We start from the raw sequence: 54416 nt of genomic DNA on the forward strand, positions 1-54416 counted from the left end.
CGCCGGCGCGAACGGCGATACCGTGGCCGTCGAGGAGTTCGGAGAGGTCGTGGCCGTGGACGCCATCGACGTTGAACGACACCAAGCCGCTTCGCTCGACAGCCCCGGGTGGCCCGTAGTACTCGATGTCGTCGCGGGCGTCGAGTTCGTCGATGAGATATCGGGCGAGGGCGGCTTCGTGTTCGCGGACGGCGTCCATGCCGATGTCGTCGAGGTAGTCCGCGGCGGCGGCGAGCGCGATGCCTTCCGCGATTGGCGGGGTGCCGGCTTCGAATTTCCAGGGGAGGTCGTTCCACGAGGCGTCGTCGAACGTGACGTGACTGATCATCTCGCCGCCGAAGAGGAACGGCTCCATCGCTTCGAGCCGGTGGCGCTTCCCGTAGAGACAGCCGATGCCCGTCGGGCCGGCCATCTTGTGCCCGCTGAACGCGAGGAAGTCCGCGTCCAGCGTTTCGACGTCGACGGGGCGGGTGGGGACGGATTGCGCGCCGTCGACGAGGATGACGCCGCCGTGGTCGTGGGTGAGCGCGGCGAGGTCGCGGACGGGGTTGACCGTGCCGAGGACGTTCGAGACGTGCGCGACCGACACGAGTTCGACATCGTCGTCGATGAGCTCGCGGGCGTGCTCCATGTCGAGGGTGCCGTCGGCGGTCACGCGGATGTAGCGGAGGTCGGCTCCGGTTTTCTCGGCGATTTGCTGCCAGGTGACGAGGGAGGCGTGGTGCTCCATCTCCGTGGTGACGATGGCGTCACCTGGGTCGAGGCGGTTGACGCCCCAGCCGTAGGCGACGAGGTTCATCGCCTCCGTGGTGTTCTTCGTGAACACGATCTCCTCGCGGCCGTCGGCTCCGACGAACTCCGCGAGCCGGTCGTGTGCGGCTTCGTAGGCCCGGGATGCCTCGTGGCTGAGCGTGTGGATGCCGCGGTGGACGTTCGCGTTGTACCGGCTGTAGTAGTCCTCGTAGGTGTCGTAGACCTGGGCTGGCGTGTGGGTGGTGGCGGCGTTGTCGAGGTAGACGAGCGGCGTGTCGTTGACGCTGCGGTCGAGAATCGGGAAGTCACGCCGAATCGTGTCAGTATCCAATCCCATACGCGTGAGGGTTTTCCAGACGCCGTGAAAAAGTGTGGTGTCGGCTCACACGATGTGGGTGTGTCGAGCGGCCCCGCGCACCGAGTTCGATTAAATCGCTGTTTGACCGTCCGTCGGGTACATGCTGGCGTCGGTCGTCGGGGTTCGTATGGAGCGACGTGCCCTCCTCGCGCTCGGCGGTAGCGCCCTCGCAACGACCCTCGCTGGCTGTAGTTCACTCGGTGATGCAGACTCCACGACACCACGTGGGTCAACGACGAACTCCGAGCAGACGACGCCCCGGACGCCGTCCGCGTCGCTTCGAAACGGGAGTTTCGAGTCGGACTGGCAGGGCTGGACGGTCGGCCGCCGGCTTCCCGACGACCCGAACGAACCGGGGACGCGGCCGGTCGCCTCCGAGGCGGGGGTGAGCACTCGGTACGCGAGTGACGGCGAGACGAGCCTCCGGGTGTTCATCGACGGAAGCCAGGACGACGGTACCGTCTGGGTGGAACAACCCGTTGACCTCTCCCAGTACGACTACCTCGCCGTCGATTACCAGGTGTCCACGTCGTTCAACGAAATCCTGCAAGCCGCCGTCTACACCGGCCCCGAACCCGAAAGCGGTCTCGAAGAACGGCAGTTCGACCGGTCTCACTCGCTGGCGGGCCACGACGCCGCTGGCTGGAAAACCTTCGTCTACGACGTCACTCACGACGCGGACGGTATCGTCGCGGTCGGATTCAATATCGTCTGGGAAACCGGTGCCGTCGGCTTCCTCGATAACGTCCGGCTCACCAACGCCACGCCGACGACCGTCAGTCCGACGACCACACCTACCACGGAGTCCTCCGGCACCCGCAGTGAAACGTCGATGGAGCGAACCCGCTAGCGGCCGCCAGAACTGTTTTCGGGTCGGCGTTTTCGGCGTCGCGTATCGATCGGCGTCCCGGACGGGCCGAGGATTCGATGAGTTTGTCGGGCGACCGATAGTTCCACACGCGGAACGAAACGCGACCAGTGCGTGCGTGTGTACTGGATTCGCTCGAAAGCGTCGCAACCGCAGGCGTGTCAGTCCGCAGCCTGCGTGTCTGTGCCGGACGGATCCCCTGCGTGCGTGGGGATGGACAGGTCGATGCGGCGAAGCAACTGGGCGTTGATAGCGACGATAACCGTGCTCAACGACATCAGAAGCGCGCCCACAGCAGGGGATAACAGAATCCCGACCGGCGCTAACACGCCTGCTGCGAGCGGAAGTGCGAACACGTTGTATCCGGCCGCCCAGACGATGTTCTCCTGCATCTTCCGATAGCTCGCCTTGCTCAGCGTGACCAGTCGAACGACATCCAGTGGATTGTTCTGCACGAGGATGATGTCTGCTGACTGCACGGCGACGTCGGTTCCGCTTCCGATGGCGATGCCGACATCGGCGCGTGCCAGCGCTGGCGCGTCGTTTACGCCGTCGCCGACCATTCCCACCAGTTTCCCCTGATTCTGGAGTTCCTGGACTTTCTTGTCCTTGTCTTCGGGGAGAACTTCCGCGAACACGGTGTCGATGCCGAGTTCACTGGCGACGGCGTCAGCGACGTCCTGCGAGTCGCCGGTCAGCATCGCGACCTCGATACCCAGATTGTGGAGCGCGTTGACGACGCGGTAACTCTCCTCGCGAATCACGTCGGCCATCGCGAACGCGGCGATCAGCTCTCCGTCGCGGCTCGCGGCTTCGCCGCTCGCTCTGTCCGAGGGCTCGCTTCGCTCGCCCTCGCGAACGAGATACACCACAGTCTGGGCGTTCTGTCCGGCCTCGTCAGCGAAGCGCTGGAGATGGTCGGGGATCTCGCTATCCAGCTGGGTCAACAGGTTCGGCCCACCAACGTACACCTCGTTTCCGTCGACCTTCGCGCGAACCCCCCGTCCTTTGATCGCCTCGAAGGCGGTCGCATCAGGGGCGCTGAGGTCTCGCTCGTCGGCGGCCTCGCGGATCGCTCGGGCGATCATGTGTTCGGAGTCGCTCTCGACAGCCGCCGCCAACCGAAGTGCGTCGTCCTCGTCGACGCCGTTGACGGTCGCCATATCCACGACGCCGTGTTCGCCTTCGGTGAGCGTCCCTGTCTTGTCGAAGATAATCGCGTCAAGGTTCCGCGCGTCCTCCATCGCGATGCGGTCGCGAACGAGCATCCCGTTGCGCGCCGCGAGCGAGGTGTTTATCGCGACAACGAGTGGAATGGCGAGACCGAGCGCGTGTGGGCAGGCGATGACGAGCACGGTAACGACGCGCTCGATGACGGTCGCATCGAACGAGACCGCGACCGTCCACGCGATTGCGGTGACGAGTGCAGCGCCGAGCGCGGCGTAGAACAGCCAGCCGGCCGCGCGGTCAGCCAGTACTTGCGTTTTGGACGTGCTCTGCTGGGCGTCCTCGACGAGCCGCATGATACCGGCGAGCGTCGTCTCCTCGCCCGTTGCGCCGACGCGCACCCGGAGGCTGCCGTCGCCGTTAATCGTCCCGCCGATGACCTCGTCACCGGGTTCTTTCGAGACCGGCTGTGACTCGCCCGTGATCATCGACTCGTTGACCTCGGAGTCCCCCTCCTCGATCGTTCCGTCGGCAGGAATGCTCGCGCCCGGTCGGACGAGTACGAGGTCGCCCTCGGAGAGGTCGCTCACTGGCACGGACTCGGTGTCGCCGCCATCGGTGATGCGTTCGGCGGTATCGGGCATCAGCTTCGCCAGTTCGTCAAGTGCGCTGGAGGCTCGCCGGACCGACCGCATCTCGATCCAGTGGCCCAACAGCATGATGTCGATGAGCGTCACGAGCTCCCAGAAGAACGCCGACTGCGCCGGGAAGACCACGCTCGCCAAACTGTAGACGAACGCGACGGAGATCGCCATGGAGATGAGCGTCATCATCCCCGGCGCACGGTCTTTCAGCTCGGGGATAGCCATCTTCAGGAAGGGGATGCCACCGTAGGCGAATACGATCACTGCGAAAACGGGGTTGACCCATTCACTGCCAGGAAACGCCGGAACGGAGAAGCTAAGCCACTCCTGAAGCGTTGGGCTGTAGAGGAGGACGGGGATTGAGAGGAGTGTCGAGACGAAGAAACGCCGGCGGAACATCTGCTCGTGGCCTTCGTGCATCCCACCGTGACCGTCATGGCCACCGTGCTGGCTGTGTGTGTCGTGATCTTCTTCGTGGGGAGGCTGGGGCTCAGCCTCTGTTTCGAGGAGCGACTGTTCACTCCGCCCCTCAGTATGCGACTCGTCGTGGCCACTATGTGTGTCTTCGCCGTGATACGTATGGTCAGTCCCGTCAGTCGCGCGTTGGGAGTCGTCGTCCATTACTCGATAATTGGCTCCGTGGGGGTTTCAACGTGGAGGTCACTTCGAACTGACATAGTCGCTGAACGGGCGTCAATCGGGGCGGCTCCGAGACTGATGTGGTCGGAGAGCGTCCTCTGCCACTCTCCGACGTCACTGTCCGCCTTCCCGTCAAAACGACGTAGAGCATCCCGGTACCCCTCCAGAACTGACGAAGCGCTCTCCACCGACGGGCACCGTTTTGGAGCAGGGATTGGGGGCGTAGAGGGCGTACAGGATGGATGGCATCCCCGCTGCCGTGACAAGTGCCGCAACGAAACCCGTCTGGAAGATCGATACTTGGAGTGTCTCGAAACGAACTCTTTCCAGAAGTCCGCCTCGCGGCGTTCTTCGGCGCGCTCATGATGCTGTTGTTCTACTTCGGGAAATGGGATGTGGGTCACGGGTTCATCAACGGGGACTTCGCGTACATGCTCGTGTTCCTCGCGGTCGCCGCGTTCGCCGCGGGCCGCATCCTGGGCCTCGACCAGTACATCGAGAACTACGATGTCGGTGGCGAGACGCTCGTCGAGCGCTACCCCGGCCCTTTGGAGGGACTCACCACGTGTGAGATGCGCTGGGAATCGGTGGAGCCGAAATGAGAACCCCGGATAATACTCTGTACAGCGAGGAATCTTCGACGAAACAGACGTTAGTGGTCGTGGCCCTCCATCACCATCGGATGCCCGGTGGCGTATTCGTCCGGGTCCTCCTCGAACGTCTCCTTGCAGGTCTGCGAGCAGAAGTAGTACGTCTCACCGTCGTGGGTCGCCGATGGCTCGCTGTCGTCAGTCCGCATCCCACAGACGGGGTCACGGTACTGGCCAGGCGCACCGAGGCCGCGACGATACACGTACAGGAGAAAGCCGGAAAGCGCGAACGCAATGAGGTTGAGGTAGAACGTGTAGTTGAGCTCGAAGTACGTTTGCTCGGTCGCAGTCTCGCCGCCCGCCAGATCAGGGACGATGTTGAGGGCGTCGAACAGCAGTTCCATGAGGAAGCCGGTGAACGCCATCGTGACGAAGAAGACGCCGAGAATGTACAGCATCACCTTCCAGCCGTAGTACTTCCGGTAGACGTTCAGCACGGGAATCGTGATGAGGTCGGCGTAGACGAACGCGATGACGCCAGCGAAGCTGATGCCGCCGCCCCAGAGTGCGACGGCGAACGGGACATTACCCATGCTACCGACGAAGCTGAGGACGGCGATGGCGACGCCCATAATCGCGTTCTCGGCGGTCACGAGCAGCCCGTCGCCCTGGATGAACAGGGTGTTCCAGACCGACTGGGGGACGAAGACGATGACGAACCCCGAGATGAGGAAGCCGGCGATGACGTCCTTCCAAATCATCGACCACTCGTTGCGGTACTGGTTCCCGACTTTGTACCAGCCGCCCCACGACAGTAACTCGTCACGCCACCCGCCGCGGCTCGACATCTCCTGGCGGTAGGTCTCCATACACCCCTCCGAGCAGAACTTGAGCGTCTCACCGCCGTCAGTCGTGAGCGTGTACTCGTCTTTGCCTTCCATCCCGCAGGTCGGATCCTCGGTGACGCCCGCCCCGTGATCGCGCTCGTTGAGGGTCTCTCGCACCTCCTCGAAGAGATTCTCGGGGAGCGTGAGATGAACGATGACGGCCATCACGGCAATGAGGATGAGTCCGCCGAGTAACTCTGCGACGAGGAACTCCCAGCCGAGCAGAATCAGGATCATCAATCCGAGTTCGACGATGAGATTCGTTGACGCGAACATGAACGCGAGGAAGTTCACCGCGTGGGCTCCCTTCTTGAACAAGCCCTTCCCGATGGCGACAGCGCCGAAACTACAGCCACTACTGGCCGCGCCGAACGCAGTCGCCTTGGTGAGCCCGCTCAGATCACCGTCGCCGAGGACCTGGGCCATCCGCTCCTTCGAGACGTAGACCTGGACGAGGCTCGTGATCGTGAGGCCCATAATGATCGCCCACGCCGCCGTCCAGAGGAAGCCCACACCGATACGTAGCGCTTCGAGGATGCCATCAATCATCGTCGCTACCATAGGTATCAGTTCGAAGGGATCATCTATTGCAGTTTTCCTTCAGATAATTCGGGCCAGGGCCGTAGTGAGTAGGTATTCAAAAGAATAGTGGTGGGTAGAACACGTAAATCAAAGGCGCAACCGCATTGAATAGGTAGTGCGTAGTATAATCTGAGAACCCAAACTCACGGAGGGATCACAATATGCCCACAAATTCAGACGATACGCGACTTGTTACGCTCCTCCTCATTATCATCGGTGCCGTATTCATCGTCCCGTTGTTCCTCATGGGCTTCGGGATGATGGGGGTCGGTCCGATGATGGGCGGTATGTGGGGTGGTCACATGTGGGACGACGGAACGATGCCGGGCTGGGTGCTCATCGTTGGATTCGTGATGCAGCTCCTCTTCCTGGCCGCTCTCGTCGGTGGTGGCTACCTCCTCTATCGGACACTAACCGGAGACGGGGAGGAGTCAGACCAGGCGCTCGAAGAACTCCGACTCGCCTACGCACGCGGCGAACTAACCGACGAGGAGTACGAACAGCGACGAGAAAACCTCCAACGAGACCCTTGAGCACACATCACCTCCGAGCGATGACTGAACGCACTCATCGTCGCAACGAGCGACACACCCCACCTCTCGCGTAGCTTGAGTCCTATACGACGCTGAGACTGCGAACCACGCCCTGAGAACTCCGGGGAGCTTCCATCTTGCTGTGGATGCACGTATTGCAAGCACGCTTAGTCGCTGGTACGAAGCTGGCGGCGTGGGAGTCGGATGTCGAGGAGGCAGCCGTCCACGAGACGGTTCGCGACCGCGTGTATCTCTCACTCTACCACGCACAATCCCGAAGCTCGGCGAGCACGAAGTGATTCGTTTCGACGAGGAAACCGAGACCAGTACGTGGGCGATCCACGCAGAACAGGTCTTCGCGGTTCTCGAACGCGCAGGAACCGCGTTGGACAGCCAGCAGGAACAACACGCTAGCCGAGACTACTGTGATACCAACAATATATGGCAGAACGTAGTGATGTGTCGAACACGGACGGGGGCGACGAGTGGGTGGTCGTATCGTAGCGAGTCTACGAACCCGATAGTCCGGACGACCTGACGACGATAATCATCGAGGCGATCGCCGAACCAACTACGTCATAGCATCCGCTCGCTCCGACCCACAATAATGCCTCGCCCTCGACCGTGCGGACCCGCAGGGGCCGCCAGAACTGTTTTCGGGTCGGCGTCCTCGTCCTCACATATGTACGAGAAACTCGACCGAAGCCACGGGAACGTACTGGGGTACGAAGTCCGAGACGAACTCAACGAGGACGACCTGGACGCGATGCTTGCGGAGCTCGAAGAAACGATTCGAGCGGAGGGGTCGGTGCGGGTGCTCGTCGCGATGCCGTCGGTGCCGACGCCCGAACTCGACGCGCTCGACGAAGACCTCGGATTCTGGCTGGAGCACGGCGACGACATCGAGAAGTACGCGGTCGTCGGGGACAGCACGCTCGTCGAGTGGGCGACCGACGCCGGCGACCTCGTGTCTAGCATCGACATCGAGCACTTCGACGCAGACGATCGAGAGGCCGCCTGGGAGTGGCTAGAGAACTAGTTCCGACGACTCACCAGACCACCGGGTTAGGATTCGCGCCATTTGGTGCCGCACTCGACGCACGTGAACAGGCGAACCTCGTAGGAGCCGCCCGGCTTCGGCATAATCTCGTAGTAGGCCTGGTCGCTGTCGCAATCGTCAGCCGGACACGCCTCCTCTACCGTCTCCGAGTCGTTCTGAGTCGCGTCGGCGACCGCGGGCGCACCGTCGTCCCGTTGCCCGTCTTGGGTCGTCATCGCCGCCTCCGCCTGCGCGTCCCGCGACTCCTCGTGTCCGCAGGAGCGACACACCCACGTGTCGTCTTCAGTGTGCATTAGCGACCCACACGCATCACAGAAGTTCATATGACGTGACTATACACGACTGTCCGGGATAGGGTTAACGCGCTCGATTCACTCACTCGTATCAGCCCAGTCACCGAGCAACTCGTATTTTCTACGGCGTCCTGAAACGCCCGCACACCACTGGATATTCCCCAGCAACGGCTATTGTCTCAGAAGGTACCGTGAAAGGAGTGCTCCGTCAGGGATTTGAACCCTGGTCCTTGCCGTGAGAGGGCAAGATGATTGGCCGGACTACACCAACAGAGCACTGGTGCGTTCGTCGGCGGGTCGCTCCCGCTTCACTCGATTCGAGGAGACGGCGATATTTAAACCTCACTTTTCGGGATGGGTCTGTGGGATGGTGGCATTCGGAGTGGGTGGCGGGTTTCGGTGGCTTGATTCGGGTGGGCGTGCGAGTTCGCGGGTGATGGTCCTCTGGGGTCTGGTGCCGTCCTCGCCGGCGGCGAACGTGCTCGTTCTCATGGTCGCGACGGCGCTCGTCTGGGTGGGGAGCGGGTGGCTGGAGGAGTCCGCGGAGAACCTCGCGGCGTACTACGGTCTGCCGGCGGTCGTGCAGGGGTCGGTGGTGGTCGCGGTCGGGTCGAGTTTCCCCGAGCTGGCGAGCGTGGTGTTCGCGGCGCTCGCGGGCGCGTTCGACATCGGTATCGGGGCGGTGGTCGGGTCCGCTATCTTCAACGTGCTCGTGATTCCGTCGCTCTCGGGGTTGGCGGCGGACGACGACCTGTCCGCGAGCCGCGCTATCGTGTACAAGGAAGCCCAGTTCTACATGCTCGCGGTGTCCGCGCTCGTCGTGACGCTCGCGCTCGCGGTCATCTACGCGCCCATTCCGGGCACGACGCTGGACGGCGAGTTGACGCGGCCGCTCGCGATGATTCCCCTCCTCCTCTACGGGCTCTACCTCTTCATCCAGTGGCAGGACGTGAGCGACGCGAACCAGCCCGGTGACGCCGATATTTCGGCGGCGCGGGCGTGGGGGACGCTCGCCGCGGGCTTGCTCGTCATCCTCGTCGCCGTCGAGCAACTCGTGCACTCCGTGGAGTCGCTCGGGCAGACGTTCGGCGTCCCCGAGTTCCTGCTCGGCGTGACGGTGGTCGCGGCGGCGACCAGCCTCCCGGACACGCTCGTGAGCGTGCAGTCCGCGCGCGAGGGGAACGGCGCGACCAGCCTCGGGAACGTCTTCGGGTCGAACACGTTCGACCTCCTCGTCGCCGTCCCCGTCGGCGTGCTCATCGTCGGCGCGGTGCCCGTGAACTTCGCGGTCGCCGTGCCGATGTTCGCGGTGCTCACGCTCGCCACGATAGCCCTGTTCACGGCGCTCCGCACCGACCTCTCCCTGACAACGATCGAATCGGTCGCCCTGCTCGCCGGCTACGCCCTGTTCGTCGTCTGGGTCGTCCTGGAGACCCTCGGCGTCACGGCCGTCATCAAGAGCGTCTAGTCCTCGGGCGACTCGACGCCCGTGAACTCGAAGCGCGCGCCGCCGGAGTCGCTCTCCCCGATGGAGACCGTCCAGCCGTGCGCGAGCGCTATCTGTTTGATGCTCACCATCCCGAACCCGGTGCCGTCCTCCTTGGTGGTGTACCCGGGTTTGAACACGCGCTCGCGTTCCTCGACGGGGATGCCGGGGCCGTCGTCCTCGTAGTAGAAGCCGCCGGGGAGCGCGCCGACCCGCATCGCGGTGTCCGCGTCCGCGTGTTCGACCGTGTTCTTCACGAGGTTGTCCGCGAGTCGGACGAGCGCGCGTTCGTCCGCCAGCACGCGCTTCGACTCCACGACCGTGAGGGACGCGGGTTCGGTCTCGAACGCGTCCCACGACCGGAACACGTTCGCGATGTCCACGGGTTCCACGTCCGTCACGAGGTCGCCCTGCCGCATCACGTTCGAGAGGTCGCTGATGAGCGCGCTCAGCCTGTCGGCGGCGCGCCGCGCGTCGTCCAACCGGGATTCGTCGCCGTCGCGCGCCAGCTCGATGTTCCCCTTCAACACCGTGAGCGGCGTCTTCAGGTCGTGCGAGAGCACCTGCCCGAAGTCGTGCAGCCACTCCAGTTGCTCTTCGATGGCGATGGTGCGCTCCTTGCGCTTCGTTATCTGGCGCTGGAACCCGACGAAGTTCACCGTCTCGCCCGCGTCGTCCCGCACCGGCGACACCTCCACGAGGTTCCAGAACGGCTCGCCGGACTTCGTGTAGTTCAGAATCTCCGTCATCACCGTCTCCTCGTTCTCGACCGCCTCCCGGAGTTCGCGAACCGTCGAGGGGTCGGTCTCCGGGCCCTGGAGGAACCGACAGTTCCGACCCATCGCCTCCTCGCGCCCGTAGCCCGTCATCTCCGTGAACCCCTCGTTCACGTACACGATGGGGTTGTCCTCCCGAGTGGGGTCGGTGATGACGACGCCGACGGACGTGGCGTCGAGCGCGCGGTCGCGAATCGCGAGGTCTTCGAGCAAGTCCTCCTCCTCGGTGAGGTCTTCGACGACGCAGACGTGCCCGCCGTCAGCCAACTGCGTCAACACGAGTCGCTCCGGAACGGTGCGGCCGGATTTCGTCACGCCTGTCGCGCGCCCCCGCCACGACCCCGTCGCTTCGAGTTCGGGCAGGATGTCGGTCTCGAACCGCGCGCGCTCCTCTCGGCTGTACAGCGCAGACCAGTGCGTGCCGACGAGTTCCTCCCGCGTCCGCTCGTACACCTCGGCGTACGCCGGGTTCAGGTAGCGGTACGTGCCGTCCGCGTCGATGATGCCGATGCCCTCCTGCGCGGACTCGATGGCGAGGAAGCCCTGTCGAACCTGGGACTCCGCCCAGTGCTTCTCGACGAGCGTCTCTATCTTGTTCGCGAGCACGGGGTAGACGTCCGCGCCGTCCTTCTGGAGGTACTCGTCCACGCCCGCGGAGATGGCGCGGCTCGCTATCTCCTCGTTGCCCTTCCCCGTGAACAGCACGAACGGAACCTGGCAGTCGTCCGCGCGGAGCGAGTGCAGGAGGTCGAGACCGTTCGACTCGGGCATGTCGTAGTCGCTCACGATGCAGTCGTACTCGCGTTCCTGAATGTGGTCGCGAACCTCACTGGGGTCGCTCACTCCCGTAATCGTCACGTCGTCGAGTTCGCGTTCGAGGAACCGCGTCGATAACTCCACGGTCGCCTCGTCGTCGTCGACGAGGAGCACGCGTATCGTGCGGTTGTCCGGGCTGAACGAGACGATGTCGTTCAGCGGCGACGAAGCCATACCCCGTCACAGCACGCCCGCGTATATAGACTGACGGATGTCCTACACGCTTCCACGCGATTAAAATAAGGTTGGGGCGGGCGTGGGCTACTCGTCGCGGTCGCCGCCGGGTTCGTGGCCGGGGAGGCTGACGACGTTCTCGCGGCCGATGCGGATGCGGCTGAGTTCGCCCTCCTCCTCCATCTCGGAGAGCAACATGCTCACCTTGGACTTCGACCAGTCCGTCTCCTCGACTATCTGCACCTGCCGCATGCGGCCGCCGTGGTCTTCGATCAGGCCGCGCACGCGGTCTTCGTCCGACTGCAGTTCCTCGTCCGGCACCGCGGGCTCCGTCGGTGCGCCGGTTCCGCCACCCGTCTCGTCGCCGCCGTCGGTCGAGTCGTCGCGCCGGGAGCGCCACCCGACGACGCCGGCGACGACGGCGAGCGCGAGCACGACGGCGAGCAGGGCGTAGAGCGCCCACGGGAACCCGCCGGACGACTCGGTCTCCGGCGGCCCGCCACCGGTGGTCGTGCCGTCGGTCGTCGCGGTCGTCGTGTTCGTCGGGAGCGGTGCGGTGGTGAACGTCGCTTGCGGGCGTTCGTCCGCGAACTCGGTCGGCCCGAACCACGTCACGGAGTCGCTCTCCGCGACCGTCTCGCCCGCCATCGAGTCCGGTTCCGGGCTGACGGACGCGAACCGCACGCCCTCGCCGGCTTCGAGGACGAGGCGCTGGCTCTCCCCGACGTACAGCCCGCCCTCGAACAGGTCGCCGACGACCACCCGGTCAGCCTGCACGCGAGCGAAGTTCGTCCACGTGAACGACATCTCGACCACGCCGAGGTTGTCGTTCAGTCCCGTGACGCGCGCCGACCGCGAGAACGCCGTGGCGTTCATCGACCGCTCGGAGACGTTCTCCCCGTCCGCGACCAGCGCCCCCGCCCTGTCCTGGAAGTTCTCGTAGAGCGGGAGCGTCTCGTTCTCGAAGCGAGCCGCGAACTCGCGGAAGTCCGCGCGCTGGGAGTCGTTTTCGAGCGGCGTCCGGTACTGGAACGTCCACTGCGCCGACCCGTCCGCCGCGACGGTGATGGTGAAGTGAACGCTCGAAAACGAGGGGTCGTCGGCGGTGCCGACGCTGTCCGCGTCCCCGAGGCCGCTCGCGGGCGTCACGCCGACGATCAGGGCGCTCGCGACGAGGAGCGCGCAGACCGCGGCGGTGACCCGAGACATACCCCGGACTCGGTGCCAGCGAACCAAATGTCTAGGGATTCTCGCGGACGGAACGGGGTCGTCCGGCAGGTATTGCAGGTGTCGCGTGCGCTCCGCGAGCGCCGGAACCGGGTCGTCCGGCGGGCTGTCGGGCGCGGGCGGACGGAACGGCCGTTCACGGGCGGAACGAGACCGGCGTAACGGCTGACGCGGTAGTTCGTGTTTTGACACCGCTAGCCGTACGGTGGGTACGATGAATCGACGAGCGTTCCTCGGCGCGACGGGTGCGGCCGCCGCGTCGTTGACGGCTGGCTGCATCGGAAGCGGAATCGTCGGCGGGTCGCGCACCGTCACCCTCGACTACGCCTACTACAACCCCGTGAGCCTCGTGCTCCGGGAGAAGGGCTGGGTGGGCGAGGAGTTCGAAGACAGCGACGCGAGCGTCGAGTGGGTGTTGAGCCTCGGGAGCAACCAGGCGAACCAGTACTCCCAGAGCGGGGAGGCGCAGGCAGCATCCACTGCGGGCATCGCGGCGCTGATGGCGCGCTCGAACGGCGTCCCCATCCGCACGGGCTACATCTACTCGCGGCCCGAGTGGACCGCGCTCGTCGCGAAATCGAGCAGCGACATCTCGGAGGTCGCCGACCTCGAAGGGAAGTCCGTCGCCGCGACGCTCGGCACCGACCCCCACTTCTTCCTCCTGCAGGCGCTCGACACCGCGGGCCTCAGCGAGAGCGACGTGGACATCGTCGACCTCCAGCACCCCGAGGGCCAGGACGCCCTCCTCCAGGACGAAGTGGACGCGTGGGCGGGCCTCGACCCCCACATGGCCGAACTCCAGCTCGAACACGACGTGGAGCTGTTCTTCCGGCGGCCCGAGTTCAACACGAACGGCACCCTGAACTTCCTCGAAGGCTTCCTCCAGAACCACCCCGAGGACGTGAACCGCGTGCTCCGGGCGTACGAGCGCGGCCGGGAGTGGGCCATCGAGAACCCCGAGGAGACGGTGTCCATCCTCGCGAGCGCCTCGGAGATGTCGAAGCCGGTCGCGCGGAAGGTGTTCACCGACCGCACCGACCTCTCCGCGCCCATCCCGGGCGACCAGCACCGCTCCCTGCTCTCCGACCTCGCGCCCATCCTCCAGGAGAAGGGCTTCGTCGATTCGAGCGTCGACCTCCAGGCGGCCATCGACGAACTCGTCCGGCCGTCCATCTCCGAGTCGGTGGTGAACGGATGAGCACGCGGACGTACGGCCTCGCGGACGTGTCGCTCGACCGCGCGCGCTGGATACTCGGCCTCGTCGTGCCGGCGTTCCTCGTGGTCGGCTGGCACGTCGCGGTCGTGACGGGCGTCTTCCCGCCCTACCAGCTCCCGAAACCCCTGGCAGTGCTGGAGACGCTGTACTCGCTCGCGGCGTCGGGACAGCTCGCCACGCACGTCTCCGTCACCGTCCAGCGCGTCTTCTTCGGGTGCGTCGTCGGGATGACGCTCGCCGTCCTCCTCGGCACGCTCACCGGCATCTCGCGGACGGCGAGCGCGCTCCTCGACCCGCTCTTCCAGAGCCTGAAGAACATCCCGTCGCTCGCGTGGGTGCCGCTGTTCCTGCTCTGGTTCGGCATCGGCGAGGTGGCGAAAGTCCTCCTCATCGCCGTCGGCGCGTTCTTCCCCGTCTACCTCAACCTCTCCACGGGCCTGCACGCCGTGGACGAGGCGCGCCGGGAGGTCGCTGAAGTGTACGACCTCACGCGGTTCGAGACCCTCAAGTCGGTGGTGTTTCCGGCGGCGCTCCCCAGTCTGTTCGTCGGCGTGCGGAGCGGCGTCGGCCTCGCGTGGATGTTCGTCGTCGCCGCGGAACTCATCGGCGCGAGCCAGGGTCTCGGCTTCCTCATGAAGAACGGCCGCGTGCTCTCCCGGCCCGACATGATTATCGGCGCAATCCTGCTGTTCGCGCTGTTCGGGAACCTCACCGACCTCGCCGTCAAGGAGGTGGAGAAACGTGTCGTCGACTGGTGAGTCTTCGTCGGCGGTCGCCGTCGAAGACCTGACGAAGGCCTACGGCGACACCGTGGCGCTCCGCGACGTCTCCCTGTCGGTCGCGCCCGGCGAGTTCGTGTCCGTCGTCGGTCACTCCGGCTGTGGGAAGAGCACGCTCCTCCGCGTCCTCGCCGGCCTCGAAGACGACTTCCGGGGGACGGCGACCGTGGACGGGACGGACGTGCGCACGGAGGGCGGTCACCGCGTCGGGATGGTGTTCCAGGAGCCCCGTCTGTTGCCGTGGAAGACGGTGCGGGAGAACGTCGCGGTCGGCCTGCCGCGGGACGTAGACCCGGACAGCGAGGCGGCGCGCGAACGCGTGGACGCGCTCCTCGACCGCGTCGGCCTCTCCGGGTTCGAGGACGCGCGCCCGAGCGAACTCTCCGGCGGGATGGCCCAGCGCGTCTCGCTCGCGCGCGGCCTCGCGTACGACCCGACCGTGATGTTGCTGGACGAACCGTTCTCCGCGCTCGACGCGCTCACGAAGTACGAACAACAGGACTTCCTGCTCGACCTCTGGCGGGACAGCGACCTCACGGTCGTCCTCGTCACGCACGACGTGGAGGAAGCCGCCTACCTCTCCGACCGCGTCGTCGTGCTCGGCGGCCAGCCGGGCACCGTCGAGACGACCGTCGATATCGGCGAGGGGAGGCCGCGCGACCGCGAGGAGTGGCTCGTCCCCTACCGCGACCGCATCACGACCGCGCTCGGCGTCGAATAACTACTCCTCGACGGGCGCGCCGGGCGCGTTCTCCTTCACGCTCTCAAGGCCCTGTTTGGCCTTCTGTTTCGACGCGTAGCCCTCGCCGGAGTCCGCGAGGATGTTGCCGTTCCGGTGGACGAGCCGCCACCGCCACTGACCCGCGTCGTCCTCGTACACCTCGAAGCGCGCCTGTGAGTCACTCATACGTGCCGTGACGGCCTCCCGCGGGAAAAGCCTGGGGTGGCGCGGAGTCGGCGAGTACGTTTTTCCGGCCGGCGGCCACACCACCACGTATGCCGCACACGAAATCGCACGTGAGCGACGCGGAATCGGTGCTTCCGGACGACGTGAAGGGCGAGATGTGGATGCTCCGGGACGACCTCGACACGGAGACGCTCGGGTTCACCGTGCTCGCGCTCGAAGCCGGCGAGGAGACGATGAGTCACGCGCACGTGGACGACGACCAGGAGGAGATTTACTACGTCGCGACGGGCGGCGTGGACGTCGACTTCGGCGACCACACCGTCAGCCTGGAGGCGGACGAGGCGCTCCGCATCAGCCCCGAGGAGGAACGTCAGATTCAGAACCGCGACGAGTACTCCAAACTCGTGCTCGTGAGCGCGCCGGTCTAAGGGTATTTCCGGGCGCATCCCCGAGAGGGCGGTATGGTCGAGAACCTCTCCGCCGGCATCGACGCATTCACCAGTAACGCGTTTCTCGTCGAGGGCGAGCGCACCGTCCTCGTGGACGCGGGCGCGAACTACGACGTGGTGGGCCGCATCGAGGAACGGACGGACGGCCTCGACGCGGTGGTCGTGACGCACACGCACACAGACCACGTCGGCAACCTCGACGACGTGAAGTCGGCGTTCGGCGTCGAAGCGTGGGGGTTCGACGCCGACCAGCCCGGTATCGACCACGAACTCGCGGACGAGGGCGAAGTTCGGATGGGCGACGACGCCTACACGGTGTTGCACACGCCCGGGCACAAGAACGACCACGTCTGTCTCTACACCGACCGGACGCTGTTCGCGGGCGACCTCGTGTTCGCGAACGGCGGGTTCGGCCGCACCGACCTCGAAGAAGGCGACCGCGGCCTGCTCGTCGAGTCCATCGAACGCCTCGAATCACGGCTCTCGGAGGGGCTCGACGTGATGCACTGCGGGCACGGGCCGAGCGTCACCCGGAACCCCGTCGAGGACGTTCGACTCGCCCGTCAGGGCGCGAAAACGCGATAGGACGGCAGGGTTTCGCGCGGGCGACAGACATATGTCACTCGGTAGCATGCGGTAGCGTGCATCGCTATGCAACCGTGCCAGAACTGTCAGGCGGTCATCGACGAGTATCTCCTCGATAAACAACTCGAACCCCTGCGCGACCTCACGGTCGACGACTTCAACGTCTGCGCCGACTGCACGACAGTCGTCGCGGACGCGTGCGTCGAGTGCGGCGGCGCGGTCTACGTCCCCCGAAGCGAAACGCGAACGCCGGACGTCTGTCCGGCGTGCCGGTCTGACCTCATCGAGCGCACCGGGCGCGACCCCGGGTGGATGGTCACCACCTAGGGTTACTCCTTCAGTCCGTAGTAGCCGGGTTCGTCCTCGCTCTCCGGTTCCGCGATGACGAGCGCGTCACTGTTCCGCATCACCCACGGAATCGCCCAGTCCAGCAGGATTTCCTCCGTCCCCTCGTCGAGCGCGGCGTCCGGGTCGAGACCCTGGAGCAGGCGCGCTATCTCGTAGACGGTGTACATCTCGTCGTCGTCGAGGAGTTCGTCCGGTTCGTAGAAGTCACAGGGGTGGAACGTGTCGAAGTCGGACTTCGGCCGAGGCATACCGAGGGGTGCGCCCGCGGCCGGCAAAAACCCACGGACTCGACGGCGCAAGACGCACCGATGACGAAACGTTATGTGGGGGAGTCTCTAACACCCGGTATCTTGCGATGGAGTTAGATGGCACACGACAGTCCACGCCGGGGAAGGAAGCGCTGTACGCGGTCGTAGAGGAGTTCGGCGGGGACGCGCTCCGCGACCTCTGGGTGTTCGACGGCGACACCCAGGAACCACTCTTCGTTCGCGAGGACGTCGCGGACGAACTCGCCGACGCGGACGTGGAGCGCTACATCGACAACGAACGATACGGGTTCGTCACCCGGGAGACCTACGACAACCTCCACTACGCCGAGTTCTACTACACGCTCCGCGGGTTCGACACGTTCGAGCAGTACCGGACGTTCGCGTCCCGGGACGGCGAGCGCGTCGGCGTCCTGTGTAGTTTCGACCGCCGCGAGGGCGGCTACGACTTCGCCGACCTGACGGAGTGCGTGAGCGACGAACTCGCGGACTACCCGCTGTCGGAACTCCTGCCGGCGTAGCGCGCGAAAGAAAACTGGTGGGTTCCCCGGATTATTCGAACGTCGCGACGACGTCCTCGTACTTGTCCGCGACGTCGTCCCAGTCGACGACGTCGAAGAAGTTGCTGATGAAGTCGCCGCGGTCCGGGCCGTAGTCGTAGTAGTAGGAGTGCTCCCAGACGTCGAGCGCGAGGATGGGGTGGCTGCCCCAGAGCGCGCCCTGGTCGTGCTTGTCCACGACGAGGTTACGCAGCTGGTCGGAGTGGGAGTCGTAGACGAGGAGCGCCCAGCCGCCGGCGGCGGACGCCGCGGCTTCGAATTCGCCCTTCCAGGCGTCGAAGCCGCCGAAGTCCTCCTCGATGCGGGCGGCGAGCGCGCCGGCGGGTTCGCCGCCGCCGTCCTCGCTCATGTTCTCCCAGAAGATGGAGTGGAGGATGTGTCCACTGCCGTTGTGGGTGACGTTCCGAATCGCGCCCGCGGAGCTGGAGAAGTCGCCGTCCTCGCGGTTCGCTTCGAGCGTTTCTTCGGCGCTGTTCCAGCCGTTCACGTAGCCCTGGTGGTGGGTGTCGTGATGCCACGTGAGCACCTGTTCGCTGATGTGCGGTTCGAGCGCGTCGTACTCGTAGGGAAGCGGGGGAAGTTCGTAGTCAGTCATCGTGTATCACCAACAGATACAACGCTCGGATAACTGTTAAACCTTGAGGCGTTCCATGGTATCACGGCCCACGAAGGGTTTTCGGGCGTGCTGCGTCTTCGAGCGAGTGTGACGTACTCCGGCGTCTTCGTCGACCTCGACGGCACCGTCTGGCGCGGCCGCGACCCCGTTCCCGGTGTCGCCGACGCGGTTCGCGCGCTCCGCGAGCGCGGCGTGCCGCTCGTGTTCGTGACGAACAACACGGGCGTCCGCCGGGACGACTTCCACGCGCGCCTCGACGCGCTCGGCATCGACCCGGACGCGGGCGAGGTCGTGACCGCGGCGTGGGCGACCGCCGAGTACCTCGCGGAGTACCGGCCGAACGCGTCCGTGCACGTGATGGGACAGGACGTGGTCGCGGACGAACTCGCCGCCGCCGGCCTCACCGTCTCCGAGTCCGGGACGGCGGACGTGGTCGTCGTCGGGTACGACGAGCGCGTGTCGATGGATCGCCTGACGGGCGCGCTCCGCGCGTTCGGCCCCGGGACGGACTTCGTCGCCACGAACCGCGACAGCACGACGCCGCACGAGGACGGGCCGATGCCGGGCGCGGGCGCGTTCGTCGCCGCCGTTGAAGAGATGACCGACCACGACCCGCTCGTCGTCGGGAAGCCCAGCACGCGCATGGCGGACGTGGCCGCCGACATCCTCGGCGTCCCGCTCGACGAGTGCCTGATGGTCGGGGACAACCTCCACACGGACGTACTGATGGGCGACCGCGCGGGCATGGACACCGCGCTCGTCCTCACGGGCGTCAGCGACCGCGCGGACATCGAAACGACGGACATCACGCCGACGCACGTCCTCGACAGTATCGCGGACGTGCCGACGCTCTTCGAAAACTGAGAGTCGATTACTCGACGTCGACGACTTCGATTTCGAATTCGAGGGTTTCGCCGGCGAGCCGGGGGTTGAAGTCGACCTTCGTCACGTCGTCGTCCACGTGCGTGATTTCGCCGGGCTGGCCGTTCTGCGCTTCGAGGTAGAGGCCTTCCTCGGGGCGCTGGCCGAGCGCCTCGGTGAGTTCCTCGGTCTCGAACTCCTGGACGCGTTCCTCGCTCCACTCGCCGTAGGCTTCCTCGGGCGGAATCGTGAGCGTCGCGGTCTCGCCCGCGTCGAGGCCGACGAGGCCGTCCTCCATGCCCTCGATGACCTGGCCCGCGCCGACTTCGGCGGTGAGCGGGTCGTACTCGCGGTTCGGCTGTTCGTCGGCGAGTCCTTCCTCGGTCGCGACGGATTCGCGGGAGGTGTCGAAGACGGTGCCGTCGTCGAGACGGCCCGTGTACTCGAACGTGACCGTGTCGCCGGTTTCGATTGCCATACCCGAGAGAGCGGAGCCGGACGGATACGTGTGTGGTTTCAGATTCCCCAGCGCAGTCCGGACATCGTGGCGACGACGGCGACCATCAGGGCGAGTTCCACGAGGCTCAGCATCCCGTACTTCTGGTTCAGGTCGGCGAGCCGGTCGTAGTCGGTGTCGTCGGCCGCGAGTTCGTCGAACATCTCGGTCGTGAACCAGTGGAGCGGCCCGAACCCGAGCGCGAGCAGGGCGACGGCGAGCGCGAGCGCTATCCAGAGCGTCGTCGTCGGGGCCTGCCACATGTTCATCATGGCGGCGAGGCCGATGCCGGAGCCGACGACGCCGACGGAGACGGGTTCCATGAGGACGTTCATCTTCGGGACGAAGCGCTCCGCGAACGCCTCGTTCGCCTCGTCCGGCAGACCGCCCATGACGGGCCCGAGGACGACCGCGCCAAGGACGGACGTGCCGAACCAGAACGCGCCGAGGAAGAGGTGGACGGTGAACATCACGCGGTGGTCGCCCGAGAGGTATCCCAGCACGGGTAGGAGGAGCGGAACCGCGATTGCGCCCGCGGTGAACGCGGGGTTCGCCGCGTCGGCCATCTGACTGTACCGTTCGCGCGTCGTCTCGGGGCGTCGTGCCTCGCCTAGTGACATGCGATAACTTCCCTCACGGATTCGTGTTCGCATCCCGTCACATAAAACTGGCTCCGCGGGCGGTTAGTCCTCGCCGCGCGCCGCCTCGAACATCTCCAGCGCGCGCTCGCGGCGCTCCGCGTGCTCCACGATGGGCGCGGGGTAGTCGGGCGCGACCGACTCGCGTTCGTCCTCGCTGAGGTCGTTCCAGCCGTGAATCTGCTCGGCGTCCGCGTCCGCGAGTTCGGGGACGTGCTCGCGGATGTACTCGGCGTCCGGGTCGTAGTCCGCCTGTTGCGTCCAGGGGTTGAAGATGCGGAAGTAGGGCTGGGCGTCCGTGCCCGTCGAGGCCGCCCACTGCCAGCCGCCGTTGTCGTTCGCGGTGTCGTGGTCGACGAGGTAGTCGCGGTAGTGGTCGTAGCCGACCCGCCAGTCCACCAGGAGGTCTTTCGTGAGGAAGGAGGCGACGATCATCCGCACGCGGTTGTGGACGTACGCCTCCTCGCGGAGTTGGCGCATCCCGGCGTCCACGATGGGAAACCCGGTCTCGCCGGCCTTCCACGCCGCGATTTCGTCCGGGTCGTCCCGCCACTCGATGGGGTTCTCGTACTCGTTGTAGTTCTCCCGCACGACCTCGGGGTGGAAGTAGAGGACTTGCTGGTAGAACTCGCGCCACGCGAGCTGGCTCTGGAACTCCTCCACGCCCGTCTCCTCGTCCTCGTCCTCCGCGTCCGCCATCGCCGCCTCGGTGCGGGCGTACGCCTCCCGCACGCCGAGCGTCCCGTACTTCAAGTCCTGGGAGAGCCGGCTCGTCCCCTCCTCTGCGGGGTACTCGCGGCCCACGTCGTACTCGAAGATATCGTTCTCACAGAAGGCGTCGAGGCGCTCGACGGCCGCGTCGTGCCCGGCCGCGGGGTAGTCCGCTTCCGGTTCGTCGAACCCCAACTCGTCGAGCGACGGCAGTTCGTCCCCCGACGCGTCGGCGAGCGCGTCCGCGGCGGGCGGGTCGGCGGGACTCGCCTTCTCGCGGTCGCGCCACTTCTTCCAGAAGTACGTGTACACCGAGTACGGGTCGCCGGCGTTCGTCCGAATCGTCCCGGGTTCGTGGTGGACGGCGTCGTGGAACTGCGCGTGGGGCGTGTCCTGGGCGTCGAGCGCCTCCCGGACGAGTTCGTCGCGCTCCTGCGCGAGGCCGGTGTAGTCGTGGTTCCAGACGACGCGGTCGGCGTCGTGCTCGTGGGCGAGGGCGGGAAGCACGCCCGACGGGTCGCCGCGGCGGACGACGAGGTCGCTCCCGCGCTCCCGGTACCACGCGCGGAGGTCGCGCAGGGCGTCGCGGAGGAAGGCGACGCGGACGGGGCTGGCGTGGTCGAGGACGGCGTCGTCGAACACGAACACGGGCAGCACGTCGCCCTCGTCGGCGGCGGCCGCGAGTCCGAGGTTGTCGTGCGCGCGGAGGTCGCGGCGGTGCCAGAAGACCTGCATACGGGCGAGTGTCGCGGGCGCGCCGAAAGCCTACCGGCCTAGTCGAAGATACGGAACGACCCCCGGCCCACGGCGACCTCCTTCAGTTTTCCATCGGGCGTTTCGGACTCGATGGTCATCTCGGCGACGCCGACGGTGCTGCCCGTGCGGACGACGTTCGCGGTGCAGACGAGGTCGCCCGCGGCGGGGCGGAGGTAGGAGATGTTGAGGTCGATGGTGGCGACCCCGGTCTGGGTCGGTTCGTCGAGCGTCGAGCGGACGGCGAGACCGCCCGCGGTGTCCGCGATGGTGGCGGCGACGCCGCCGTGCACCTGGCCGTTCGCGCCCGGGCCGGTGTTCGTGAGTTTCTCGTCGTACGGCACCCGGAGGCGGAGCCGTCCGGGTTCTAAGTCCTCGACGGTGAGGCCGAGGAAGGAGAGGAAGCCGTGCTGGTCGATGTGGGTCTGGAGGAACGCCGCTTCGTCCATGCAGTGGAGGAGGCCGCCGGCCACCTAAACCCTTGGCGTCACTTCCCGACGAAATCGGGGTCGGATTTCTCGAAGAAGGCGGCGTGGCCGCGCGCGTAGTCCTCCGTGTGCGTGGCGTCCGCCATCGCCTCCGTCTCCACCGCGAGTTGCTCGGGTAGCGAGTGCTCGAAGGACGCCGTCATGAGGCGCTTGGTCGCGCCGAACGCCTTCGTCGGCCCTCGTGCGAGGCGTTCCGCGAGTTCGGTCACGCGGTCGTCGAACTCGCCCGCGGGGACGGCTTCGGTGGCGATGCCGAGGTCGACGGCTTCGTCGGGCGTGAGGTCGCCGTCGAGGAGCGCTATCTCCTTCGCTTTGCGGAGGCCGACGAGCCGCGGGAGGAAGAACGTCGAACCGCCGTCGCCGGTGAGGCCGATCCGGGGGTAGGCGTAGGAGAGCGCGGCGTCCTCGGAGACGACTACGATGTCGCCGACGAGCGCGAGGCTGAACCCGGCTCCGGCGGCGACGCCGTTCACCGCGGTGACGACGGGTTTCGGTGCCTGGTGGAGCTGGAGAACGACGTCGTGGAGCGCGGACGCGAGCCGGCGGAGTTCCGGGGCGTCGGACTCGTCGCCGTCGAACCCCGCGAGGTCGGCTCCCGCGCCGAACGCGTCGCCGTCGCCCGTGAGGACGAGACAGCGCACGTCGTCGTCCTCCACGGCGTCCGTGACCGCGGCCATGAGACCGTCGGTGGTGGCGTCGTCGAGCGCGTTCAGGGCGTTCGCGCCCTCCATCGTGAGGTAGGCGACTCCGTTCTCGCGGCGCACCGAGACGTTCTCGTACGTCATACCTCGGGAATTGCGCGCCGGACACCTCTAGCTTTCCGTCGGTCTCCGGGGTAAGTTTCTTGTGAGCAACCACCGTGGCTTCTGGTAGTACCAATGGCAAATCTTGTGACGAACGTCGAAACAGCGGTAAAAGACGACCCCGACGCGACGGCCATCGGCTTCCGGGGGCAGGAAATCAGTTACGGCGCGTTCTGGCAGCGAACCGGTCAGTTCGCGGCGGCGCTCGACGAGCGGGGGCTCGGCGAGGACGACCGCGTCGCGGTGTACCTGCCGAACCTCCCGCAGTTCGTGACGACGTTCCACGGCACGCTCCGCGCGGGCGGCGTGGTCGTGCCGATGAACCCCCAGTACAAGTCGCGCGAAATCAGTCACTTGCTCGACGACTCGGGGGCGAAGGTCGTCGTCGCGCTCGCCGACCTCGTGCCGTTCGTGGAGGAAGTCGTGGACGACACCGACGTGGAGCACGTCGTCTCCGTCGGCGGCGAGCACGACGCGGCGACGCCGTTCGACGAGTTCCTCGCCGAGGACACGCTCGACGTGGTTCCCCGGGACGCGGACGACGACGCCTGCCAGCCGTACACGTCGGGGACGACGGGACAGCCGAAGGGCGTTCAGCTCACGCACGAGAACCTCGGGTCGAACGCGTCGCAGGCCGCGTCGCTCGCGCCGGGCGGCGTGAACGACGAGGACAAGTCGTTCGGCGCGCTCCCCCTGTTCCACATCTACGGGATGACCGTCACGATGAACGCGACGCTGTTCAACGGCGGCGCGTACTACCCGCTCCCGGAGTGGGACGCCCAGGAGGCCACCGACCTCGTCGCCGCGGAGGACATCACGCTGTTCCACGGCGTGCCCGCGATGTACAACGACCTCATCAATCAGCCGAACACGGACGAGTTCGACTTCTCCTCGGTGCGGATGTGCGGCGTCGGCGGATCCGGCATCCCCGTCGAAGTTCTGCGGAAGTTCGAGGAGCTGTTCGAGCCGAAAATCTACGAGGGGTACGGGCTCACCGAGACGAGTCCGGTCACGCACTTCAACCGGCCCGACGTGGGGCGGCGCGTCGGCAGTATCGGCACGCCCCTGGACGGCATCGACTCCCGGATTGTCGACGGCGACTTCAACGCGCTCGACCCCGTCGAGGAAGGCCCCGTGGACGAGGACGACGACGCGCTGGACGACGTGACGGGCGAGCTCGTCATCGCCGGCCCGAACGTCATGAAGGGCTACTACAACCTCCCGGACGCGAACGCGGAGGCGTTCACGGAGGCGGACGGGAAGCGCTGGTTCCACACCGGCGACATCGGGTACTACGACGAGGACGACTACTACTACATCGTCGACCGGAAGAAGCACATGATCAACACCGCGGGCTACAACGTCTACCCGCGCGAGGTCGAGGAGTTGCTCTTCGAGCATCCGGGCGTCGCGGACGCGGCCGTCGTCGGCATTCCGGACGACCGCCGGGGGGAGACGGTGAAGGCGTTCGTGGTGAAAGCGCCCGAGAGCGACGTGACCGAGGAGGAACTCAAGCAGTACTGTCTCGACAACCTCGCAGAGTACAAGCACCCACGGGAGGTGGAGTTCGTGCAGGAACTCCCGCGCACCACCACCGGAAAAGTCCAGAAGTACGAGCTCGTCGAACGCGACCAGTCCTAGGCTACCACTCCCACTCGGGGTTCGGGGACTCCACGTCGTCGGGTTTTTCGCCGTCCGCCAGTTCGACCGCGTGGTCGGATTGAATCCACGCGCCCGGTTCTTCGGGGTCGTAGATGGCGATGCCGCTTCCGCGGAGCGGAATCGCCGCCGTCTCCCCGGGTTCGACGACGTTCTCCTCCGTCATGGCGCGCCACCGAACGCGCTCACCACGTCCGCGTAGCCGGACGAGACGCCAGCACTCGAAACCGATACGCCAGTTGTGGAACACGAAACGGTGTTTTTCACGCCACTACTGGCGTTTTCATCCTCGTGTTCCGCGTTTTTTGTAGACGTACGTCCAATCATTGTACGTCCCTTTCTGGGAGGATGTGTGGTAAAACAGTTCTGCATAAATCGACCGGATACGTTGTGATTCCTAAGGTACTGGGAGGATGTATTAGGTGTGCGTTCCCGCGGGGTGAGAACGACTGCCGGTCTCGAAAACTCTATCGGGGTTCGGAACGAGAAATTCAGGCATGAACGAACCCGGGATGGGCGTGTTGCTCGACCAGGAGACGATGCGAGCACGCGCGAACGACGGGTATCCGTCGTGGGCGCGCGACCACTGGGAGACGTTCCACGAGAGCCTCACGGGCACCCACGAGGGCGAAGGGTTCCCGTGTTACTTCGGCCGGGAGTCGGTGCGCGCGGGCGACCCCCTCTACACCGTCGTGCCGTCCCTCACCGACGTGGACGCCCTCCTCTCCCTGCGGGACACGCTCGTCGAATACGTCGAGCGCTACGAGGAGTACAGCGACCGCGCGTCCCTCGTCGCCTTCTTCGCGCCACCCGAGCGCTCGTTCTCGGAGGCGGACTACCACGACGCGCTCTGGCACGTCCTCCAGTTCCTCCACGTCCACGACCCCGAACCGTGGCCGGAGTCCATCCCGACCGACCCCGACGACCCCTACTGGGAGTTCTCGTTCGCGGGCGAGCCGATGTTCCCGACCTGTCGCGCGCCCTTCTACGACACCTACCGGAGCCGGTACTGTCCGGTCGGCCTCGAAATCACGTTCCAGCCCCGCGGCCTGTTCGAGTCGATGGGCGTCACCGCCGACACCGAGACCGGCCAACGCGCCCGGGACGTGATTCAGGACAACCTGGAGGCCTACGACGGCGTCTGCCCGCACGCCGACCTTGGGGACTGGGGCGTCGAGGGCGACCGGGAGTGGCCGCAGTACATGCTCCGCGAGGACGACGCCGAAGCCCCCGACGAGTGCCCGATAACGGTGTCGCGCGACCACCCGAAGGTCGCGCCCAGCATCGACCCCGGTATCGCGCGTGAGGTCGGGCAGTGACCGCGCTCGTCCTCGTGGACTTCCAGACGGGGTTCGACGACCCGGGCTGGGGCGACCGGAACAACCCCGACGCGGAGGCGAACGCGCGCAGACTCCTGGACGCGTGGCGCGAGCGCGACGACCCGGTCGTGCACGTCCGCCACGACTCCACCGAACCCGACTCCCCGCTGAGGCGCGGCGACCCCGGGTTCGCGTACAAGCCCGGCCTCGAACCCCGCGACGGGGAAGTGGAATTCGTGAAGCGCGTGAACGGCGCGTTCGTGGATACCGGCCTCGGCGAGTGGCTGCGCGAGCGCGGCATCGAGTCGCTCGTGCTCGCCGGCCTCACGACGGACCACTGCGTCTCCACGACGGCGCGCATGGCGGAGAACCGGGGATTCGCGGTGACGGTCGCGCGGGACGCGACGGCGACGTTCGACCGGTCGCTCGACGGCGAGCGATTCGACCCCGAGACCGTCCACCGGCTCGCGCTCGCGCACCTCGACGGCGAGTTCGCGCGGGTCGCGACCACGGACGCGATTCTCGGTATCAATCGTTAAGGTATCCCCCTCGATAGTTGAGGTATGGTAAATCTCGCCGGTGGCAGTCGATGACGCACCGCTCCGTCCACCTCCCCGTCGCCGCACAGCCCAGCCTCGACGCCCTCGTCGAACTCGGCGTCCGAACCGAAGAACTCGGGTTCGAGCGCGCGTGGCTCCCCGAGACGTGGGGACGCGACGCCGTCACCACGCTCTCGCTCATCGCCGAGCGCACGAGCGAGGTCGGTATCGGCACGAGCATCCTCAACACCTACTCGCGCTCGCCCGCGCTCGTCGGCCAGACCGCCGCCACCCTCCAGGAAGCCTCGAACGGCCGGTTCCGCCTCGGACTCGGCCCGAGCGGCCCCGCCGTCATCGAGAACTGGCACGGCGTGGACTTCGAGCGCCCGCTCCGCCGCACCCGCGAGTACGTCGATATCGTCCGAAACGTCGTTTCGGGCGACCCCGTGAACTACGACGGCGACGTCTTCGACCTCCGCGGGTTCCGCCTGCGCTGTGACCCGCCGGAGACCCCGCCGCCCATCGACGTGACCGGGATGGGGCCGAAAGCCGTGGAACTCGCGGGCCGGTTCGCGAACGGCTGGCACGGCCTCATGCTCACCCAGGACGGCCTCGAAGAGCGCCTCGGCGACCTCGAACGCGGCGCTGACCTCGGCGACCGCGACGTGAGCGACGTGCAGGTGTCGCTCCTCCTCACGTGTTGCGCGCTGGAGGACGGCGAGGAGGCGCGCCGCCTCGCCACCCAGCACGTCGGGTTCTACATCGGCGGGATGGGGACGTTCTACCGGGACGCGCTCGTCCGCCAGGGCTACGAGGACGTGGCGAACGAAGTGCACGACGCGTGGAACGACGACGACCGCGAACACGCGCTCTCGCTCGTCCGCGAGGAACTCCTCGACGACCTCGTCTGCGCGGGAACGCCCGACGAGGTCGCGGAGAAACTCGCGGAGTGGGAGGCCATCGACGGCCTGAACGAGATAGACGTGGGACTGCCGCGGAGCGCAGACCGCGACCAGATAGACGAAACGCTCGCGGCGGTCGCCCCCGAGAATCGGTAGTTTTTCCGGACGGCACCCGTGGTCTCGGGTATGCGAGCCGTACGCGTCAACGAATTCGGCGACAGTAGCGTCATCAGCGTCGAAGACCGCGAGACGCCCGACCCCGGGCCGGGCGAAGTCCGCATCGACGTGGAGGCGGTCGGCGTGAACTTCGCCGACGTGATGCAGCGCCGCGGCCACTACCAGGGCGGCCCCACGCCGCCGTACACGCCCGGAATGGAGGCCGCGGGCGTCATCGACGCCGTCGGCGAGGGCGTGGCGCGCGAACCCGGCGAGCGCGTCGTCGCGATGACGGGCGAGAACGCGTACGCCGAGTACGTCACCGCGAACGCGATGGCGCTGTTCGACGTGCCGGAATCGATGTCGTTCGCGGAGGCCGCCGGATTCCCCGTCCAGTTCCTCACCGCCCACCACTGCCTCCACGAGTGGGGCGGCCTCGAAGCCGACGAGCGCGTGCTCGTGCACGCCGCGGCGGGCGGCGTCGGCACCGCCGCCGTCCAGCTCGCGAGCGACTACGGCGCTGAAGTGTTCGGCACCGCGAGCACCCAGGCGAAGCGCGACCTCGCCCAGCGCCTGGGCTGCGACCACACCATCGACTACACGGAGACCGACTTCGTCGAGGAGATCGACGACCTGACCGACGGCGCGGGCGTCGACCTCGTCCTCGACGGCATCGGCGGGGAGACCAGCGCGAAGAGCGTCGAGACGCTCAGCCACTTCGGACGCGTCGTCGCGTACGGAGCCGCGTCCGGCACGCCCGGCGAAATCGACACCGCGAGCCTCCTCTTTGGGAACAAGTCCGTCATCGGCTTCCACCTCGGCCAGGCGATGGCGCGCGACCCCGAGCGCGTCTACGAGGCCGTCCCCGAACTCTCCGGCATGCTCGCCGACGGCGAACTCGAAGTCGTCGTCGGGCAGACGTTCGACCTCGAAAACGCCAAGGAAGCCCACGAAGCCCTCGAAAACCGCGAGACGCAGGGGAAGGTCGTCCTCGAACCCTAGGGGAGTTCGAGGCCGTCGCGGCGGCCGTCGAGCACGTCGAACGTCTCGCCCCTTCGGGTTTCGAGCCAGTAGAGCAGTCGCTCCGCCCAGTCGAGTTTCTTCGCCTTCATCGCGTCCACGGTGGGGTCGTCGAAGTCCCAGCCCGGGAAGACGAGTTCGGTCGCGCCGAGTTCGTCGGCGAGGAAGGCGGCGCGGTCGCCGTCCGTGAACCCGCCGAAGTCGTACACGGAGTCACGGGGTTCGGCCTGCGTCGTGCAGAGCACGTGGTCGGCGTCGAACTCGGGGAGCCACTCCGCGATGGCGGGAATGTTGTCGCCGTGGGCGTGCGCGACGACCGGGTCTCCCCGCAGCGTGCGGTCGCGGGCGGTGGCGGGGTTCTTGTCGAGGTCGGTGACCATCGCGTCCACCCGGATGCCGGCGTCGGCGAGGATGTCGGTGGCGGTGGACGCGGCGAACACGCGGTCGGCGTCCCGGGCGAGGTCGAGGTCGTCGGAGAGGGACGGCCCCGCGCCGGCGACGGCGACGGTGTCACCGCGCGCGTCGAGGCGGTCGCGGTCGAACGGCCGCGCGTACTCGCTGATGCGGTCGCGGGCGCGTTCGTCGGCCTCGCGGCTGAAGTCGAAATCGGTGAGTACGCGCTCGTAGACGGAGTTCCAGGTATCGTAGTCCATGTGGCAATCGCTCGTCGGTGTAGAAATTCGGGGAGTCCGAGCCGACCCCGCCGCAGTGTGTACCCCTACCCACGCGGGGGGTCAGCCTCCGCTCGCGGATTTTCCCGCCGCAGGTATAAGCTTTCTCGTTACGTCAGGGTGTTCCGGATGCCGGCGGCGACTTCGGGGAGTCGGCCAGCGCCGTCCTCGACCGCGTCCGCGACGGTTTCGAGGCTCGCGACTGTGCCGGCGAGGAAGACGGTTTCGTCCCCGGACGCGACCGCGCCGGCGGCGGACGCGGCGGCGACGAGGGTGTCGCGGTCGGCGTCGGTGAGGCCGCGCACGCTGAACGCGCGCGACACGCTCCTCGCTGCGTCCGCCGTCGCGCCCTCGTGTTCGTCGAGGTGGCGTTCGGCCTCCCGGACGGTCGTCACGTCCAGTTCCTCCACGGTGGGCGTGCGGGTGCGCTCGCGGGTGAACGCGTCCCCGATGACGGCGGCGTCCCGGGTCTCGGCCACGTCGTGCGTCCGAATCACGTGCGCGCCGCGCTCGACGGCCATCGAGGTGGCGGCGAGGCTGACGGGGAGCGCTTCTTCGGTGCTCCGACCGGCGAGGTCGCGGAGGAAGTTCTTCCGATTGATTGAGACGAGAATCGGGCGGCCGAGCGCGCGGAACTCCCGCAGGCGCTCGAACGTCTCCCGGTCGTCTGCGAGCGTCTTTCCCTCCGACCACCCGCCGAACGCGGGGTCGATGAGGGTCTTGTCCGTGAAGCCGTTCAGGCCGAGCGCGTCGTAGATGTCGTCGACGGACTCGACCGCGCCGGGGCGTTCGAGGTCGGGCGGACTCGCCATCTTCGCCACCGCGGCGTCGTGCGCCTCGCACACGCCCGGCATCTCGGGGTCGGCGAACCCGCAGATGTCGTTCACCATGTCGAACCCGCCCGCGAGCGCCGCGTCCGCGACCTCGTGATACCTGGTCTCTATCGAGAAGACCGCGTCGCCCTCGACGCGCTCGATGGTTTCGAGCGCGATGTCGAGCCGGTCGAGTTCCTGTTCCGCGCTCAGGACGTCGAACTTCTTGTTCGCGGACTCCAGGCCGATGTCGATGATGTCCGCGCCCTCCGCGAGCAGTTCGTCCTCGACGTACGCCGCGGCTTCGGCGGGGTCGTCGTACACGCTCGGCGAGTACGGTGACTCCGCGGAGACGTTCAGCACGCCCATGATGCGGGGCGGGTGGTCGTCCCCGATTCCGAGGCCGGCGGCGTCGACAGTTCGCATACCGGATGGGGCGAGTGCCACCGTCAAAGAGTCGGCGCTTCCGGCGTGTCACGCGGTTTTTACGCGACCGCCGGCTACCGTGCGCCATGAAGCCGGTCGTCGCGGTCGTGGACGCGGAGACGTCGGGGAACGTCGGCACCATCGCGCGAGCGATGAAGAACTTCGGGTTCGAAGACCTCTACCTCGTCAATCCGCCGGACTTGCACCGGGATAGCGAGGCGTACGGGTTCGCCGGGCAAGCCCGGGAGGACGTACTGCCGAACGCCGAAATCGTGACGTTCGACTACCTCGTGGAGAACTTCCACACGGTGGGGTTCACGTCCATCACGAACGAGGACGCGCGAAAGCACACGCGATTCCCGTTCCGCACGCCCGACGAGCTCGTCGCGTCGCTGTCGGACGTGGAGACGCAGACCTGTCTGGTGTTCGGGCGGGAGCGCGTCGGCCTCGTGAACGAGGAGCTCGAACGCATCGACGAGGTGGCGTCGATTCCCGCGAGCGCGGACTACCCCTCGCTCAACCTCGGGCAGGCGGCGACCGTCGCGCTGTACGAACTCCAGGACCTCGCGCGCGACGACAGCCAGCTCCCCGACGTGTCCACCCAGCGCGCGGACGAGGCGGAAATCGAGGCGTTCTACGACCACTTCGGGGAGTTCCTCGACGACCTCGACTACCCGGGCGAGAAGAAACCGAAGACGCTCCGGATGATGCGGCGCATCCTCGGGCGCGCGCACCCGACCGGACGCGAGGTGAACACGCTCCGTGGTATCCTGCGCCGTGCTCAGAGGAAGGCTGACGACTAAACGTTTTTGTGTATAGATACGTATGTTGGAGTAACGATGCCTTCTGCCCTCTCCCCACAGACACAATACATGGCGTACGTCGCCATCGCCTCCTTGGGCGCGTTCGCGCTCGGCGCGTACGTCTTCCTCCCGGACTTACGATTGAAGCGCGAGGTTCGGGAGTTCCTGCGGACGGACTGGAAGTATCTCGGGGTGGCGTGGGTGTTGACGTTCGGCGTGAACGAGCTCGCGAAGTACCACGTCGAGACGGCGTTCACGGACACCATCTACGCGATGGAGGGCGCGACGGTCGGCGTGTTCCAGACGGTGACGGCGCGCCCGCTCACGATGCTGTTCGTGTTCGTCTACCTCGTGGGCTTCCCGTTCGTCGTCCTGTTCACGTACTTCAAGCTGAAGGCGCACGACCGCGAGCAGGCCTACCGGTACGCGGCGGCGTACGCGTGTCTCGTCCTGCTCGCCGCGCCGTTCTTCGTGTTCGTGCCGGTGAAGGTGACGGGGTACTCGCTGGTGTCGGTTCGGCCGCTGTTGTACGACCTGAACTCCATCGTGATGGCGGGGACGTTCGCGACGGACACCCTGATGAAGTCGTTCCCCAGCCTCCACACGGGCCTCTCGACGCTCGCCGCCATCTTCGCGTGGAAGACCGGCGACCGCCTGTACGCGTGGACGGTGACGGTCGCCGCGGGCTGTATCGTGGTGTCCACGTTCTACCTCGGCATCCACTGGCTGCTCGACGCGGCGTTCGCGGTCGTGCTCGTGCTCATCGCGCACGAGATATCGCAGCGGATTCCGCTCACGTTCGACCTAGGCTCGCTGCGCGGCGCGGGTCGTGGCGCGGGCGACCGAGAGTAACGCGCGGCGCTTGAGGAGCGCGAACCCGAGGAGGATGGCGGCGAACCCGACGACGGTGGTTTCTTCGACGACGTGGCCGAACGCGAGCCAGGTGACGAGCGTCGCGACCGCGGGTTCGGCGTACCCGACGAGGTTGATTTCGGTGGGGCTGGCGCGTTCGAGGAGGACGAAGTAGAGGAGGTAGCCGCCGGCACCGGCGACGAGCGAGAGGTAGAGGAGGCTGCCGACGCTGGTGGCGTTCCACGAGACGCCGGCGAGGGATTCGCCGCGCAGGACGCCGACGAGGAGGAGGGCGGCCGAGCCGAGGAGCATCGCCCACGCCTGCGTGGTCTGGACGGGGAGGCCGGCGTCGAGTGGGCGGGAGGCGACGCTGCCGAGCGCGAAGCTGAGCGCGCCGCAGAAGACGAGGAGGACGCCGAGGACGCTGGTGGAGCCGACGCCCGCGCCGGGGAGTGCGATGACGGCCACGCCGGCGACGCCGAACGCGAGGCCGGCGGCTTCGACGAGGCCGATGGAGTCGTCGGGGAGGAGGGCGCTTGCGAGCGGCGCGGTGAGGACGGGCGTGAGGCTGATGACGACGGCGGCGACCGCGCCGGTGACGTGCTGTTCGCCGAGGTAGAGGAAGCCGTGGTACGCGCCGACGACGAGGACGGCGACGACGCCGACGTGCAGCCACTCGTCGCGGGTGCGGGGGACGCGGCGGTCGGCGGTGGCGAGCGCGACGCCGAGGAGGACGACGCCGGCGATGACGTAGCGGAGGCCCGCGAAGAGGAGGGGCGGGACGTGGTGCAGTCCGACTTCGATGGCGACGAACGACGTGCCCCAGGCGAGCGCGAGGAGGCAGAAGAGGAGCGCGGTTTCGGAGCCCGCCCCCAGAATCCCTTTCGTTTTCATATATAACTACATCACAGACGGAACTTCTTAAACTCATCTACAACAGTACGCGGTGTTCCGGGATGATAGTTCAGGACAGTCGGTGGGAGTTGGAGCGAGCGCCAGGTCTCGTGGTCGGTGGTTACTTGCCGGTCACCGCCGACAGCGACCGTATGGACGAACGCGACGTGCGACTCCTCAAGGCCATCAGCGACCTCGGCACCGGGAGTCCGGAACGCCTCCACGAGGAGACCGACATCCCCGTCTCCACCATCCACTACCGGCTCAACAACCTCCGGGAGGCCGGCGTCATCACGAACGACCTCTACGACATCGACCTCGACGCGCTCGGCCTCGACGTCACCGTCGTCGTGGAGGTGCTCGCGGACTACAGCGGCCCCTACGACGAGGTCGGCGAGGAAATCCTCGGCATCGAGGGCGTCACGCAGTGCTTCTTCACGATGGGCGAGACGGACTTCGTCGTCGTCGCACACCTCCCGGACTCGGACGACGTGGAACGCCTCATCGGCGAGTTCGAAGCCATCGACGAGGTCGATAGAACCAACAGCACGTTCGTCATCAACGAACTCCGGGACGCACAGCGCGCCCTCCAGTCGTACTCCCTCGACACGCTCCTCGAAAAACTCGCTGACGGCGACGATTAGGCGCGCTTCTGGACTTCCTCGCGAAGCACGTCGGAGACGAGTTCGCCGTCCGCCTTCCCGCGGAGCGCGCCCATGCACTCGCCCATCAGCGCGGAGAACGCGCCCATGCCCTGCTCTTCTATCTGGGCTTCGTTTCGCTCCACGATTTCGACGATGGTCTCGCGAACCTCCTCCTCGCCGACGGAGCCGAGGCCGAGTTCGTCCGCCAGTTCGGCGGGGTCGGAGTCGGGGGATTCGGCGAGCGCGGCGAGGAGTTCGGGGACGCCCTCCTGCGTGAGTTCGTCGGCGACGACGAGTTCGAAGGTGCCGCGGAAGTGCTCGGCGGTGAGGTGGTCGGTGGGCACGTCGTCACGCCGGAGTTTCGTCACGGTGGATTCGAGCGTGCGCGCCGCGAGGTTCGCGTCCACGCCCATCTCGACGGCCTCCTCGAACAGCCGCCAGCGCCGGCCGTACGCGACCTGCTCCGCCACGTCCTCGTTCAGGCCGTAGTCGTCGGTGTATCGCTCGACCTTCTCCGTGAGGAGTTCGGGCGGCTCGACCTCGCTCGGGTCGGGCGAGACCGGGGGAACGTCCGTCTCGGGGTACATCCGGGCCGCGCCGGGGAGCGGGCGGAGGTACTCGGTGGTGCCGCCCTCGTTCGCGCCCCGCGTCTCCTCGGGCACGCCCTCGATGGCGACCCGCGCGCGCTCCGCGACGGCCTCGATAGCGCCCTCCGCCACGTCCGCGTCCGCCGCGACGATGGCGACCGCGTCCTCCGGCCCGGCGTCCACGGTCTCCCGGAGCGCCGCGACCTCCTCGTCGGTGACGCCGTACGCGGGCAGTTCGTCCGTGTGGAAGATGCCGCCCGCGCCGTGGCGCTTCGCGTGGTCGGAGAACTCGGTGCCGAGCCGGCGGTCGGGCTGGAGTTCCCGCCCGACGAGGCCGTCGAACCCGTAGAGGGGAACCGCGAACACGCGGCCGCCGGCGTCGAGCGCGCCCCGAATCACCGAGGAGTCCGTGGTCTCGAACGTGTCCGTGACGTTCTGCACGTCGCCCACGGAGGCGTCCCGGGACTGGAGCGACTCCGCGATGTCCAGCAGGCGAACCTGGCGCTTTACTTCGAGGCGGACGAGGTCTTCGATGTCGTCGAGGCTCTGCACGCCCTTCATCTCGACGCGCGCGCCGTCCGCGATGGAGACGTTCACGTCCTGGCGAATCGTCCCGAGGCCGCGCTTCACCTTGCCCGTCGAGCGGAGGAGCATGCCGATTCGCTCGGCGGCCTCCCGGGCCTGCTCGGGGCTCCGGATGTCGGGTTTCGTGCCGATTTCGACGAGCGGAATCCCGAGGCGGTCGAGGCCGTACCGAACCCCGGAGTCGGTCTCCTCGACGCGCTGGGCGGACTCCTCTTCGAGCATCACGTCCTCGATACCCACTGCGCCCTCGCTCGTCTCGATTTCGCCCTCCTGGGAGAGGAGCGTGGAGCGCTGGAACCCGCTCGTGTTCGACCCGTCGATGACGACCTTCCGCATCACGTGCGCCTCGTCCACCACGGTCGCGTCGAGGAGCTGGGAGATTTCGAGCGCGGTGTCGAGCGCCTCCTCGTCCAGCCGGTGGGGCGGTTCGTCGTCCTCCTCCACGAGACACGTCGAGTCGAACGCGAGGTACTCGAACTCGCGCTCGACCTGGGACTCCTCCAGGGCGGCCTCGTCCATCTCGCCGAGCTCGCTCTTCGTCGGGTGGAGGTAGCGCGTGAACGAACGCACGGCCTCCTCGGGTTCGCGGCGCGTCGTCGGACACCCGCAGAACAGCTTCTCCGCGGTGTCCAGTTGCTGGTGGATTTCGAGTCCCGCGACCAGGCCGAGGGACTCGTAGTCGAACTCACTCATTACTGGGTCGTGTGCGTGCGAACGATAAAAAAGCGTCCAGTCCCGCCCGCCCTACTTTAGGTCGTCCCTGCGGTCTTCGTACTCCTCGCGGGTGAGGTCGCCGCGGGCGTACGCGAGCCGGAGTTCCTCCAGCGCCCGGTCGGTGTCGTCCGCGGCGAGCAGGCGGTAGACGAGGTAGCCGCCGCCGAACAGGAGGGCGAGCGAGGCGAGCGCCGGCAGGAAGACCCAGCCGCCGCCGGTTCCGTGCATCCCCCACGCGCCGTCCATCATCCCTATTCCGACCATCCCGAACGCCATGAAGACGAGCGGGAGGACGACGAGCGCGGCGATACCGACGAGGACGACGAGCAGGTCGTCCGAACTGCGTTCGGTCATACTCCTATTCGGGGTCGCTAGAAGAAGTGCGTTCCGTCGGCACGCACGCCACCCGGTGACGCGAGTGTTAGCGCGCACTCAAGTCCGCGGAGTCCTAATCAGGGGTATGAGCAGTCCGCCGCCCACGCCGGGCATCCACCACGTGACGTGTATCGCTGGCGACCCCCAGGAGAACCTCGACTTCTGGGTGGAGACGATGGGGCTCAGGCTGGTGAAGCAGTCCATCAACCAGGACGACCCCGGGACGTACCACTTCTTCTTCGCCGACGCGGAGGGAACGCCGGGCACCAGCATGACGTTCTTCCCCTGGGAGGACATGCGCCAGGGGAAGGTCGGGTCGGGGCAGGTGTCCCGCACGGCGTTCCGCGTACCCGAGGGAAGTCTCGACTACTGGGAGGCGCGCTTCGACGAGTACGGCGTGCCGTACGAGGAGCGCGTCGAGCGGTTCGGCGAGACGGTGCTCCCGTTCGAGGATCCGGACGGGCTTCCGGTGGAACTCGTGGAAACCGAGATAGCGGACGACGACCCCGTCGTGCCGTGGACCGAGTTCGTGCCCGCGGAGCACGCGATTCGCGGGTTCCACTCGGTGACGCTCTGGATAGCGGACACGGAACCGACGATGGAACTCCTGGAGACGATGGGCCTGGAGCAGGTCGGGAGCGAGCAGTCGCCCGACGACACGCCCGGCGACGAACGCACGCGGTTCGCCGCCGCGGGTCCCGTCGGGACGTACGTGGACGTGTTGCCGACCATCGCGGGCGGCCGACAGGGCCACGGCACCGTCCACCACGTCGCGTTCCAGACGCCGACCGAAGACGACCAGTCCGCGATGCGGGAGGCGGTTCGGTCGCGCGGCCTCTCGCCCACCCAGCAGATAGACCGCCACTGGTTCCGCTCCGTCTACTTCCGCGAGCACGGCGGCGTCCTGTTCGAACTCGCGACCAGCGACCCCGGGTACGACAGCGACGAACCGCTCGCCGACCTCGGCGGCCGCCTCGTCCTCCCCGGCCGGTTCGAGAACCGCCGCGACGAAATCGAGGCCGGGCTCCCCGACGTGACCGTTCCGGAACCCGACCGGTAGGCCCGGCCTATCCCCGGCTTAATCGGCCACTAACTATATCTATAGGGTACATAGGGATGGATGCAGGGGTTGGGCCCCCTACCATGATTGGGTGATGCGACCCGGGCGGTGGGACGCCGGGGTCGTATCGGCGAATCACCGCACCGGACGGCCGCGCGGAGACCTCACACACCTCCGCCCCACACCGGCTGTTCGGCCGCCGCACCCTCCCGAATACTTATAGCGGACAGGTCGAGTACTGTAGACACCGTGACGCGGAGCCTGCGCGGGTTCCTCCGCAAGGAATCAGTGAAGTACGTCCTGTTCTCCCTGACCAGCGTCGCCGCCGTCGCGCTCGCCCGGCACGCCGGCCGCGGGAACCCCCTCGAAACGCCGGGCCAGCTCGCGCTCGCCGTCTCCCTCATCCTCGCCGGGTCGCTCGCCGTCCTCCTCTCCGAGCGCTGTCTCGACAACTTCCTCGAAGCCCGCCGGGAGGACGACGAGGCTCCCTACGGCTTCCTCGCCGTCGGCGTCGCCACGCTCACCGTCGCCATCCTCGTGTTCTACGTCTCGGTCTAGGTTCGGTCGACGAACGCGACGATCTCCTCCGCCACCGTCTCGCCCGCGTCCTCCTGGAGGAAGTGCGCCGCTCCGGATATCCACGTCTCCGGCTGGTCGTCCGCGGTCGGGAACACGCCGGCGAGGTCGTCGCGCGCGGGCCGCGTGATGGGGTCGCTCTCGGCGAACAGCACGAAGACGGGTTTCTCCCAGTCCGCGAAGCGCTCGCGGGCGTCCGCGAGGGGGGCGGCGGCCTCGTCGTCGGGGTCAAGCGGCACCAGTCCGGGGAGCGTGCGCGCGCCGGCGAGGTGCTCCTCGGTCGGGAAGGGCGCGCGGTAGGCGTCCAGGACGGCGTCATCGAGGTCGCTCGCACAGCCGCCCGCGACCAACTGGCCGATGTCGAGGTCGGGCGCGGTCTCCACGGTCTCCAGGAACTCGTGCCAGACCTCGGGCATCCCGCCCGTGCCGTCGGGAAGACCGGTGTTCATCGGGACGAGGCGCGCGAACCGCTCGGGGTTGTTCGCGGCGACGGGCAGCCCGAGCAGGCCGCCCCAGTCCTGGCAGACGAGCGTTACGTCCCGGAGGTCGAGTTCGAGGAGGAAGGTTTCGAGGGCGTCGTAGAGCCGGTCGTACGTGTAGTCGTCGCGGTCGGCGAACTTCTCGGAGCGCCCGAACCCGGGGAGGTCGGGGACGACGACGCGCCCGCGGGATTCGAGCGTGGGAATCATCTTCCGATAGAGGAAGCCCCAGGTCGGTTCGCCGTGCAGGCAGAGGAACGTCTCCTCGCCCGCGCCCGTGTCCACGTACGCCATCTCGACGTCTCCGGTGTCCACGAACTCGGGGTCGTAGTCGTAGTTCGGCACGTCGGCGAACCGGGACTCGGCGGCCTGGACGGTGTCCATACGGGGGCGTCCACGGGAAGAAAGAAAACAGTTGGGTGGCTTACGCGTCGAGGCGGGCGAGTTCGTCGTCCGTGAGGTCGATGGCGGACGCGGCGACGTTCTCTTCGAGGTGGTCGATGCTGGACGTGCCCGGAATCGGGAGCGTCACGTCCGACGTGTGGAGGAGCCACGCGAGCGCTATCTGGTAGACGGAGGCGTCGTGCGCGTCGGCTATCTCTCGGACGGCGGCCTCCTTCTCGTCGAGGTCGCCCGCGCCGATGGGGAAGTAGGGGATGAAGCCGATGCCGTACTCCTCGCAGGCGTCGAGGACGTCCTGGTGTTCGCGGTTCGCGACGTTGTAGTTGTTCTGCACGGTCGCCACGTCCACGATGTCGCGCGCGGTCTCCAGCTGTTCGACGGAGACGTTACTGACGCCGACGTGCTCGATGACGCCCTCGTCCTTCAGTTCCGCGAGCGCGTGAATCGACGCCTCGAAGTCCGCGTCGGGGTCGGGGCGGTGGTACTGGTAGAGGTCGATGGAGTCCACGCCGAGGCGGTCGAGGCTCGCGAGGTGGGCGTTCCGGAGGTAGTCGGGGTCGCCCTGGGGGAGCCAGTCGCCGTCGCGGTTCCGGAGGAGGCCGCCCTTGGTCGCGACGACCACGTCCTCGTAGGGGTGGAGGGCTTCGCGGATGAGGCGCTCGGAGACGCCGGGACCGTACGAGTCGGCGGTGTCGATGAAGTCCACGCCGATGTCGCGGGCGTGCCGGAGGACTTCGCGCGCGGCCTGCTCGTCGTCGGGCCGGCCGATGATGTCCTCGCCCGTGACGCGCATCGCGCCGAACCCGAGTCGGTGCACGGTGAGGTCGCCGCCGATGTCGAACGTGTCGCTCTGGTTCTCGACCATACCGCGAAATCGGGTGGGAGCGGAAAAGGGCTTGGTGAGGCGGCGAGTTACTCGGTCAGTTCTCGGATGCGGTCGATGCGTTCTTCCATCGAGGGATGCGTGCTGAACCAGCGTTCGTCGTCGGTCTCGTCGGTGTGGACGTAGAGCGGGCTGAGGATGCCGCCAGCGGGTTCGCTCGCGCGCTCTATCTTCCGGAGCGCGGCGGCGAGCGCGCCCGGGCGGCCCGTCACCTCGACAGCGCGTTCGTCCGCGGCGAACTCCCGGGAGCGCGAGTGCGCGCGCACGAGCAGGGTGAGCGCGAGGAAGACGGCGAGAACGAGCGCGCCGATGCGCTGGTGCACGTCGAACCCCGAGGACTCGAACGGCTGGCCGCGGAGCCACGCGAGCAACCGACTGACGCCCGCGGCGAGCAACGTCACGGGGAGGAGGACGACGGCGAGGAGGCTCACGACGGTTCGGGAGAGGCTGTACGCGACGGTCTGCACGAGGCTGTCCCGGCTTTCGAGGTGCGCGAGTTCGTGCGCGAGCACGCCCTCGAACTCGACGGGCGTGAGGATGCGGAAGAGCGCGCGGTCGAACACGATAGCGCCGTCGCCGGGGCCGCCGAGACTGATGGCGTTCGGCATCGGCATCCGCGCGACGTAGATGGTCGGCGTCCCCACGTCCATCCGGTCGGTGAGGCGGTCGAGGCGGTCGTACGCCGCCGGCGACGAGCCCCGGGCGAGCGGGCGGGCGTCGAGTTCCTGGAGGACGCGCCGAGTGCCGAAGCGATAGCTCGCGTACGCGAACACGACCGTCGCGACGACGACGATTGCGAGCGTCGAGGCGAGCGACACGTCCGCGCGCACGACGCCCGCGAGCACCCAGTACGCGAGCGCCGCCGCCGCGGCGTACACCGCGAACACCAGCACGCCGACGAGCGCCATCACGAGGCGGCGACCGACTGCCATACTCGGGCTTGGGTCGTCAGTCACTAACGGCTACCGGTGGCGAATCCCCTAAGCCGATAGAACCCCAACGACGGGTATGACCAAGGCGACGTTCGGCGGCGGGTGTTTCTGGTGTGTGGAAGCGGCGTTCGAGCGCATCGAGGGCGTGACGGACGTGACCTCGGGGTACGCGGGCGGGCACGTCGAAAACCCGACGTACGAGGCGGTCTGCACGGGCGACACCGGGCACGCGGAGGTCGTCCAGCTCACCTACGACCCCGACGTGGTGAGCTATCCGGAGCTCCTCGAAGTGTTCTTCAAGGTTCACGACCCGACGACCCTGAACCGGCAGGGCAACGACATCGGCACCCAGTACCGCTCCGCCATCTTCACGCACAGCGACGACCAGCAGGAACTCGCCGAGTCGTTCATCGAGACGCTGGAGGACGAGGGGAAGTACGACGGCATCGTCACCGAGGTCGAACCGCTCGACGCGTTCTACGAGGCGGCGGAGTACCACCAGAACTACTTCGAGAAGAACCCCGACGACGCGTACTGTCAGGCGACGATTCCGCCGAAACTGGAGAAACTCCGGGAGAACTTCGAGGCGCAACTGAAGGCGTGATTCCCGGCGCGTGAGAATCGGCGCGGGAAGCGGCGATTCTTTGTAGGGAGAACGAGGAACATCGGGTATGGCGCGGGAGTCGCAGTCAGACGGGAGCGAGTCCGAGCTCCAGGCGATACTGGACGCGCTCGGCGACCCGGACTGCCGCCGCATCGTGCGCGCGCTCGACGAGCCGATGACGGCGGGCGAACTCGCGGACGCCTGCGACATCCCCACCTCGACGACGTACCGCAAACTCGAACTCCTCTCGGAGGCGTCCCTGCTCGTCGAGGGCACGGAACTCCGGGAGGACGGCCACCACGCGACCAAGTACCGGCTGGGGTTCGACGAGGTGGCCGTCGCGCTCACCGAGGAGCGCGAGTTCGAGGTGTCGCTGTCCCGGCCGGAGGGCGGGCCCGAAGACCGGCTCGCCACGCTCTGGAACGAAGTGAGAAAACAGACATGAACTCCGTCGAAACCCTCATCGTCGCCACGAAGGCACTGACGTTGCTCGCGGGCGCGGCTATCGCCCACCTCTCCTACCGCGCGTACACGGAGACGAAGAACACCGCCTTGGGCGCGCTCTGCGTCGGCTTCACCGCCATCACCGTCGGCGCGGTACTCGGCGGCGTCATCGACCTCGTGACGCCGCTCGACTTCCTCTACGGCGTGCTCGCACAGAGCACGCTCACGCTCCTCGGGTTCCTCGCCATCCTCTACTCGCTCTACCGCTAGTCCTCGATGAGCGTCATCACTTCCTTGAACTCGTCCTCGTCGAGTTCGCCGAGGCGGTCGTTCGCCTTCGCCTGCACGCGCTCCAGTTCGTCCTGCAACCGCTGGAACCGGTCGTCGTTTTCGAGTTCGTGCGCGGAGTACTTCGCGCGGAGCGCGCCGACCTTCTCGCTCAGCGCGAACAATGCCTGAAGTTCGCGGGCGTACTCGGCGCGCGAGAGGAGTTTCTGCGTCGTCTCGATGACTTCCTCCTTCGTCACGGGTTTCTTCACGTAGAGGTCGAACTCCATCTCGACGATGTCCCAGTCCGGTTGCACCGCCGTCATCATCGCCACGCGGGCGTTCCCTTCTCGGTCGCGTATCTCGTGGAGGACTTCGTCGCCGGACATCCGGGGCATCCGGCGGTCGAGCAGGACGGCGTCCACGTCGGGCGTGTACGCGTCGAGCGCGTCCTCGCCGCTCGTCGCCACTTCGACCGTCCAGTGCTCGCGAAGCCAGAGCGCCACCGAGTCCGCGAACTCGGCTTCGTCGTCCACGACGAGGACGGTGTGTTCGCCGCCTGCAGAGTCGGCCATTGCAGGAGTATCAGGCGCAATTATAAAAGGACTTCCGATAGGTCAGTCAGCCCGCAGGAACGTCACCGCGAACACCGTCCCCTCGGGGTCGTTGTCCCGGATGTCCACCGACCCGCCGTAGGCGTCCAGCATCTCCTTCACGAGGTAGAGACCGAAGCCGTTCCCGGGTTCGCTCAACTCGGAGACGCCCTTCTCCAGCACCGCGCGCTTCTCCTCGTCCGGGATGCCGGGGCCGTTGTCCGCGATGTGCACCGTGACCGCGTCGTGCTCGCGGTGCTCCACGTCCCGCCGCATCGGGTCGGCGGACTCCGAGAGCGGGTCGCCCGTGTCCGCGTCCACGGGAATCGTCGTCGTCCCGGTCGTCGTCCACACCTCGACGTGCGGCGTCGCGGCGTCGTTGTGCACCACCGCGTTCGAGAGGATGTTCTCGAACACCTCCCCGAGCAGTTCGTCGCCGTACACGAGCACGTCCTCGTCCGGGAGGTCGTGCACGTCGAACGTCGCCTCGTCGTACGTCCCGCGCGCGAGTTCGACCTTCCCGGTGAGGCGTTCGCGGAGCGCCATCTTCTGGAGGTCGTGGTCGCTGTCGGAGACGATGGCGTCCATGAACGTCCGCATCGTGTCGATGAGGTCGGACATGTCCTGTACGCGCTCCCGGACGATGTCGAGGTGTTCGCGGTCGTCCGCGTCGAGGTCGGCGGTCGTTTCGAGGTGTTGGGCGCGCGCGTTCACGAGGTTCAGGCCGTTCAGGAGGTTGTGTCGGAGGATGCGGTTCATGAATTCGAGGCGCTCGCGTTCGTGTTCGAGCGCGCGCTCGTACGACCGCTCGTCCGTCATGTCCCGCGTCACCTTCGTGTACCCCTGGAGTTCGCCGTCGTCGTAGCGCGCGCTGATGGTCACGTCGCCCCAGAACTGGGTGCCGTCCTTGCGCACCCGCCAGCCCTCGTCGTGCACCTGTCCCTCCTCCGCGGCCTGCGAGAGCAACCGCTCGGGTTTCCCGGCTTGCGCGTCCTCCTCGCGGTAGAACGTCCGGATGTGTTCGCCGATGATGTCGGACGGCTCGTAGCCCTTGATGTTCTGCGCGCCCTCGTTCCAACTCTTCACGCGCCCCTCGTCGTCGAGCATGAAGATGGCGTACTCGTCGACCGCGTCCACCACGGACTCGAAGCGTTGCTCGCGCTCCTGGAGGTGTTCGCGTTGCGCCTCGATGTAGCGCTCGCGGTCGAGTTCGTACCCGATCCAGTTCCCCATCAGTTCCACCATCGTCAGCTCCCAGTCCGCGAACGCGTCCGACTGCTCGCGGTCGAGGAAGCACAGCGACCCGTACACGGCGTCCCCGACGTAGACGGGCGTCCCGACGTACATCTCGAACCCCTCGTCCGTCCCGTACGGTTTTTCGCCGGCGTCGTACGGCCGCACGGCGAACTGAACGGTCTCGTCCTCCTGAATCATCTCCTGGCAGTGCGTCTGCGAGTACGGCACCACGTCGCCCTCCGCGAGGTCGATGTCGTCCGACTTCACCGCTTCGAGGCGGTACTCGTTCGTCTCGGGGTCGACGTGCGCGAACGACGCGAACTCCGCGTCGAACAGGTCGCGGCCGATGTCGAGCAAGCGGTCGAGTTTGTCGTCGAACGCCGCGGTGTCGTCGGAGATGACGTCGTGGAGTTCGCGGAGGTTGCGCTCGCGGTCTCTGAGCACGGTCATCGTGCGGCGCTGCCGGGTGTGGTAGACGCCGACCGCGAACGCCGCGACAGCGCCGAACAGGACGCCGTCGAGCGCGAGCACGACGGGTTTCAGTTCGCCCATCGCCCAGAACTGGAGCGCCATCACCCACGCGTACAGCAGGAAGACGGCGGCCGCGCCGCCGACGTTCCAGAACGCCACCCGAATCAGGTCGTCGTCGCTCCACTCCTGGCGGACGAGCCAGACGCCGGCCGCGATGAGGCCGAGGGAGAGCGCGATGAGCGGCGAGTTCTCGACGAACGTGGTCGCAACCCCCCAGGAGAGATCCGTGACGTCGTCCCAGATGTCGTAGAGCGGTACGAGGAGCGTGAGAACGCCGACGAGGGAGACGGCGGCACCCGCCGCGTACCGACGTACGGAACCGGTCATGGGCGGAGTACGGCCGTGGGGCGTGTAAAACTGCGGGCTTCAGTCGTCGGCGCGCCGCCGCTCGACGACGGGCGCGACGTCCTCGTACTCGTCGCGGTGGCGGTGACAGCGGCTCACGCGGCCGTCGCCGAGTTCGTTCTCGGGGTCGCGCTCCTCGCAGACGCCGCCGAACTCGTCCGCGAGCAGGGCTTCCGCGTCCGCGTACCGGGCGTCCTCGGCGAGGTCGATAGATTGCTCGATGACCGCCCAGGCGTCCCCGTCGATTTCGACGTTCGAGAACAGGTCGTCAACGCTCTCGGTCACGTCGGCGTCCACGAACCCGAGGCGGCGCTTTACTTCCGCGAGCACGCCGTCCTGGCCGAGCGCGCGGCCGCGCAGAACCTCGCGGAACGCCTCGATGGCGTCCCAGGCGTCCACGGAGAGGTCGTCGTGTTTCGCGGGCCGAATCTTCGCGGGACACCGCGTGTTGAACGGACACCCGCTCGGGGGGTCGCGCGGACTCGGCGGCGTGCCGGGGAGCGCGACGCGCTCCACGTCCGTCCCGTGTCGGCCGGGCACCGCGGACAGCAGGCTGACCGTGTAGGGGTGCTGGGGGTCGTCGAACACGTCGCGGGCGGGGCCGAGTTCCGCGACGTTCCCGAGGTACATCACCGCGATTCGGTCGGCGATGTGTTTCATCACGGAGAGGTCGTGACTGATGAACAGGTAGGTGAGCCCGAGGTCGTCCTGAAGCTCGTTCAGGAGGTTGATGATGCGGGCCTGCACGGACACGTCCAGCGCGGACGTGGGTTCGTCCAGCACGAGGAAGTCGGGTTCCAGTGCGAGCGCGCGGGCGATACCGATGCGCTGTTTCTGGCCGCCCGAGAACTGGTGGGGGTAGCGGTAGTAGTGCTCCGGCTGCAATCCCACCGTCGTCAGGAGGTCGCGGACGCGTTCGCGGCGCTCGTCGGGCGTGCCGACGCTGTGCGCGTCCAGGGGTTCGCGGACGATTTCGCCGATGGTCATCCGGTCGTTCAGGCTCTCCTCGGGGTCCTGGAACACCATGCCGGCGTTCCGCGCCCACTCGCGGCGTTCGCGGCCGGAGAGGTCGGCGACGTTCGTGCCGTCCACGACCACGTCCCCGTCCGTCGCGGTTTCGAGGCCGAGCATCGTCCGGCCGAGCGTGGACTTCCCGCAGCCGGACTCGCCGACGAGCCCGAGCGTCTCCCCGCGATAGATGTCGAAGGACACGCCGTCCACGGCCTTCACGGGCGGTTTGGAGGCGATGATGGAGTCGTCCGCGTAGTACGTCTTCAGGTCGCGAACCGACACGAGCGGTGCTTCGGTTCCGGCGTCGCGTGCGTCGAGCGTGTTCTGCGTCATCGGTCGTCCTCCGTCTTCGACTGGTGTCGTTCGACGACCTCCTCGCGCGGGCGGTCGTCGGGGTAGAGCAGGCAGGCGGCCTCGTGCTCGGTCTCCGTCTCCTCGATGTCCACGGGTTCGGGGTGCACTTGCGTGCAGGCGTCGAACGCCTTCGGACACCGCGGCGCGAACCGGCAGTCCGTCGCGGGCGCGGTCGGCGTCGGCACCTCTCCCGGAATCGTCGGGAGTTCCTGCCCGGGGTCGGTGCGGCCCGGGATGCTCTCCAGGAGCGCCTGCGTGTAGGGGTGTTTCGGGTTCTCGAACAGCGTCTCCGTCGAGGCGTGTTCGACGACTTCGCCCGCGTAGATGACGTTCACGCGGTCTGTCGCCTCTTCGATGACGCCCATGTCGTGCGTGATGAACAACAGCGCGAGGCCTTCCTCGCGCCGCAGGTCGTCGAGGAGGTCGAGAATCTGCGCCTGAATCGTCACGTCGAGCGCCGTCGTCGGCTCGTCGCAGACGAGCACGTCCGGGTCGCACGCGAGCGCGATGGCGATGACCGCGCGCTGCTGCATTCCCCCGGAGAGTTCGTGCGGGTACTCGTCCACGCGGCGGTCGGCGTCCGGGATGCCGACGGTTTCGAGGAGGTTCACCGCCTCCTCGCGCGCCTCCGACCCGGAGAGTCCCTGGTGGATGGAGAGCGCCTCCCGAATCTGGTTCCCGACCGTGTAGACGGGGTTGAGGGCGTTACTCGGGTCCTGGAAGACGATGGCGATGTCGCCGCGGTGGGCGTCCCAGCCGTCCTCCACGAGGTTGTCCCCGCGGAACATGATTTCGCCGCCCTCGATGTGGCCGGGTTCGTCCACGAGCCCGAGGATGGAGCGGGCGGTGACGGACTTCCCGCTCCCGGACTCGCCGACGAGGCCGACGGACTCGCCCTCGTAGATGTCGAAGGACACGCCGTCAACGGCGTGGATGTCCTCGCGTTCCGTGTGGAACACCGTCCGGAGGTCGCGCACGGACAGCAGGGGCGCGTCCGTCACGCGCTGTGTCTCGCTCATGCGCCACCCCCGCGGCCGGCGGCTTCGCCGGTCGCGCTGTCGGACTGCGGGTCGATGGCGTCACGGATGCCGTCGCCGAGCGCGTTGAAGCCCGTGACGACGATGGTGATGAGGATACCGGGGATGAGCGAGATGTGCCACGACCCGGTCGAGACGTAGTTCTGTCCGAGGTTGATGGCGCGCCCCCACTCCGGGGTCGGCGGCGCGACGCCGAGACCGAGGTAGGAGAGGCCGGCGATGGAGATGATAGCGCCGCCGAGCGTCATCGAACCGTAGATGAGCAGGTAGCCGGTGACGTACGGAAGCATGTGTTGTCGCATGATGGTGGTTGGTGTCTGCCCGAAACTCCGCGCGGCGTCTATCCAGGAGCGTTCCGAGACCTGGAGCGCGGGCCCGCGGACGGACCGCCACATGTAGGTCCAGCCCGTTCCCGCGAAGATGAGCGCGAGCACGAATCCGCCGCTGTAGATGCCGCCTATCCACGTGTCGGCGAGCACCGTGCTCAGCATGATTAACAGTAGTAACTGTGGCATCGCCATCACCGCGTCCGAGAGGAGGACGAGGCTCAGGTCGACGCGGCCCTTGTAGTACGCCGCGAGGAGCGCGAGCGAGGTCGCGAGGAGCGCGCTCAACGCGACGGAGAGCACGCCGATGATGAGAGATATCCTGGAGCCCACGACGATGAACGTGAACAAGTCCCTGCCGGTCGGCATCGTGCCGAACGGATGGTATCGGCCGTAGTCGTCGTAGGAGAACGGCCCGACGTTCGCGGAGTCGCCGGCGGACTGCGAGTTCCGGTTCGCCTCGCCGACGAGCGTGGTCTGAACCTCCTGAGCGTCGGCGTTCCAGTACTGCATCTCGTACGAGTAGGAGTTCCGCATGTTCTGGTCGACCGTCGTCGGGCCGAGCGTCGGCGCGAAGACGGCCATCGTCACGAAGAGGAAGACGACGACCAATCCGAACTTCCCCCACGAGTGCCCGCGGAACCGGTCTACCACGTCGTCGCGCGGCGTCCAGTCCGCGGTGCGGTACCGCCGTCGGTAGAGCTGGTAGCCGACGGCGAGCCAGCCCAGGCACGCGAACGCGTACGCGTACACGAGGGCGACCCGAATCGCCCAGGACGCGGCGGGCGAGAGACCGAGGAAGGTGCCGACCCAGCGGTCGCCGTTCCAGTACCCCTGGTTCGGCACGACGTCGCGGGAGAGGAGGGTTGGGAGGTCGATTACGGCGCGTTCGATGCCGGCGAAGAAGTCCGCGGCCGTCGTGGCGTACGAGGTCGGGAACGCCGCGACGGCGTCCGCGAGAAAGCCCGTGACGAACGAGATGAGCGCGGGGGCTTCCACGGCGAACAGCGCGAGACCGGCGACCGCCCACGCGAGGAACCGCGTGTCGGTGAGCGTGCTTCCGCTCCCGGTGCCGGACGAGGTGGCTGTCTCCGACATGCTAGTTCCCCTCCAGTCCGACGCGCGGGTCGATGAACGTGTACAGGACGTCCTGCAGTAGGTTTACTCCGACGATCATGAGGATGAAGATGTACATCAACGAACCGACGAGCGGGAGGTCGCCCTGAATGGCGGCCCGGTAGAACAGCCAGCCGATGCCGTTGATACCGAAGACGGTTTCGACGAGGACGCTCCCGCCGATGAGGAGGAACGCCTCGCTCGTGATGACGGGCACCAGGGGGATGAGGGCGTTCCGGAAGATGTGCTTCCAGACGATGGCGCGGTCGGAGACGCCCTTCGCTCGCGCGAGGTCGACGTACTCCTGGTTCTTCACTTCGAGGACTGCGGTGCGGCCGATACGCATCTCGTTCCCCATCGACGCAGACCCGAGGACGAGCGCCGCCGGTAACACCTTCTTCGTCGCGGCGAGGAATCCCTCGACGCTCGTGAGCCGGGACATGTCGGGCGCGCCGGTGAGCGCGTCGAGGTTCACGCCGAAGGTCTGCCAGTTGAACCCGAAGAAGTACGCCTCCGAGTTCTGGAGGACGACGAGGAGCATGATGGCGAGCCAGAAGTTCGGCATCGCCCGCCAGACGATGCCGCCCATGGACGCGACGTAGTCCATGACGGTGTTCGACCGCATCCCCGCGTAGAACCCGAGCGGCACGCCGACGAGCACGGCGACGAGCACGCTCCAGAACCCGAGGAAGAGCGTGCGCGGGAGGAAGTCGAGGATGAGCGCGTTCACGTTCGACCCCTGGTAGAGCAACCACGTCTGCCCGAGGTCGAACGTGACGAGGTTCCACATCCAGTCCATGTAGTGCTGGAGCGGCGGTTGGTTCAGTCCGAGTTGTTCCTGTGCGCGTTCGTACGCGGCGGGGTTCCGCGTCTGGCCCTCGCTCAGGAGGCGCGAAGCGGGGTCGATGGGGCCCATGAAGATGATGAACCACGTCATCGACGCACCGAGCCAGACGACGGGAATCATCATCAGCACCCGCTTTCCGAGGTACTTGAGTCTACTCACGGTCTACCCTCCGTCGTGTCGTATGCGGTGCTGGACCGACCCCGCGGACACCAGAGCGGGCGTCGGTCGCGCCGTATGAATGCATATAGGGTATCGAAATATTGGGAATTCGCGTCGCTTGAAAGGCGGGGATTCGCCTCGGCCGCGCTACTGGATGGTGACGTCGTCGAACGTCTGGTTCTCCATCACGCCGTACATGTCCACGTCGACGCCCTGATGCCAGAAGCGCTGACTGATGGGGTTGACGAGCGGGAGTTCCTGCACGGACTCCCAGTTGACCTCCTCGATAGTCTGGAAGGCCTCGTTTCGCGTCTCCGGCGTCGCGTCGTCGCCGGCGTACTGTTCGTCCCACGTGTCGCGGGCGAACTGGCGGAGTTCTTCGTCGTAGTAGCTCCCCTCCGCGCCCCAGCGGGTGAACTGTCCGCTCGGGTTCTTCCCGTGAAGGTAGCGGAGGAAGTTCTGCGGACCGGGGTACTCCATGCCGTCACCGAGCGCGAACACTTCCATGCTGCCGTTGATGGCCTGGCTGATGATGGTGCCGAAGTTCGCTTCCGTGATCTCCATGTCGATGTGGGCGGCGCGGAGCTTCGACTGGAGGGTGGTGAGCACCTGGGTGTACGCGTCGTTGCCCGAAATCGTGGTCGCGGTGACGGAGTACATGTCGTTCGGCCCGTAGCCGGCGTCCTCCATCACTTGAGTCGCCTCGCCGAGCATGGTTTCGCCGTAGCCGTACGGGTATCCGTTCTCCGCCCAGTCGGTGTTGGACTGATAGCCTTCCTCGGCGTGCCGGGTGTACGTTTCGCGGGACGTAACCCCCTCCTCGAAGGTCGGGTAGGGGTCCGGCGGCGTGATGTGGTAGGCGGGCGTCGCGGTTCCCTTGTAGACGTTCTCGGCCACGTCGTGCTGGTTCAGCGCGTACGCGAACGCCTTCCGAACCGGGATCGGGACTTCGAGCGTGTTGAACACGAGGTACTCGGTCGTGAGCGCGGGAATCTGACCGTAGTTGACCTCCATGCCGTCGTCGAAGGTGTACGTCCCGACTTCGCGGCTCCCCTTCGTCTCCTCGATGGAGACGTTGTCGGGGTTGAACGAGGCGGTCGGCATCCCTTCGAGGATGTGCGCGTTCTCGCCCTTGAAGCGGTTGAGTCGCGTGTTCCCGCTGGTGACGACGGTGAACCGGATCTCGTCGAGTTCGGGTTCGCCGTTCCAGTAATTCTCGAACGAGGAGAGCGTGATTTCGCTCCCCTTCGTCCAGGAGTCGACCTGGAACGCGCCGAGACCCGCGTACTCCGGGCCGCCGTTCGCGGTGCTGAAGAACTCGTTGTAGGAGTACTCGCCGTCGTAGCCCTCGATGTCGCCGACGGCGTTCTCGGGAAGCATCGCCCAGTTCCCGCCCGCGATCTGGAAGAGCGTGTACTCGAAGGGCGAGGCGAGGTCGAACTCGAACGTGTAGTCGTCGGGCGCGCGAACCGCGAGACTCTGCGGGACGATGTCGTCGAGCGTCTCCTCGTCCTCGGGCGCGGCGATGCTCGCGTCCTTCTCGTGGTCGATGGTCATCGTCTGGCCGATGATGTCGTCCTTGTTACGGGAGTTGGGCGACTCGGCCATGCGGCGGTACGTGTAGACGGCGTCCTGCGCGGTGAACTCGCTGCCGTCGTGGAAGGTGAGGTCTTGCTTGAGGTTGAACGTGTACGTGAGCCCGTCCTCGGACATGCTGTAGTCCTCGACGAGCGCGGCCTCCGGCGGGTAGAGGCCGTCCGGGAAGTACATGAGGGGTTCGCCGTACTGGTTGTACCCAGCGCCGGACCCCTTGGCGTTGATCGGGTCGAGGGTCTGGATGGAGCCTGTCGCCATCATTTCGAGCCGTCCGCCTCCGGACGTGCTGCCGTCGTCGCTCGACGTGTTTTCGGTGGTGTCTTCGCTGGAACTGGAACAGCCGGCGATAGCGGCTGCTACGCCGGTTCCTGCAGCGGTCAAGAAGCCTCGACGGGTGGTGTCTCCCGACATCGTGTAATAGACGGAAAACAAATCACTTGACTCTTTCCCACCCATTATATATAAGATACAGTTCTCTATGTAGTACTATATACTGGTATTGCCGGGATGGTATCGGTGCGGGCGGGAATGGCGGAAGATTCGAGTGGGGGAGACACGACCCACGTACTGATGGCTGACGATTCACCGGATGCGAACGACATCCGGGAGACGAGCGCCTGGGGACGAACCCTGAGCGAGGCCGAACAGCGCGCCGACGCCCTCGTCGAGGAGGGCTGGGACGCGACGACGGTTCGCGCCGGACACCTCGCGCCAGTCGGCCCCGAGGTCGAGGGAACCGACACCGTGGGGCTGGCGTTCATCGTCCCGAGCGAGGAGGGCGAAGACTTCGAGGCGCTCGTCACGGAGGGCGTCACCGATTACGTCGTGTACGCGGAGTCCGCGGGCGGGACGCGCTACCTCGTCGTCGAAGTGCGAAACGAGGACGCGGCGGACGCTGTGCTCCTCGTGGGCGCGTTCCCCCGGGACGCCGCCGCCGGACTCCGCGAGCACGCTCGCAGCGAGGGAACGCTCCGCGCGCACGTCCGCGCGCTCGACGAAACGCACTACGGAACGGTCGAATTCGACAACCCCGAGATATTCTTCGATGACTGATACGCACGCCGGTAGTCTGATGGCACGGTTCGCACGACCGCGGAGCGACACGACGACGCGGTTCGCCGTCGTCGCCGACCCACACGTCTCCACGGAGGCGGCGGGCACGTCGAAGCTCTTCGAGCACACGGAGACGCACTTCCGCGCCGCCGTCGAGGACATGGCGGGCCGCGACCTCGACGCCGTCCTCTCTCCGGGCGACCTGACGAAGGACGGCGAACTGTGGAACTACGAGACGGTGGACGGCATCCTGGAATCGCTCGACGTGCCGTTCTACGCCGTCCCCGGGAACCACGATGTGCGGAAGGACGGGGACGAACACGACACGCCGTCGCTTGACCGGTTCGTCGAGCAGTACACGCCCGGGAGCCTCCCGTTCCGCGTGGACGTGGGCGACGTGACCGTCGTCGGCCTCAACAGTTCGGGCGGCGACGACCGCCTGCTCGACTCCCACGAGGGCGACGTGCCCGAAGACCAGCTGGACTTCCTCCGGGACGTGCTCGCCGAGGAGGAGACCGTGTTCGTGCTGATGCACCACAACCTCCCGCCGACGTACGACCAGTTGCGCTCGCACCGCGACGAGGTCGAAGAGGAGATGGAGATTCCTCCGATTACGCGGAACACCGACGACCTCGTGGAGGCGCTTTCCGCCGGGACTGACCCCGTGGTTCTCACCGGCCACCTCCACCTGCCCGCGGTCGCGACCATCGACGGGATTCGAGAGGTGATGTCGCCGACGACGTGCTCGTTCCCGCAGTCCTACCTGATTTTCGAGGTCGGCCCCGACGGCACCGAAGTCCGCCTGATTCCGGTGGCGGACGTTACGGGACTGGAGCTCGCGCACAACGTCCGCGGCGGCGACTCCGTCACCTCGCGCGGCCTGACCTCCATCGCGGCGGCGCGGCTCGCGCGCTTCCCGCTGGTCGAGGAGTAGCGAAAGCGGCCCGGGAGTGGGCCGGACTATGTGGATGACAAACGGGAGCAGGTGCGCGTGCACCCACTCGTTCGGAGCGCTCGCGGGACTATAACTCTATTCGGCGTTCGTGAAAATAACTCTCGGGAGGTCTCAGTAGGTCGCGTCCACGATGTCGTCGTCGAGATCAACGAAGGATTCGAGGTACTCGCGGCGTTCCTCGGTGAGCGCCGCGTGGGCGTCCTCGAAGTCCGCGGTGCGCTCCGCGACGGAGAACGACTCGATGTCCATCCCGGGAACCTCGCTCGGGACGGTGAGGTCGAGGTCGTCGTTCGTCGTCCAGGAGACGGTGCCGCGCGCGACGGCTTCGAGGAGCGCGACGGTCTCCTCGACGCCCACGTCCGCGGGCGTGTCCGTGCCGACGACGCCCGTGTTCAGGACGAAGCAGTCCACGCCGAGGTCGCTGATGAGGTCGCGGAACCGATTCCCTTCTTCGCCTTTCGACCCCATGATGAATGGGTTGGTGCCGACGACGCGGATGGACTCACCCGCGCGCGAGGGGTCGCCGGCGCTCGTCTCGACGGACTCGCCGAGCATGAACGCGGCCGCCGCCTGGTCTTCGTCGAGTTTCGCGACCGGCGGCATCAGGGGGTTCCGGGTGATGAAGAACACCTGATCGACCGAGGGGAGATCGATGTCGTCCGCGGCGCTCTCCAGTTCGTCGCGCAGGACGACGGCGCGGCTGTTCGAGCCGTACCGCGGTTCGTCGAAGTGAACCGCGCCGTCGTCGTCCACGGCGACGTTCTCCAATACGGCGGTCTCGGAGGTCGCCGCGCCGTGCAGTTCCGGCTGTTCGTCGGCTTCGAGGCCGATGGTCTTGATGTAGAGCCCTTTCCCCTCGCTCCCGGTGACGGTGCCGTTCGGCAGGAGCGCACACACGTCGTCCTGCAGCATCTCCGCGCCCTCGGGGTCGTCGAGCCAGAGCCCGTGGCTCGTCAGCGTGGACTTCCCCGTCCCGGACAGGCCGAGGAAGAGCTGGCCGACGTCGCGCTCGCCCGCGTCGTCGTCGAGGTGGACGCGCTTCGACCCCGCGTGCAGGCCGAGCCCGCCCTGCTGTTTCGCGCGGTACATGTAGAGCCGGAGGAAGGACTTCTTCGCCTCGCCCGTGTAGTCGCTCCCGAGGACGGCGGTGACGCCCGCCTCGGGGAGGATGCGGATGGTGGTCTCGTCGCGCTCGGGCACCTGCACCGTCACGAAGTCGGGGTCGGCGTTCTCGGGCGCGGGTTCGAGGAGTTTCGCCCAGGAGAGCGCGATACGGCCGTACTCCTTCGGGATGAAGAGCCGGCAGACGAACGACGTGTCGGG

58 protein-coding genes, 1 tRNA gene and 1 pseudogene (2 of these 60 cut by a window edge) are annotated in these 54416 nt (G+C 66.8%); 28 read left to right on the forward strand and 32 right to left on the reverse strand.

What is annotated here, in order from left to right; all coding sequences use genetic code 11:
* A protein-coding gene (locus tag LI334_RS07350; protein WP_406675853.1) for a SufS family cysteine desulfurase crosses the window boundary here: on the reverse strand, positions 1–1090 show its 5' portion. The gene continues 518 nt to the left of window position 1, outside the view; the window shows 1090 of its 1608 coding nt (coding positions 1–1090); it begins with the start codon at positions 1088–1090; the stop codon falls past the left edge of the window.
* Between the two features lie 148 nt (positions 1091–1238).
* Between LI334_RS07350 and LI334_RS07355 the strand changes: the two genes are divergently transcribed.
* A complete protein-coding gene (locus tag LI334_RS07355; RefSeq protein WP_227259744.1) occupies positions 1239–1961 on the forward strand; it encodes a hypothetical protein in 723 nt (240 codons plus the stop codon).
* A gap of 179 nt (positions 1962–2140) precedes the next feature.
* Here LI334_RS07355 and LI334_RS07360 read toward each other — a convergent pair whose 3' ends face one another.
* Positions 2141–4411, reverse strand: a complete 2271-nt coding sequence (locus LI334_RS07360; RefSeq protein WP_227259745.1) for a heavy metal translocating P-type ATPase — start codon at positions 4409–4411, stop codon at positions 2141–2143.
* Between the two features lie 350 nt (positions 4412–4761).
* On the opposite strand from LI334_RS07360, the pseudogene LI334_RS07365 reads away from it, so the two are divergent.
* A pseudogene (locus LI334_RS07365) lies at positions 4762–5031 on the forward strand (hypothetical protein); the annotation flags it as partial.
* A 50-nt stretch (positions 5032–5081) separates the two neighbouring features.
* On the opposite strand, the gene LI334_RS07370 reads toward LI334_RS07365, so the two are convergent.
* Complete coding sequence (locus LI334_RS07370) at positions 5082–6467, reverse strand: permease (protein WP_227259747.1); 1386 nt, start codon at positions 6465–6467, stop codon at positions 5082–5084.
* Positions 6468–6649: 182 nt separating this feature from the next.
* Here LI334_RS07370 and LI334_RS07375 point away from each other — a divergent pair, with 182 nt between their 5' ends.
* A complete protein-coding gene (locus tag LI334_RS07375; RefSeq protein ID WP_227259748.1) occupies positions 6650–7021 on the forward strand; it encodes an SHOCT domain-containing protein in 372 nt (123 codons plus the stop codon).
* Positions 7022–7703: 682 nt separating this feature from the next.
* The gene (locus LI334_RS07380) at positions 7704–8060 is read left to right on the forward strand and encodes a SpoIIAA family protein (protein ID WP_227259749.1); all 357 of its coding nucleotides are present in this window, start codon (positions 7704–7706) and stop codon (positions 8058–8060) included.
* A gap of 26 nt (positions 8061–8086) precedes the next feature.
* On the opposite strand, the gene LI334_RS07385 is transcribed toward LI334_RS07380, so the two are convergent.
* Positions 8087–8404 (reverse strand): RPA12/RPB9/RPC11 RNA polymerase family protein, encoded by a 318-nt coding sequence (locus LI334_RS07385; RefSeq protein WP_227259750.1) that lies wholly within the window; start codon positions 8402–8404, stop codon positions 8087–8089.
* Positions 8405–8575: 171 nt separating this feature from the next.
* A tRNA-Glu gene (locus tag LI334_RS07390) sits at positions 8576–8650 on the reverse strand.
* 160 nt (positions 8651–8810) lie between these two features.
* On the opposite strand from LI334_RS07390, the gene LI334_RS07395 reads away from it, so the two are divergent.
* The gene (locus LI334_RS07395) at positions 8811–9842 is read left to right on the forward strand and encodes a sodium:calcium antiporter (protein WP_227259751.1); all 1032 of its coding nucleotides are present in this window, start codon (positions 8811–8813) and stop codon (positions 9840–9842) included.
* Here LI334_RS07395 and LI334_RS07400 read toward each other — a convergent pair.
* Positions 9839–11626, reverse strand: a complete 1788-nt coding sequence (locus tag LI334_RS07400; RefSeq protein WP_227259752.1) for a PAS domain-containing protein — start codon at positions 11624–11626, stop codon at positions 9839–9841. The genes LI334_RS07395 and LI334_RS07400 overlap by 4 nt on opposite strands.
* An 87-nt stretch (positions 11627–11713) precedes the next feature.
* Positions 11714–12835: a helix-turn-helix transcriptional regulator gene (locus LI334_RS07405; RefSeq protein ID WP_227259753.1), complete on the reverse strand. Its 1122-nt coding sequence runs from the start codon at positions 12833–12835 to the stop codon at positions 11714–11716.
* A gap of 232 nt (positions 12836–13067) precedes the next feature.
* Here LI334_RS07405 and LI334_RS07410 point away from each other — a divergent pair, with 232 nt between their 5' ends.
* The 3 genes from LI334_RS07410 to LI334_RS07420 are packed head-to-tail and all read left to right on the forward strand — an operon-like array spanning position 13068 to position 15569.
* On the forward strand, positions 13068–14051 hold the full coding sequence (locus tag LI334_RS07410) for an aliphatic sulfonate ABC transporter substrate-binding protein (RefSeq protein ID WP_227259754.1): 984 nt from the start codon (positions 13068–13070) through the stop codon (positions 14049–14051).
* Complete coding sequence (locus LI334_RS07415) at positions 14048–14827, forward strand: ABC transporter permease (RefSeq protein WP_227259755.1); 780 nt, start codon at positions 14048–14050, stop codon at positions 14825–14827. Before LI334_RS07410 ends, LI334_RS07415 begins: the two co-directional genes overlap by 4 nt.
* Positions 14811–15569, forward strand: a complete 759-nt coding sequence (locus LI334_RS07420) for an ABC transporter ATP-binding protein (protein ID WP_227259756.1) — start codon at positions 14811–14813, stop codon at positions 15567–15569. The genes LI334_RS07415 and LI334_RS07420 overlap by 17 nt, the downstream gene beginning before the upstream one ends.
* Here the strand turns inward: LI334_RS07420 and LI334_RS07425 are convergent, their stop codons facing one another.
* Positions 15570–15755 (reverse strand): HVO_2922 family protein, encoded by a 186-nt coding sequence (locus LI334_RS07425; protein ID WP_343750093.1) that lies wholly within the window; start codon positions 15753–15755, stop codon positions 15570–15572.
* Positions 15756–15844: 89 nt separating this feature from the next.
* Between LI334_RS07425 and LI334_RS07430 the strand changes: the two genes are divergently transcribed.
* The 3 genes from LI334_RS07430 to LI334_RS07440 all read left to right on the forward strand — a co-directional run bounded on the left by LI334_RS07430 (position 15845) and on the right by LI334_RS07440 (position 17116).
* Entirely contained in the window at positions 15845–16183 is a 339-nt protein-coding gene (locus LI334_RS07430) for a cupin domain-containing protein (RefSeq protein ID WP_227259757.1), read from the forward strand.
* 33 nt (positions 16184–16216) lie between these two features.
* The gene (locus LI334_RS07435) at positions 16217–16789 is read left to right on the forward strand and encodes an MBL fold metallo-hydrolase (protein ID WP_227259758.1); all 573 of its coding nucleotides are present in this window, start codon (positions 16217–16219) and stop codon (positions 16787–16789) included.
* A 66-nt stretch (positions 16790–16855) separates the two neighbouring features.
* Positions 16856–17116 carry a DUF7571 family protein gene (locus tag LI334_RS07440; protein WP_145847301.1) on the forward strand — a complete coding sequence of 87 codons (261 nt, stop codon included), beginning with the start codon at positions 16856–16858 and terminating at the stop codon, positions 17114–17116.
* Positions 17117–17118: 2 nt separating this feature from the next.
* Here the strand turns inward: LI334_RS07440 and LI334_RS07445 are convergent, their stop codons facing one another.
* The gene (locus LI334_RS07445) at positions 17119–17385 is read right to left on the reverse strand and encodes a DUF5827 family protein (protein ID WP_227259759.1); all 267 of its coding nucleotides are present in this window, start codon (positions 17383–17385) and stop codon (positions 17119–17121) included.
* 107 nt (positions 17386–17492) lie between these two features.
* Between LI334_RS07445 and LI334_RS07450 the strand changes: the two genes are divergently transcribed.
* Entirely contained in the window at positions 17493–17924 is a 432-nt protein-coding gene (locus tag LI334_RS07450) for a DUF7522 family protein (protein WP_227259760.1), read from the forward strand.
* A gap of 31 nt (positions 17925–17955) precedes the next feature.
* Here the strand turns inward: LI334_RS07450 and sod are convergent, their stop codons facing one another.
* On the reverse strand, positions 17956–18558 hold the full coding sequence (gene sod, locus LI334_RS07455; RefSeq protein ID WP_227259761.1) for a superoxide dismutase: 603 nt from the start codon (positions 18556–18558) through the stop codon (positions 17956–17958).
* 108 nt (positions 18559–18666) lie between these two features.
* Between sod and LI334_RS07460 the strand changes: the two genes are divergently transcribed.
* Positions 18667–19443, forward strand: coding sequence for an HAD-IIA family hydrolase (locus tag LI334_RS07460; protein ID WP_227259762.1), 777 nt, complete (start codon positions 18667–18669; stop codon positions 19441–19443).
* A 7-nt stretch (positions 19444–19450) separates the two neighbouring features.
* Here LI334_RS07460 and LI334_RS07465 read toward each other — a convergent pair whose 3' ends face one another.
* From LI334_RS07465 to LI334_RS07485, 5 genes are all read right to left on the reverse strand, one after another.
* A complete protein-coding gene (locus LI334_RS07465; protein WP_227259763.1) occupies positions 19451–19918 on the reverse strand; it encodes an FKBP-type peptidyl-prolyl cis-trans isomerase in 468 nt (155 codons plus the stop codon).
* 38 nt (positions 19919–19956) lie between these two features.
* Entirely contained in the window at positions 19957–20556 is a 600-nt protein-coding gene (locus LI334_RS07470) for a hypothetical protein (RefSeq protein WP_227259764.1), read from the reverse strand.
* 63 nt (positions 20557–20619) lie between these two features.
* Positions 20620–22020: a cryptochrome/photolyase family protein gene (locus tag LI334_RS07475; protein WP_227259765.1), complete on the reverse strand. Its 1401-nt coding sequence runs from the start codon at positions 22018–22020 to the stop codon at positions 20620–20622.
* 38 nt (positions 22021–22058) lie between these two features.
* Positions 22059–22487: a PaaI family thioesterase gene (locus LI334_RS07480; protein ID WP_227259766.1), complete on the reverse strand. Its 429-nt coding sequence runs from the start codon at positions 22485–22487 to the stop codon at positions 22059–22061.
* A 38-nt stretch (positions 22488–22525) separates the two neighbouring features.
* On the reverse strand, positions 22526–23311 hold the full coding sequence (locus tag LI334_RS07485) for an enoyl-CoA hydratase/isomerase family protein (RefSeq protein WP_227259767.1): 786 nt from the start codon (positions 23309–23311) through the stop codon (positions 22526–22528).
* A gap of 93 nt (positions 23312–23404) precedes the next feature.
* On the opposite strand from LI334_RS07485, the gene LI334_RS07490 reads away from it, so the two are divergent.
* Positions 23405–24970, forward strand: a complete 1566-nt coding sequence (locus LI334_RS07490) for an AMP-binding protein (protein ID WP_227259768.1) — start codon at positions 23405–23407, stop codon at positions 24968–24970.
* 1 nt (position 24971) lies between these two features.
* On the opposite strand, the gene LI334_RS07495 is transcribed toward LI334_RS07490, so the two are convergent.
* The gene (locus LI334_RS07495; protein WP_227259769.1) at positions 24972–25154 is read right to left on the reverse strand and encodes a DUF7331 family protein; all 183 of its coding nucleotides are present in this window, start codon (positions 25152–25154) and stop codon (positions 24972–24974) included.
* Positions 25155–25485: 331 nt separating this feature from the next.
* On the opposite strand from LI334_RS07495, the gene LI334_RS07500 reads away from it, so the two are divergent.
* From LI334_RS07500 to LI334_RS07515, 4 genes are read left to right on the forward strand one after another with little or no spacing between them, the layout of a single operon-like run.
* A complete protein-coding gene (locus LI334_RS07500) occupies positions 25486–26307 on the forward strand; it encodes a YqcI/YcgG family protein (RefSeq protein WP_227259770.1) in 822 nt (273 codons plus the stop codon).
* The gene (locus LI334_RS07505; RefSeq protein ID WP_227259771.1) at positions 26304–26846 is read left to right on the forward strand and encodes a cysteine hydrolase family protein; all 543 of its coding nucleotides are present in this window, start codon (positions 26304–26306) and stop codon (positions 26844–26846) included. Before LI334_RS07500 ends, LI334_RS07505 begins: the two co-directional genes overlap by 4 nt.
* A 50-nt stretch (positions 26847–26896) precedes the next feature.
* Positions 26897–27904: a TIGR04024 family LLM class F420-dependent oxidoreductase gene (locus LI334_RS07510; RefSeq protein WP_227259772.1), complete on the forward strand. Its 1008-nt coding sequence runs from the start codon at positions 26897–26899 to the stop codon at positions 27902–27904.
* A 30-nt stretch (positions 27905–27934) separates the two neighbouring features.
* A complete protein-coding gene (locus LI334_RS07515) occupies positions 27935–28906 on the forward strand; it encodes a quinone oxidoreductase family protein (protein WP_227259773.1) in 972 nt (323 codons plus the stop codon).
* Here the strand turns inward: LI334_RS07515 and LI334_RS07520 are convergent.
* Together LI334_RS07520 and LI334_RS07525 are read right to left on the reverse strand one after the other, a co-directional pair.
* Positions 28903–29577 carry a 6-hydroxymethylpterin diphosphokinase MptE-like protein gene (locus LI334_RS07520; RefSeq protein ID WP_227259774.1) on the reverse strand — a complete coding sequence of 225 codons (675 nt, stop codon included), beginning with the start codon at positions 29575–29577 and terminating at the stop codon, positions 28903–28905. The genes LI334_RS07515 and LI334_RS07520 overlap by 4 nt on opposite strands.
* A gap of 128 nt (positions 29578–29705) precedes the next feature.
* Positions 29706–30833, reverse strand: a complete 1128-nt coding sequence (locus tag LI334_RS07525) for a dihydropteroate synthase (RefSeq protein WP_227259775.1) — start codon at positions 30831–30833, stop codon at positions 29706–29708.
* An 86-nt stretch (positions 30834–30919) separates the two neighbouring features.
* On the opposite strand from LI334_RS07525, the gene LI334_RS07530 reads away from it, so the two are divergent.
* Positions 30920–31636, forward strand: a complete 717-nt coding sequence (locus LI334_RS07530; RefSeq protein WP_227259776.1) for an RNA methyltransferase — start codon at positions 30920–30922, stop codon at positions 31634–31636.
* A 36-nt stretch (positions 31637–31672) separates the two neighbouring features.
* Positions 31673–32488: a phosphatase PAP2 family protein gene (locus LI334_RS07535; protein WP_227259777.1), complete on the forward strand. Its 816-nt coding sequence runs from the start codon at positions 31673–31675 to the stop codon at positions 32486–32488.
* Here LI334_RS07535 and LI334_RS07540 read toward each other — a convergent pair.
* Positions 32441–33382 (reverse strand): DMT family transporter, encoded by a 942-nt coding sequence (locus LI334_RS07540; protein ID WP_227259778.1) that lies wholly within the window; start codon positions 33380–33382, stop codon positions 32441–32443. The genes LI334_RS07535 and LI334_RS07540 overlap by 48 nt on opposite strands.
* A gap of 152 nt (positions 33383–33534) precedes the next feature.
* Here LI334_RS07540 and LI334_RS07545 point away from each other — a divergent pair, with 152 nt between their 5' ends.
* The gene (locus LI334_RS07545) at positions 33535–34026 is read left to right on the forward strand and encodes an Lrp/AsnC family transcriptional regulator (protein ID WP_227259779.1); all 492 of its coding nucleotides are present in this window, start codon (positions 33535–33537) and stop codon (positions 34024–34026) included.
* Here the strand turns inward: LI334_RS07545 and gatE are convergent.
* A complete protein-coding gene (gene gatE / locus LI334_RS07550; RefSeq protein ID WP_227259780.1) occupies positions 34023–35891 on the reverse strand; it encodes a Glu-tRNA(Gln) amidotransferase subunit GatE in 1869 nt (622 codons plus the stop codon). The genes LI334_RS07545 and gatE overlap by 4 nt on opposite strands.
* A gap of 51 nt (positions 35892–35942) precedes the next feature.
* Entirely contained in the window at positions 35943–36266 is a 324-nt protein-coding gene (locus tag LI334_RS07555) for an SHOCT domain-containing protein (RefSeq protein ID WP_227259781.1), read from the reverse strand.
* Positions 36267–36372: 106 nt separating this feature from the next.
* On the opposite strand from LI334_RS07555, the gene LI334_RS07560 reads away from it, so the two are divergent.
* Positions 36373–37347, forward strand: a complete 975-nt coding sequence (locus LI334_RS07560) for a ring-cleaving dioxygenase (RefSeq protein WP_227259782.1) — start codon at positions 36373–36375, stop codon at positions 37345–37347.
* A gap of 249 nt (positions 37348–37596) precedes the next feature.
* A complete protein-coding gene (locus LI334_RS07565) occupies positions 37597–37905 on the forward strand; it encodes a hypothetical protein (protein ID WP_227259783.1) in 309 nt (102 codons plus the stop codon).
* Here the strand turns inward: LI334_RS07565 and LI334_RS07570 are convergent.
* The 3 genes from LI334_RS07570 to LI334_RS07580 are packed head-to-tail and all read right to left on the reverse strand — an operon-like array spanning position 37902 to position 40619.
* Entirely contained in the window at positions 37902–38786 is an 885-nt protein-coding gene (locus LI334_RS07570) for a haloalkane dehalogenase (protein WP_227259784.1), read from the reverse strand. The two genes, LI334_RS07565 and LI334_RS07570, sit on opposite strands and share 4 nt — an antisense overlap.
* A gap of 40 nt (positions 38787–38826) precedes the next feature.
* Entirely contained in the window at positions 38827–39669 is an 843-nt protein-coding gene (locus LI334_RS07575) for an aldo/keto reductase (RefSeq protein ID WP_227259785.1), read from the reverse strand.
* Positions 39670–39716: 47 nt separating this feature from the next.
* Positions 39717–40619 carry a M48 family metallopeptidase gene (locus LI334_RS07580; RefSeq protein ID WP_227259786.1) on the reverse strand — a complete coding sequence of 301 codons (903 nt, stop codon included), beginning with the start codon at positions 40617–40619 and terminating at the stop codon, positions 39717–39719.
* 76 nt (positions 40620–40695) lie between these two features.
* Between LI334_RS07580 and msrA the strand changes: the two genes are divergently transcribed.
* The 3 genes from msrA (at position 40696) to LI334_RS07595 (ending at position 41937) form a co-directional block, all read left to right on the forward strand.
* Positions 40696–41223: a peptide-methionine (S)-S-oxide reductase MsrA gene (msrA, locus tag LI334_RS07585; RefSeq protein WP_227259787.1), complete on the forward strand. Its 528-nt coding sequence runs from the start codon at positions 40696–40698 to the stop codon at positions 41221–41223.
* A 67-nt stretch (positions 41224–41290) separates the two neighbouring features.
* The gene (locus LI334_RS07590; RefSeq protein ID WP_227259788.1) at positions 41291–41668 is read left to right on the forward strand and encodes a helix-turn-helix domain-containing protein; all 378 of its coding nucleotides are present in this window, start codon (positions 41291–41293) and stop codon (positions 41666–41668) included.
* Positions 41665–41937, forward strand: coding sequence for a DUF7521 family protein (locus LI334_RS07595; RefSeq protein WP_227259789.1), 273 nt, complete (start codon positions 41665–41667; stop codon positions 41935–41937). The genes LI334_RS07590 and LI334_RS07595 overlap by 4 nt, the downstream gene beginning before the upstream one ends.
* Here LI334_RS07595 and LI334_RS07600 read toward each other — a convergent pair.
* The 7 genes from LI334_RS07600 to LI334_RS07630 form a co-directional block, all read right to left on the reverse strand.
* The gene (locus tag LI334_RS07600) at positions 41934–42509 is read right to left on the reverse strand and encodes a response regulator (protein ID WP_227259790.1); all 576 of its coding nucleotides are present in this window, start codon (positions 42507–42509) and stop codon (positions 41934–41936) included. The genes LI334_RS07595 and LI334_RS07600 overlap by 4 nt on opposite strands.
* Before the next feature lie 42 nt (positions 42510–42551).
* Complete coding sequence (locus tag LI334_RS07605; protein ID WP_227259791.1) at positions 42552–44621, reverse strand: PAS domain S-box protein; 2070 nt, start codon at positions 44619–44621, stop codon at positions 42552–42554.
* Positions 44622–44660: 39 nt separating this feature from the next.
* Positions 44661–45983: an ABC transporter ATP-binding protein gene (locus LI334_RS07610; protein WP_227259792.1), complete on the reverse strand. Its 1323-nt coding sequence runs from the start codon at positions 45981–45983 to the stop codon at positions 44661–44663.
* The gene (locus LI334_RS07615) at positions 45980–47023 is read right to left on the reverse strand and encodes an ABC transporter ATP-binding protein (protein ID WP_227259794.1); all 1044 of its coding nucleotides are present in this window, start codon (positions 47021–47023) and stop codon (positions 45980–45982) included. Before LI334_RS07615 ends, LI334_RS07610 begins: the two co-directional genes overlap by 4 nt.
* Positions 47020–48465: an ABC transporter permease gene (locus tag LI334_RS07620; protein WP_227259796.1), complete on the reverse strand. Its 1446-nt coding sequence runs from the start codon at positions 48463–48465 to the stop codon at positions 47020–47022. The genes LI334_RS07615 and LI334_RS07620 overlap by 4 nt, the downstream gene beginning before the upstream one ends.
* A gap of 1 nt (position 48466) precedes the next feature.
* On the reverse strand, positions 48467–49489 hold the full coding sequence (locus tag LI334_RS07625; protein ID WP_227259798.1) for an ABC transporter permease: 1023 nt from the start codon (positions 49487–49489) through the stop codon (positions 48467–48469).
* Between the two features lie 147 nt (positions 49490–49636).
* On the reverse strand, positions 49637–51346 hold the full coding sequence (locus LI334_RS07630; protein WP_227259799.1) for an ABC transporter substrate-binding protein: 1710 nt from the start codon (positions 51344–51346) through the stop codon (positions 49637–49639).
* 309 nt (positions 51347–51655) lie between these two features.
* Between LI334_RS07630 and LI334_RS07635 the strand changes: the two genes are divergently transcribed.
* Complete coding sequence (locus LI334_RS07635) at positions 51656–52138, forward strand: DUF7529 family protein (protein ID WP_227259801.1); 483 nt, start codon at positions 51656–51658, stop codon at positions 52136–52138.
* Positions 52131–53072: a metallophosphoesterase family protein gene (locus tag LI334_RS07640; RefSeq protein WP_227259803.1), complete on the forward strand. Its 942-nt coding sequence runs from the start codon at positions 52131–52133 to the stop codon at positions 53070–53072. The genes LI334_RS07635 and LI334_RS07640 overlap by 8 nt, the downstream gene beginning before the upstream one ends.
* Before the next feature lie 132 nt (positions 53073–53204).
* On the opposite strand, the gene LI334_RS07645 is transcribed toward LI334_RS07640, so the two are convergent.
* Positions 53205–54416: the 3' portion of a phosphoenolpyruvate carboxykinase (ATP) gene (locus LI334_RS07645; protein ID WP_227259805.1), read on the reverse strand. The gene runs 306 nt beyond the window's last position; 1212 of the gene's 1518 nt are visible here — the last part of the coding sequence; its start codon lies off the right edge, out of view — the gene reads right to left on this strand; it ends in the stop codon at positions 53205–53207.

Source organism: Salarchaeum japonicum (assembly GCF_020614395.1).
Classification (GTDB): domain Archaea; phylum Halobacteriota; class Halobacteria; order Halobacteriales; family Halobacteriaceae; genus Salarchaeum; species Salarchaeum japonicum.

Excerpts from the sequence above, each read along its gene's own strand:
- LI334_RS07355 (WP_227259744.1), top strand. The coding sequence starts at position 1,239 with ATGGAGCGACGTGCCCTCCTCGCGCTCGGCGGTAGCGCCCTCGCAACG.
- LI334_RS07360 (WP_227259745.1), bottom strand. The coding sequence starts at position 4,411 with ATGGACGACGACTCCCAACGCGCGACTGACGGGACTGACCATACGTAT.
- LI334_RS07370 (WP_227259747.1), bottom strand. The coding sequence starts at position 6,467 with ATGGTAGCGACGATGATTGATGGCATCCTCGAAGCGCTACGTATCGGT.
- LI334_RS07375 (WP_227259748.1), top strand. The coding sequence starts at position 6,650 with ATGCCCACAAATTCAGACGATACGCGACTTGTTACGCTCCTCCTCATT.
- LI334_RS07380 (WP_227259749.1), top strand. The coding sequence starts at position 7,704 with ATGTACGAGAAACTCGACCGAAGCCACGGGAACGTACTGGGGTACGAA.
- LI334_RS07385 (WP_227259750.1), bottom strand. The coding sequence starts at position 8,404 with ATGAACTTCTGTGATGCGTGTGGGTCGCTAATGCACACTGAAGACGAC.
- LI334_RS07395 (WP_227259751.1), top strand. The coding sequence starts at position 8,811 with ATGGTCCTCTGGGGTCTGGTGCCGTCCTCGCCGGCGGCGAACGTGCTC.
- LI334_RS07400 (WP_227259752.1), bottom strand. The coding sequence starts at position 11,626 with ATGGCTTCGTCGCCGCTGAACGACATCGTCTCGTTCAGCCCGGACAAC.
- LI334_RS07405 (WP_227259753.1), bottom strand. The coding sequence starts at position 12,835 with ATGTCTCGGGTCACCGCCGCGGTCTGCGCGCTCCTCGTCGCGAGCGCC.
- LI334_RS07410 (WP_227259754.1), top strand. The coding sequence starts at position 13,068 with ATGAATCGACGAGCGTTCCTCGGCGCGACGGGTGCGGCCGCCGCGTCG.
- LI334_RS07415 (WP_227259755.1), top strand. The coding sequence starts at position 14,048 with ATGAGCACGCGGACGTACGGCCTCGCGGACGTGTCGCTCGACCGCGCG.
- LI334_RS07425 (WP_343750093.1), bottom strand. The coding sequence starts at position 15,755 with ATGAGTGACTCACAGGCGCGCTTCGAGGTGTACGAGGACGACGCGGGT.
- LI334_RS07430 (WP_227259757.1), top strand. The coding sequence starts at position 15,845 with ATGCCGCACACGAAATCGCACGTGAGCGACGCGGAATCGGTGCTTCCG.
- LI334_RS07435 (WP_227259758.1), top strand. The coding sequence starts at position 16,217 with ATGGTCGAGAACCTCTCCGCCGGCATCGACGCATTCACCAGTAACGCG.
- LI334_RS07440 (WP_145847301.1), top strand. The coding sequence starts at position 16,856 with ATGCAACCGTGCCAGAACTGTCAGGCGGTCATCGACGAGTATCTCCTC.
- LI334_RS07445 (WP_227259759.1), bottom strand. The coding sequence starts at position 17,385 with ATGCCTCGGCCGAAGTCCGACTTCGACACGTTCCACCCCTGTGACTTC.
- LI334_RS07450 (WP_227259760.1), top strand. The coding sequence starts at position 17,493 with ATGGAGTTAGATGGCACACGACAGTCCACGCCGGGGAAGGAAGCGCTG.
- sod (WP_227259761.1), bottom strand. The coding sequence starts at position 18,558 with ATGACTGACTACGAACTTCCCCCGCTTCCCTACGAGTACGACGCGCTC.
- LI334_RS07465 (WP_227259763.1), bottom strand. The coding sequence starts at position 19,918 with ATGGCAATCGAAACCGGCGACACGGTCACGTTCGAGTACACGGGCCGT.
- LI334_RS07470 (WP_227259764.1), bottom strand. The coding sequence starts at position 20,556 with ATGTCACTAGGCGAGGCACGACGCCCCGAGACGACGCGCGAACGGTAC.
- LI334_RS07475 (WP_227259765.1), bottom strand. The coding sequence starts at position 22,020 with ATGCAGGTCTTCTGGCACCGCCGCGACCTCCGCGCGCACGACAACCTC.
- LI334_RS07480 (WP_227259766.1), bottom strand. The coding sequence starts at position 22,487 with ATGGACGAAGCGGCGTTCCTCCAGACCCACATCGACCAGCACGGCTTC.
- LI334_RS07485 (WP_227259767.1), bottom strand. The coding sequence starts at position 23,311 with ATGACGTACGAGAACGTCTCGGTGCGCCGCGAGAACGGAGTCGCCTAC.
- LI334_RS07490 (WP_227259768.1), top strand. The coding sequence starts at position 23,405 with ATGGCAAATCTTGTGACGAACGTCGAAACAGCGGTAAAAGACGACCCC.
- LI334_RS07495 (WP_227259769.1), bottom strand. The coding sequence starts at position 25,154 with ATGACGGAGGAGAACGTCGTCGAACCCGGGGAGACGGCGGCGATTCCG.
- LI334_RS07500 (WP_227259770.1), top strand. The coding sequence starts at position 25,486 with ATGAACGAACCCGGGATGGGCGTGTTGCTCGACCAGGAGACGATGCGA.
- LI334_RS07510 (WP_227259772.1), top strand. The coding sequence starts at position 26,897 with ATGACGCACCGCTCCGTCCACCTCCCCGTCGCCGCACAGCCCAGCCTC.
- LI334_RS07515 (WP_227259773.1), top strand. The coding sequence starts at position 27,935 with ATGCGAGCCGTACGCGTCAACGAATTCGGCGACAGTAGCGTCATCAGC.
- LI334_RS07520 (WP_227259774.1), bottom strand. The coding sequence starts at position 29,577 with ATGGACTACGATACCTGGAACTCCGTCTACGAGCGCGTACTCACCGAT.
- LI334_RS07525 (WP_227259775.1), bottom strand. The coding sequence starts at position 30,833 with ATGCGAACTGTCGACGCCGCCGGCCTCGGAATCGGGGACGACCACCCG.
- LI334_RS07530 (WP_227259776.1), top strand. The coding sequence starts at position 30,920 with ATGAAGCCGGTCGTCGCGGTCGTGGACGCGGAGACGTCGGGGAACGTC.
- LI334_RS07535 (WP_227259777.1), top strand. The coding sequence starts at position 31,673 with ATGCCTTCTGCCCTCTCCCCACAGACACAATACATGGCGTACGTCGCC.
- LI334_RS07540 (WP_227259778.1), bottom strand. The coding sequence starts at position 33,382 with ATGAAAACGAAAGGGATTCTGGGGGCGGGCTCCGAAACCGCGCTCCTC.
- LI334_RS07545 (WP_227259779.1), top strand. The coding sequence starts at position 33,535 with ATGGACGAACGCGACGTGCGACTCCTCAAGGCCATCAGCGACCTCGGC.
- gatE (WP_227259780.1), bottom strand. The coding sequence starts at position 35,891 with ATGAGTGAGTTCGACTACGAGTCCCTCGGCCTGGTCGCGGGACTCGAA.
- LI334_RS07555 (WP_227259781.1), bottom strand. The coding sequence starts at position 36,266 with ATGACCGAACGCAGTTCGGACGACCTGCTCGTCGTCCTCGTCGGTATC.
- LI334_RS07560 (WP_227259782.1), top strand. The coding sequence starts at position 36,373 with ATGAGCAGTCCGCCGCCCACGCCGGGCATCCACCACGTGACGTGTATC.
- LI334_RS07570 (WP_227259784.1), bottom strand. The coding sequence starts at position 38,786 with ATGGACACCGTCCAGGCCGCCGAGTCCCGGTTCGCCGACGTGCCGAAC.
- LI334_RS07575 (WP_227259785.1), bottom strand. The coding sequence starts at position 39,669 with ATGGTCGAGAACCAGAGCGACACGTTCGACATCGGCGGCGACCTCACC.
- LI334_RS07580 (WP_227259786.1), bottom strand. The coding sequence starts at position 40,619 with ATGGCAGTCGGTCGCCGCCTCGTGATGGCGCTCGTCGGCGTGCTGGTG.
- msrA (WP_227259787.1), top strand. The coding sequence starts at position 40,696 with ATGACCAAGGCGACGTTCGGCGGCGGGTGTTTCTGGTGTGTGGAAGCG.
- LI334_RS07590 (WP_227259788.1), top strand. The coding sequence starts at position 41,291 with ATGGCGCGGGAGTCGCAGTCAGACGGGAGCGAGTCCGAGCTCCAGGCG.
- LI334_RS07595 (WP_227259789.1), top strand. The coding sequence starts at position 41,665 with ATGAACTCCGTCGAAACCCTCATCGTCGCCACGAAGGCACTGACGTTG.
- LI334_RS07600 (WP_227259790.1), bottom strand. The coding sequence starts at position 42,509 with ATGGCCGACTCTGCAGGCGGCGAACACACCGTCCTCGTCGTGGACGAC.
- LI334_RS07605 (WP_227259791.1), bottom strand. The coding sequence starts at position 44,621 with ATGACCGGTTCCGTACGTCGGTACGCGGCGGGTGCCGCCGTCTCCCTC.
- LI334_RS07610 (WP_227259792.1), bottom strand. The coding sequence starts at position 45,983 with ATGACGCAGAACACGCTCGACGCACGCGACGCCGGAACCGAAGCACCG.
- LI334_RS07615 (WP_227259794.1), bottom strand. The coding sequence starts at position 47,023 with ATGAGCGAGACACAGCGCGTGACGGACGCGCCCCTGCTGTCCGTGCGC.
- LI334_RS07620 (WP_227259796.1), bottom strand. The coding sequence starts at position 48,465 with ATGTCGGAGACAGCCACCTCGTCCGGCACCGGGAGCGGAAGCACGCTC.
- LI334_RS07630 (WP_227259799.1), bottom strand. The coding sequence starts at position 51,346 with ATGATGGCGACAGGCTCCATCCAGACCCTCGACCCGATCAACGCCAAG.
- LI334_RS07635 (WP_227259801.1), top strand. The coding sequence starts at position 51,656 with ATGGCTGACGATTCACCGGATGCGAACGACATCCGGGAGACGAGCGCC.
- LI334_RS07640 (WP_227259803.1), top strand. The coding sequence starts at position 52,131 with ATGACTGATACGCACGCCGGTAGTCTGATGGCACGGTTCGCACGACCG.